This is a genomic window from Leucobacter salsicius M1-8 (assembly GCF_000350525.1).
GTDB lineage: Bacteria > Actinomycetota > Actinomycetes > Actinomycetales > Microbacteriaceae > Leucobacter > Leucobacter salsicius.
Genome location: NZ_AOCN01000015.1, coordinates 229,234 through 285,561, shown reverse-complemented (window position 1 = coordinate 285,561; position 56,328 = coordinate 229,234). Strand labels below are relative to the sequence as shown.

The following is a 56,328-nucleotide window of genomic DNA, read 5'->3' as shown; positions in this document are numbered from 1 at the left end:
GCGACCTGCGCCGCCGTCGCCCCACCCTGGTTCGTGAGGGCCAGGGTGTGCTTTGACGAGATGGCCGCGCCCGATCCGGGAAGCCGAAACCCGCGCGGCACCCCGGCGTGCTCGATGAGCCAGGCCGCCGACAGCTTGACCTGACGCTCGGCGCGGCTCGCAGCAGCGCTCGCCTGGGGCCTGCGCAGCGGCACGCCGGCCGCCAGCTCCTCCAGGCTCGTGATGCCCGGGGCTGGCTCGGGAGCCTGCAGCGGGAACCGCGGCGCGTTCTCGGGCAGCCCGCTCGCAAAGCTCGCGCTCACAATTGGGTTCGTGAAGAACGACCCGGCGCTCCACGTGTCGTGGTCGACCGCATCGAGCACCATGCCCTTCGACGCGCGCAACCGCAGCACAGCCGCGCGGATCTCCCGAATGGGCACGGGCGCACCCAGCTCGACACCGAGCGCACCGGCAAGCTGCGAATATCGCACGGGAGCGACCGCCTCAACCTGATCCGGATCGGTGCCTTGCGCAGCAGCCCGGTGGGCGCCGCGAGCGGGCTCGCGGTCCGTGAGCACCAGGTCGATCGAGAGCACGACGCCCTCCATGCCCTGCTTGATTGCGGAGTCACGGTAGCCGAGCTCGAGCTCGGCCGCGCTCAGGCGGCGGGGCGTACGGTCGCCGCGCTCCAAAAACTCGATCGAGTGCAGCACATCTGACAGCTCGCAGCCGTAAGCGCCAATGTTTTGCACGGGAGCGGCACCCGCGAGGCCGGGAATGCCCGACAGCGCTTCGAGGCCAGCTAGCCCGCGATCGACGGTGGCGGCGACAAGTTCGTCCCAGTTGTGGCCCGCCTGCACGCGCACGCGCACCTCACCCGCCGAGAGTTCGGCGTCATCGATCGCGTCGATGCCCGTGTTGCGGGCGAGCACGATCGTGCCGGGGAAGCCTTCATCACTGACGACGGTGTTCGAGCCGCCACCGATGAGCAGCCACGGCTGGTCATCCCCCCAGAGTGCAGCCGCAAGACTCGCAAGCTCCTCGCTGGTGTGCGCCGTGAGGGTGCGCTCGGCCGAGCCACCCACGCGCATGGTTGTGAGGTCTGCGAGCGGAGCATTCGTGTCGTGAGACTCGGATGCCGGGGTGGGTGAGGTCACGCGAATGCCGCCACGAGCTGCGATTTGCCGAGCACCGTGGCGCCGTCGAACACGACGCGCAGGTCGATGCGCGCGGTGCGGGCCTCGGGGTCGAGTTTGCCAACGGTGGCCGTGATCGTGATCGCGGCGCCCTCCTGCGCGTCAACCGGTACCGGGCGGGTGAACCGCGACTGGAAGTCCTGCACCCAGGCGTTGGGGGCGTACTCGGTGAGCCAGTCGGTCGCAACCGACCCGGCCGTGCCCATGGTGAGCATGCCGTGGGCGAGCACGCCGGGAAGCCCAACCTGCTGTGCGAAGTCGTCGCGGTAGTGGATCGGGTTGAAGTCACCCGAGGCACCCGCGTAGCGCACCAGGTTGTCGCGGGTGAGGACCAGCTCGCGCTCGGCAACAACGGCGCCGGCCTCGAGTGCGTCAAATGCGTTCGTCATGGGAGTTCCTTAGCCTTCTTCGCCGCGCACTACGAGAGTCGAGATCGCGGTGACGACGTGCTCGCCCGCGGCATCGGTGATTGCGCTCGACGCGGTCACCATCGAGTGGCCGCCAAGCTGCTTCACCGCAGCGATCGTGAGCGTCGCGGTGAGCTCGTCGCCCGCAACGATGGGGCGCGTGTAGCTGAAGCGCTGGTCGCCGTGCACGACGCGTGTGAAGTCGACGCCGGCCTCGTCATCGGCGAGCAGCTGCGCGAGCGTCGCCTCCTGCACGACCACCGCAAAGGTGGGCGGCGCGATGACGTCGGCGTGCCCGGCCGCGCGGGCGGCCTCAGGGTCGAGGTGCAGCGGCGATGCGCTGCCCACGGCGCGCGCGAACTCGCGCACCTTCTCGCGGCCGACAAGGTACGAAGCAGTGGGCGGGTATACCCGGCCCTGGATCTCTGGATTCACCACGGAGGTCAGTCTACCCAGCACCCCTGACCGTGCGCCTCTTGTGAGCGCAACCGTGCGCCGGTGGCTGCGACCGCGGCGTCTCCTGGTGCCCTACTTACCGAACAGGCCGCCCAGGAGCCCGCCCAGACCGCCGCCGCCGGAGTTCTTGCCGCCACCGCCCAGGAGGCCACCGAGCAGATCACCGATATCGCCGCCCGCGGGTTCAGACTTCTTCTTCGTGCCGGAGTTTGAGCCGCCACCCACCAACCCGCCCAACAGGTCTCCGAGCACGCCGCCGAGGCCTCCGCCCGAGCTCACGGTGCCACCACCACCTCCACCGATCTTGCCGGCAAGAAACTGCATCACGAGCGGCGCGAGTAGGGGCAACAGCTGAGGGACCAGGTCGGCCACCGCTGAATTGCCAGCCTGTGAACCGAGCGCCAGGGCAACGTCATCCTTCTTGTCACCGAGCACGTGCTGAACGATCTTCTGACCGTCTTCAACATCGATCGCTTGGAGCGTCGGCTTCCCGCTCGCGGGCTGATGCTTCTGCACCGCCGCCTGTAGCTTCGCCGCGCCAGTCTCGTCGCTCGCGTTCACGGCCATGCCGCCCACGAGCCCCGGCAACGCCTGCCGCACGGCCGCCGTCACGGTTGCTTCGTCCACACCAAACTTCGCGGCGAGGTCGCCCACCGGCACCTGCCCCAGCAGCGCGTTGAGTTCAGATTCACTGGCCATGGAGCCCTCCATCGGGTTGCAGGTTGGGTGCGTGAGAAGTCGCACCGGTTTCAGATTATCGGCGACGTGCGCGTTCGCATAGGGCGAGGTTGCTCGGCGCAATGATCCGGCGTCCAATAGTGCGTCGCGAGCCCGCTCGAGCGCCCCGCACTGTGCATACCGGCAACGAAGCCGAGAAAGGTTTGTGCGATATATCCAAGGTACGGTCACCTCGCTGGAATAGGCTGGAGCGCATGTCGCGTATTCGTAAAGTCCTCATCGCCAACCGCGGTGAGATCGCTGTCCGCATTATTCGTGCCGCCGCTGACAGCGGCATCGCTTCGGTGGCGGTGTACGCCGATCAGGACCGGGATGCCATGCACGCGCAGCTCGCCGATGAGGCTTACGCCCTCGGCGGCACCACCAGCGCCGAGACCTACCTCGTCATCGAGAAGTTGCTGGCGGTCGCACGCCGCTCGGGCGCCGATGCGGTGCACCCCGGCTATGGCTTCCTCGCCGAGAACGCCCAGTTCGCCCAGGCAGTGATCGATGCTGGTCTCACCTGGATCGGCCCGAGCCCCGAGGCCATCGAGCGTCTCGGCGACAAGGTCTCGGCCCGTCACGTGGCCGAAAAGGTGGGCGCCCCCCTCGCCCCGGGCACGAGTGACCCGGTGAAGAACGCCGAAGAGGTGCTCGCGTTTGCCGATGAGGTGGGCCTGCCCATCGCCATCAAGGCGGCGTTCGGCGGCGGCGGCCGCGGCCTGAAGGTCGCGTACGACCGTGAAGAGGTCGCCGAGCTGTTCGAGTCGGCCACCCGCGAGGCAGTAACCGCCTTCGGTCGCGGTGAGTGCTTCGTCGAGAAGTTCCTCGAGAAGCCCCGCCACGTCGAAACCCAGTGCCTCGCCGACGAGCACGGCAACGTCGTCGTCATTTCGACGCGCGACTGCTCGCTGCAGCGCCGCCACCAGAAGCTGGTTGAGGAGGCGCCCGCGCCGTTCCTCACCGACGAGCAGATCGAGCGCCTGTACTCGTCGTCGAAGGCCATCCTCAAGGAGGTCGGCTACGTCGGCGCCGGCACCTGCGAGTTCTTGGTCGCGAAGGACGGCACCGTGTCGTTCCTCGAGGTGAACACGCGCCTGCAGGTCGAGCACTGCGTCTCGGAAGAGATCACGGGCATCGACCTGGTGCGCGAACAGTTCCGCATCGCCGAGGGCGGCGTGCTTGATTACGCTGACCCCGTCGCGCACGGCCACTCGTTCGAGTTCCGTCTGAACGGCGAGGATGCAGGCAACGGATTCCTCCCTGCCCCCGGCCCCGTCGCGCTGTTCAAGCCCGCCTCGGGCCCTGGTGTGCGCGTCGATACGGGCGTCGCCACGGGCGATGTCATCTCGGGTTCGTTTGACTCGATGCTCGGCAAGCTGATCGTCACCGGGGCAACCCGTGAGGAGGCGCTGCAGCGCGCTCGTCGCGCCCTCGACGAGTTCGAGGTGCAGGGTCTGCCGACCGTGCTCCCCTTCCACCGCGTCATCGTGCGCGACGAGGCGTTTACCGCCCCCGAGGGCAATTTCGGCGTCTACACGACCTGGATCGAGTCAGAGTTCGTCAACAACATCGAGCCGTGGGAGGGCGAAGTACCGCCCATCGCACAGGATCCGAAGCGTCGCACGGTGACCGTTGAGGTCGAGGGTCGCCGCGTCGAGGTCACCATGCCCGCCACGCTGCTGCCGCTCGTCGACCAGGAGGTCACGCGTGGCCCCGCCCCGCGCCGTGCCAAGGGTGCAGGCGTGAGTGCCGCTGCGGGCGACGCGATCACCGCTCCCATGCAGGCCACCGTCGTAAAGCTCGCGGTCGAGGACGGCCAGGAGGTCACCGAGGGCGAACTCATCGTCGTACTCGAGGCGATGAAGATGGAACAGTCGATCTACGCGCACCGCTCGGGCGTCGTGGCAGGCGTGGACTCACCCGTCGGCCAGACCGTGCCCAGCGGCCACGTGCTGCTGTCGATCGTGGACGCAGACGCTACGGCCCCCGGCGCGTAGTCCCGCTTAGGCCTCAGGGCCGCTCTTCGGGGCGATCCGGATCGCACGCGCCCTGCCCCCGGGAATATCCGGGGGCAGGGCGCGTTGCATTTGTTATGGCACACACCCCGCTCTCCCTTTTAGACCTGGCAACAGTTGAAGAGAACGGAAGCATCGCAGACGCGTTCGCCCACTCCGTCGCGACCGCGCAGCTCGCGGAGGCGAGTGGCTACCAGCGCATCTGGTACGCCGAGCACCACAACATGCCGTCGATCGCATCGAGCGCGACCGCGGTGCTGATTGCGCACATCGCGTCACAGACGTCGACGATTCGATTGGGGGCGGGCGGCGTCATGCTGCCCAACCATTCACCGCTCGTGATTGCCGAACAGTTTGGCACGCTCGCCGAGCTACATCCCGGCCGCATCGACCTGGGGCTCGGGCGCGCGCCGGGCACCGACGGGGCGACTTTTCGTGCACTGCGGCGCACGCTGCAGGCCGCCGACGCGTTTCCGCAAGACGTGATGGAACTGCAGACCTACCTTTCAGACGAGCTGCCCCGCACCGCGGTCAACGCGTACCCCGGGCGCGGCACCAAGGTGCCGCTGACCATTCTGGGCTCAAGCATGTTTGGGGCGTCGCTCGCGGCCCAGCTCGGCGTTCCGTACTCGTTCGCCTCGCACTTCGCGCCGCAGCACCTGACCTCGGCCGTGGCGCACTACCGCGCGAGCTACCGACCGAGCGAAGCGCACCCCGAGCCGTACGTGAGCGCGGGCATCAACGTGGTGGCCGCCGAGACCGATGAGGCCGCCGAGACGTTGTTCATGCGCACGGAGGCGGACCGGGTGCGCAGGTTCCTGTCGCGGGGGCGCGCGCAGGAGCTCACAATCGACGAGGGTGCAGCGCTCATGGACACCCCCGCGGGGATCGAGATTCGCGGCATGCTGAAGTACACCGCGATCGGCGGCCCCGAGCGCGTGCGCGACGAACTCGAAGCGTTTGCGCGCTATGCCGATGCCGACGAGCTCATCACCGTCCACGCGGCGCCCACGCGCGCCGAGCAGTTGGAGTCGGTGCGGTTGGCAGCTCCGGGGGCCTAACGGCGGGCGCTGCCTCGCCCTTAGGCCGTTGGCCCTCGGCGCCAGTCGTTCATATACGCGCCATCGCCTGGCCCCGGTATGGCCAAGCACAGTCCACCCGGTGGTCTCTCTGGCCCCCTATTCTGCTGTGTTGGTACACCCATCGCACGTAGAGAGGCGCTGACCCGCATGCGCACACACAGCCGTCACCCCCGCCGAGTATCCAGGCCCAAAAGCGTTGTCTCGTTTGAGCGGTGCGGCGCGTGAGCATCGCGCCGCAGTTCGATCTCGCGGTCGTGGGATCCGGCGTCATTGGGCTCGCGCACGAACGCGGCATGCGCGTCGTCGTGCTCGAACGGACGGATCGGCCCGTAGGCGCTTCGATTCGCAATTTTGGGCACGTGGGCATCACGACGCAGGACGGCAAGGGGCTCGACTATGCCATCGCGGGCCGAGCCCACTGGCTCAGGCTCGCGGCGCAGGCCGGGTTCTGGATCAGGGAGGCAGGCACCCTCATCGTGGCTCGCGCCGAAGACGAGTGGACACTGCTGCACCGGTTCGCTGAGCTGCGCGACGGAAGCGTGGATCTACTGTCCCCCGATCAAGCACGAGAGCTCGCCTCGATCGCCGACCCCCGACTCGTCGGGGCGGCGTTCTGTGGCAACGATCTACGGGTGAACTCCCCCGAAGCGATTCCGGCGCTGGCACGGTACCTGGCTACGGAGGGAGTCGAGTTCAGGTATCGCACCAACGTCACTGGGGTCGAGGCGGGCGTCGTACACACGAGCCGCGGCAGCGTGTCGGCAGACAAGATTGTGATTGCTACCGGTCATGACCTCGATCTGCTTTTCCCGGAGATCACGGAGGAGGCTGGATTCAAACGATGCCTGCTGCACATGCTCGAGACCGATGCACCCGCCGGGAGCCAGTTCTCCCCTGTCGTGCTCACCGGCACCGCCGTGCTGCGCTACGACGGGCTGTCCCACCATGCCGAGGCCACAAGCATTCGCGAGCGCATGGCACGCGATCGGCCCGAGTTGGCGGACGCGTTCGTCAACGTCAAGATGTCGCAACGCCCCAATGGACGGCTTGTGCTCGGCGATACCCACGCCTACGCCCACACGCACAGCCCGTTTAAGGAGGAAGCGCTCGACGACCTACTCTTGCGCGAGTTCACGCAGTTGCTCGGCGTTCCGCTGACGGTGCGGCGGCGCTGGCATGGCGAATACGCGTGGGCGGCGACCGAGCCGTTCTTTGTGCGGGAGCCCGCGGCTGACGTGTTTATCGCCTGTGTCATGAACGGAACGGGCATGAGCACCGGCATGGGGTTTGCGGAGTCGGTGCTCAATCGCATGTAGCCGGGTACTTGAGCCGGCTGGCTCGTCTAGCTTCCGATGCTCGTGACCAGGTTCACGATGGTCGCCAGAATGACGGTGGCGAACAGGAACGCGAGTACGGTGTGCCCGATCACGATTCTTCGAATCTGGTTACTCGTCACGTTCGTGTCGGCCACCTGGTAGGTCATGCCTAAACCGATACCGAAGTAGATGAAGTCGGTGTACTCGGGTGGCTCAGTTTGGTTGAAGGTGATACCGCCAGCGTGGCTCGGTTCCTCGGCGGCCGGATCGTTGTCCGCAGCCGGGGCGTAATACACCCGGGCGTATCGCAGCACGTAGTTGAACTGGATCAGCGCCCAAGAGGTCGCCACACTCAGCACGGCGACACCGGCGAGCAGGTATTGATTCTTGGGATCGTGGGAGGCCTGGGAATCTGCGATCACGAGCGTCACCGCGAACAAGCTGATGAGGCTGCCCGCGACCGAGATGGTATCGGCGAGGTTGCGCCCCGGGTCTTCGGCCACCGCATGCGCGCGCGTCTGCTCAGCGTTCATCGGCCAGATAGTGAGCAGCCCCCACACGACGTTCACCAACGCCAGTACGCCCCACCCTGCCACGATGCTGGTCGCCAGGTCCACCGTGGTTGACATGACGATCCCGGTCACCCAGCCGGCGATGAGCGCCACGAGTATGCGCATGCGCACCTGCGAGCGAGTAGATAGGGCCCCCATGAGCGCATCGTATCGCGGCGCGCGCTGACGAGGGGATCCGGATCATTTAACGGGAAACGCAGAACCCCCGCATGAACGGGGGCATTACGCGACTTGCTCGTAGCTGAGGCGGGACTCGATCCCGCGACCTCACGATTATGAGTCGTGCGCTCTAACCAGCCGAGCTACTCTGCCAAGCCCCTCAAGAAGGAGGAGCTTGGCAGAGCATGTCTCAGGAGATGGGACCGGATTTTGCCCTGAATACGGGAACTCTTTGCTCCTGAGCTGATGAGGAGATCAAGAGATCCAATCTCTTCAACCTCGTTTCTTCTCGCTTCGCGCTCATTACCCACCAGACAGCGTCGCGTCTGTATGACGGCGCGAACCTCGAAAAGCTGTCCCAAGCTTGCTGATGCTCCTTGAATTTCTGTTCATAGGCAGGATGCAGGTCAACGTTTCGCGTTTCAGACGAGTAGCCTTGGGGGTCTTTTCGGCTGTTGAAAAGTTCGATGCCTTCGGGCCTCATTTTGCCCAGCCGCATCAACGCCTCAACCTTTTCCACATTTACGGAACTCAACACGCTACTTCGCTTGCGAGGCGTAAATCGCACTCGATAGCTGTCACTATCGACACGTTGTCTGAGCCCATCTATCCATCCAAAACACAGTGCGACGTCGACAGCTTCAGACCAGGTTTGGGTGACCATCCCAGAGCCTTTCTTGTGGAACAGCAGCCACGCTTCAGTTGTGTGGTTGTGGTGTGTTTCTAACCAGTCGCTGAAATCATCAGAATCACCGAAAAATAGCGTGTCAGGCATGTTGCGTCCTAGCTGGCGGGGGTCCGAGCCAGCCATTCAAGGATCGCACTCGTGGTTTCGGTGGGGCATTCCTGATGGACCCAGTGGCCGCTGTCAAAGCAGAGCTCTTCAACATTTGGCACGAATGCTGACAGGTTTTCCGAGCGGGCGACTGCGTCGCGAAGGCCGTAGATCATGAGTGCGGGCTGGTGGATGATGGGGTCGGCCTCTGCGAGCAGGTGCCAGTTGCGGTTGAGGTTGCGGTACCAGTTAATTCCGCCGGTGAACCCCGAACGGGTGAACGCGGAATCGTAGACTGCAAGCTCGCGTTCGGAGAGCAGGGGCTCGCCTAGAGGAGAATCGCTCTGGGCGATCTCGATGAGTGCCATGCCCGGCTTGGGCGGCATGAGTGGTTCGTCCCGACGGTAGAGGTTGTTGATGAAATTCGCGGGATCCGTGTCGAAGACGGCGTCCGCGACACCCGGCTGCTTATTGAAGTGCACGAAATAGTAGTCACTGCCGAACACTGCCTCCATGAAATCAAGCCATGGCATCTCGCCGCGCGCGAGGTAGGGCAAGCTGAGCGCCACGACCTTGTCGACCCGCTGCGGGTACAGCAGCGTGAGGCTCCAAACGATAAATGCACCCCAGTCGTGACCGATGAATGTCGCGCTCTCGTAACCGAAGTGGTCGAGCAGAGCCGTGAGGTCGCCCGTGAGGTGCTCAACGTCGTAGTCGACGATGTTGTCTGGTCTTGCTGAGTTGCCGAATCCCCGCTGGTTCGGTGCGATCACGTGGTAGCCGGCGGCGACGAGCGCAGGCATCTGAAAGCGCCAGGTGTACGCGAGATCGGGCCAACCGTGACAGAGCACGATCGGATTTCCCGCGTTCTCTCTGCCAGCCTCGAAAACTTCAGGATCGACTCCATTGACGGAAATAATGCTGGCTTCGGGGAATGCAATCTGATGAGTTTGTGTATCCATTTCTCCAAGGTAATTACCTAAATAGGTCACCTAGTGTCCGGTTTTTCTGGAAGTATACAAATCATGAAATCGGATCGTTTGGTTGCCATCCTCCTGATGCTGCAGCGACGCAAACAAGTCACTGCCGCAGAGGTCGCACAGGAGCTCGAGGTTTCTGAACGCACGGCACGCCGCGACCTGGATGCCCTGGGCATGGCAGGGATACCCATTTACTCGATCCAAGGTCGCTCCGGCGGCTGGCGCCTCTTAGGTGGCGGGCGCACCGACCTGTCGGGCCTCACTGAAAGAGAAGCTCGTGCCCTCTTTCTTGTCGCGGGACCGGCGGCCTCCGCTGATGCTGCCGGGCCTGAGTTGAGGGCAGCACTTCGAAAGCTGGTCCGGGCCTTGCCCGAGTCTTTCCGCACGCAGGCTGAGGCAGCGGCGTCTTCTGTGATCGTGGATTCGAAGCCGTGGGGCGCAAGAGATACCGTGAAACCGTCTCCGCGCTTCCTTGATGTTCTGCAGGACGCCGTGATTCAAGGCGTGCAAGCCCAACTTGGCTACATCGACAGCTCAGGTAAGGAATCCGAGCGGATCGTGCATCCGCTGGGCCTCGTGGCGAAGGGGGCGCGGTGGTACCTCGTGGCCCACACCGAAATGGGCCGGCGCACGTTTCGCCTCGACCGCATTACCTCCGTTTCCCTCGGCAATGACCCTGTCCAGCGAAGTAAGGAGTTCGACCTCGCGACAAGTTGGCGGGAGCTTACTGACGAGGCTGAGCGCCACCGTAACGCTGTGGAGGTCCACGCGACCTGCGACCCCGAAGGGCTCAGCTTTCTCCAAGTGGCAGTCGGCGACAACCTACAAATCGGCCCTGCTGCACACGATGGACGCATCCCAGTAGTGATCCATGCACCAAGTGAGTATGGGATTGCAGGCCACCTCGCAGGGCTCGTCGAGTGGCTCGAGATTACCGCTCCGCAAGGCGTGTGCAACCATTTGGCAGAGATCGGTGCAGCACTCACCGGCCGGTACGCCAAACGCGTCAGCACGGATACGGCGGCCATTCCCAACGGTGCATAACTCATCAGCGACCACGAGGAGCTGCCTCGGCGAGAGGTCGTCAGATACAACAAAACCCCCGGCTAACCAGGGGTTTTAGCTGCGGCTTGCTCGTAGCTGAGGCGGGACTCGATCCCGCGACCTCACGATTATGAGTCGTGCGCTCTAACCAGCTGAGCTACTCAGCCAAGTCTCTCGAAAGAGAAACAAGCCAGAGCCCCGACCGGGAATCGAACCCGGGACCCCTTCCTTACCATGGAAGTGCTCTACCGCTGAGCTATCAGGGCGAAGCCATCTCTCGATGACAACCGTTATAGATTAACAGCTATATGCGCGGGCAGGAAATTCGCCGCCGCATCGCGGGCGTGTCTCGCATATTGGCGCGGGACCACTGCCTCACCGCGAGTGCTGCGGTCCGCATTCCTTCAAGTCAGCACGGCTACAGTAGAGAGGAACAAGGGAGCGGTTGCAATGAGTCGTGTAGTCATGATTGTCGGCCTCGTTTTGGCACTGTGGATGTCCGCAGGCCGCTGGCTCTTTGGCACCGGCGGAAGCCTCACCTGGTGGTACCTCCCGACGATCGGCCTCACGTACGCGGCCGTGAGCTACTGGCTCGCACGCCGTGTGGCGATCACCCGCTCCCGCAACCAACGCACGGGCCGAGCCACCATCGTCACCCTTGCGCTGTCGTGGGTGTGCGCAATCGGATTCGGCTTCATGGTGCCCGACTACGTCAACGGCCAGCTGGACTCGATCATCAGCCACGCGGCGGGCTCGGCGTTCTCTGCCGAAATGACAATCGCGCTGTGCAACCCGGCGGGCATCATCGCGTTTGCACTCCTGGGCGCCTCGATCGCATTTGCTTACGCCGACGCCCGCGAAAAAATCGCCCCCGAGGACGAGGTCCACGAGGGCGAAGGCCAGATGTCACCGCACCCGTACCTCTAGGACCTCGATCACCGCACGCGCCCGATGGCGCGTGCGTAATGATCCGGATCCCCGGCGTCGCTAGCCAGCGACCTCATCGGGCAGCTGGTGGTTCATGCGGTCCCGCTTGGCCTCGAGGTACCCGATATTTTCGGGTCGCACACCAACAAGCAGCGACTCACGGCTGGCCACACACACGCCATAGCCCTCGAGCTGCGCAATCTTCTCGGGATTGTTCGTGAGTAGGCGCACCCGGTCAATACCAAGATCCGCGAGGATCTCGGCGGCCGCGTGGTAGTCACGGGCGTCTGCGGGAAACCCGAGCAGGGTGTTCGCGTCGAGGGTGTCAGTGCCGCCCTCTTGCAATCGGTAGGCGCGCATCTTGTTCGCGAGCCCTATGCCGCGCCCCTCCTGCCCACGCAGGTAGACGACGACTCCGCCGCGCCCCTGAATCAGCTCGAGCGCTGCATCGAGCTGCGGGCCGCACTCGCACTTGACCGAACCGAAGGCCTCGCCCGTGATGCACTCGGAGTGCACACGCACGAGCACACCGTCGGCGGGCACGGCCTCACCCACCGGAGGGTCAACCACCAGCGCCATGTGATCCACGCCAGCGAGCTCATCACGGTAGGCCACCGCACGAAAGGCTCCGTGAACGGTCGGGAGCATGGTTTCGGTGACACGTTCCACCGGAGTTGCCCGCACGCGCGGAGCCGCTGCGAGGGCGCCGCCCGCTACGGCTGGCTGAAACGCGGTGGTGGGCCGCTGAAACTGTGGAGCTGACACGATCGGTCTCCTAAGCAGTGGTGGGGCGAACTCTATAGTTGAGTTCAATTACTTTTAGAATAGCACCGCTTGGGCCTTCGGCAGCAACTCGGTGTCACCACAGACGTTGGCCCGAAACTCGCACCGAGCCTAGCCCCATGAAATACAAAAATGCCCGACCAGAATGAACTTCTGGTCGGGCATTTTCTCTAGAGCGGAGGGTAGGGGATTTGAACCCCTGAGGCTTTCACCTGCTAGTTTTCAAGACTAGTTCCTTCGGCCGCTCGGACAACCCTCCGCGAACGAGCTTAGCAAACCCTGGGCCGCGATAAGAAACTGGCGCACGAGCAGCCAAAAACTCCTAGGAGAGCGTCGCCAATTCGGGGAACCGCTCGCGCAGCGCGTCGAGCAGCCCCACGTCAGTGATCGTGCCGGTGACGCGGCCAGCCGCGGCCTGCACCTCGGGGTCAGCTTGGCCCATCGCCACTGAGTCGCCATGGCGGGCCGCCCAGCGCAGCATGTCGATGTCGTTGCGGCCATCGCCGGCCGCAAAGACGCGCGAGCGGGGCACATCGAGGCGCGAGGCGAGCACCTCGAGGGCGCTTGCCTTCGTCACCCCGTCGGGCGCAATGTCGAGCCACGACGACGTACCCACCGAGTACGACACGTGCGTCAGACCGAGCGACTCAACGACGCTCATGAAGCGCTCAAGCCGCTCGTCGGGCGAGAATACGATCACACGGCTCGCCTGCACCCCGAGGAGCTCTTCAAACGGCACGCGCCGCTTGCTCTGCGGCAGCGTGCCCGCCGGGATCTCCTCGGTGTAGAGGAAGCCGCCCGACGCCAGCTCGACCGCGTAGCGTGCGGTCGCGAGCTGCGTTCGAATCTTCTTCAGCGCACTGGTCGGATCAAACGCCTCCACGTACTCGTGCCGGTACGCACGCGCCGCGAGGGTATCGCGCTTCAGGGTCACGGCGCCATTGGCGGCGATGACCCACTGCGGCTTGATCCGGAGCTGCTCGACGATGGGAAGCGTCGCATCGACCGATCGTCCGGTCGCGATGATGACCTCGTGGCCCGCCTCGTGCAGCGCGCGAATTGCGCGCGCGAGATCCGGATCAATATACCCGGACTCGGGTATCTCACCGGCCCCGCCATGGTCGCCGTGATCGAGCACGGTTCCGTCGAGATCGAGCGCAATGATGTGGCGCTCGTGGGGCGCGACCTGAGGCAGCATTAACTCTCCGAGATTGGGGTGAGCACTTCAAGCCCACCGAGGTAGGGGCGCAGCGCCTCTGGCACGATGACGCTGCCGTCGGCCTGCTGATGGGTTTCGAGGATCGCAACCAGCCAACGCGTGGTCGCGAGGGTGCCGTTCAACGTCGCGACGGGCGCGGTCTTGCCGGTCTCGCCGCGGTACCGGGTCGAAAGGCGGCGCGACTGGTACGTCGTGCAGTTACTCGTCGAAGTGAGTTCGCGGTACGCGTCCTGTGTGGGGACCCAGGCTTCGATGTCGAACTTGCGCGCGGCGCTCGAACCGAGGTCACCCGCGGCAACATCGATCACGCGGTAATGCAGCCCCAGCGCCTGCAGCATTTCCTCTTGCCAGCCAACGAGACGGTCGTGCTCAGCCTCAGCCTCTTCGGGCGTCGTGTAAACGAACATCTCCAGCTTGTTGAACTGGTGCACGCGCAGAATGCCGCGGGTGTCCTTGCCGTGCGATCCGGCCTCGCTGCGATAGCAGGTCGACCAGCCAGCGTAACGCAGCGGGCCACGCTCAAGATCGATGATCTCGTTCGAGTGGTAACCGGCGAGCGCAACCTCGCTCGTGCCGGTGAGGTACAGGTCCTGGTTCGGCAGATGGTAGACCTCGTCGGCGTGCTCGCCCAGGAAGCCGGTGCCCTGCATGATCTCGGGCTTGACGAGCGTGGGCGTAATGAGCGGCGTGAAGCCGTGATGCAGCGCACGGTCGAGCGCCATGTTCATGAGCGCGAGCTCAAGGCGTGCGCCGACGCCGCGCAGGAAGTAGAAACGTGCGCCCGAAACCTTCGCGCCGCGCTCCATGTCGATCGCGCCAAGCAGCTCACCCAGCTCGAGGTGGTCGCGCGGCTCGAAATCGAACGTGGGCTGTTCGCCGACCTCACGGAGTGTGACGAAGTTCTCTTCACCACCCGCTGGCACGCCGTCGATGACAAGGTTCTCAATGCGCAGTGCGATCGCATCGAACTCAGCGTCGGCGACCTTCGCGCGGGCCTCGGCGGCCTTCACGCCAGCTGAGAGCTGCTGAGCCTGCTGGATAAGGGCGGGCTTCTCGTCCTTCGAGGCCGCCTTCACCTTGCCGCCAAACTCTTTCTGTTCGGCGCGCAGCGACTCAAACTCACTGAGGGCCTGACGTCTGGCGGCGTCTGCGGCGAGCGCCTCGTCGACCACCGCCTCGTCATTTCCTCGGGCGCGCTGCGAGCGCTTGATGGCATCAGGATCGTTGCGGAGAAGTACTGGATCGATCACGCCCCTAGCTTACCGTGGGGCTGCCCGGGAATGTTCGGGTACGCGTTTGTCTCGGTGCAGGAATCCACGGGGCGGGCATGGATTGCGCGGTACGCTGGGGCCATGAGCTCTTCCCCCGCGCGCCATCAACCCAGCGCGGCCGTGGTGTACCACCCGCTCAAGACCGATCTGGCCGCTCTGCGCGCGACGGTCACCGCGCAGGAGCAGGTCGCTGGCTGGGCCCCCACCCGGTGGTACGAGACTGAAGAGGCCGATGCGGGCGTGGGTGCGACTCGGCAGGCGATGGCTGACGGCGCGAGCCTGGTGATGGCCAGCGGCGGCGACGGCACGATCCGGGCCGCGGCCGAAGCGCTGCGCGGGTCAGGGATACCCCTCGCCCTCGTGCCCCAGGGCACGGGCAACCTGCTAGCCCGCAATCTCGGGGTGCCGCTCGGCCGTTTCGAGGACTGTGTGCGCGCCGCATTCTTTGGCCGCGGCCGCACGATCGACCTCGGCATCGCGACGATCGTGCGCGCCGACGATACCGAGGACGAGCACGCATTTCTCGTGCTCGCCGGCATGGGCCTCGACGCACGCACGATCTCGACGACGCAGGCATCGCTGAAGAAGCGTCTCGGGTGGCTCGCCTACGTCGACGCCGGTGTGCGCACGATGCTGAAGGAGCGGCCGCTCGAGATTCACTATTCGGTCGACGGTGCACCGGCCTCGCATCTCTCGGTTTACACGGTCATGATCGGCAACTGCGGCCTGATGCCCGGGGGCGTGCTTCTCATCCCCGACGCCAAGTTTGATGACGGCTTGCTCGATGTCGTGGCGCTGCGGCCGCTCGGGCCATTCTCGTGGCTCCGGATCTGGAACAAGATCGGCTGGGAGAATGGGGTGCTTCGGAAGACGAAAACGGGGCGCAAGCTCATCGACCTCGTGAACGACACCAAGAGTGTGACGTATCTACAGACGCGACGTTTTGCGCTGTCGGTGACGACCCCCGAGCCTGTGCAACTGGACGGCGACGACTTTGGGTTGGCGACCGCGGTGAACGGCGCCGTCGCGCCTGGCGCGCTCGTCGTGCGCGTGCTGCCCGAGTGGGTGGGGCACGGGTAACCTCGGCGTAGGCGCTCAGAACCCGGCTATCGCTCATTGGGGCCACAAGTGGGGATTATTAGGCCTCATTGCCCCCACTTGTGGCCCCACCGAACACGTCGGGCCACGCAACACACGTCGTCCCTTCGCGCTCGCTGCTGAGCGCCTTACTGAGGGTCAGTCCCGTCAATCATGTCGCTCAACCAATCGCGGGCCTCGCGGAACGTGTCGTCGTCGTGGAAGTCGCGGATGCTCGCCGAGACGCGGTCTGCGCGCGGGTACGATCCGAGGAAGACGACCTTGGGGCTGAATCGTTTGACGCCCAGGAGAGCGTCGGCGACCCTCTCGTCCTTCACATGACCTTCGGCGTCGAGCACGAAGCGGTAGCGTCCCATGCGGTCGCCCACGGGGCGCGAGGCGATGAGCGTCAGGTTGACGCCGCGGGTGGAGAACTGCTCGAGGAGCTCGAGCAACGCACCGGCACGATCCTCGGGCAACTCAACGATCAGTGAGGTCTTGTCTGCCCCGGTCGGCTCGGCGACGGGCACGGTGCGACTGACGAGCACGAAGCGGGTGACCGCGTCGGGGTTCTCGGCGAGCTGCTCCCCCAGCACGTCGACCTCGTAGTGGCTGTCGATGCCGGGGGGCGCGATCGCGGCGTCGACACCCTTGGCGGGGTCGAACAGGTCGGCCGCGGCCTGCACGTTTGAGGTTGCGACCCGGTGGGTGTGCTGCGGCGCGGCGGCATCGAGCCAGGCACGGCACTGCGCGTAGGCCACGGGGTGGCCCGAGACGACCCTGATGTCTTCGAGCCGGGTGCCTGGGCGTGCGACCAGCACGAAGTTCACCGAGACGAGGTACTCGCCCACGATGCGCAGGCCCGGGATGGTGGCCAGCGCGTCTTGGGCGACGGTCACGCCGCCGTCGATCGAGTTCTCAATCGCGATCATGGCGGCGTCGCTCTCACCCGAGACCACGTGGCGCAAAGCCTCACCGAGGTTGCCGACGGGGCACCACTCCTGACCGACCGCGTCGGGCACCTGCTTGAGCGCGGACTCCGTAAACGTCCCAGCCGGCCCCAGGTAGGAGTAACGGCGGAGCGGCACGGTGCTGTGAGTCATGCTCACCAGGGTATCGCGAGTGGAACATGCGACCCGCATGGCGCGGTAGCTCCAACGCGGATTGCGAAGTTGACCCTACGCCCCGAGCACCCGCTCCACGAGCGCCTGCGCCTCACGCTGCACGAGCGCGAGGTGCTGCTCGCCCTTGAACGACTCAGCGTAAATCTTCATGACGTCTTCGGTGCCCGAGGGGCGAGCCGCGAACCAGGCGTGCTCGGTCTGCACCTTGAGCCCCCCGATCTTCGCCCCGTTACCCGGCGCCGCGGTGAGGATCGCCGTGATCGGATCCCCCGCGAGCTCGGTCGCCGTGACGTCCTCGGCCGCGAGTGCACCCAGCGCAGCCTTTTGCGCCGGCGACGCGGCTGCGTCAATGCGCGCATAGGCGGGTTCTCCGAATCGATCGGCCAGCTCCCGATACCGCTCAGATGGGGTCTGCCCCGTGACCGCCAGAATCTCGGCAGCGAGCAACGCCAGCAAGATGCCGTCTTTGTCGGTGCTCCATGCGGTGCCATCGAAGCGCTGGAACGATGCCCCCGCGCTCTCCTCACCGCCAAACACCACGCTGCCGTCAGACAGCCCCGGCACGAACCACTTGAATCCGACGGGCACTTCCAACAGGGTGCGACCGTGAGCGGCAACCACCCGGTCGATGAGCGCCGACGACACGAGTGTCTTGCCAATACCGGCGGTCACGGGCCAGTCGGGTCGGTGCTGCAGCAGGTAGTCAATCGCCACCGCAAGGTAGTGATTGGGGTTCATGAGGCCGGCGTCCTTCGTAACGATGCCGTGGCGGTCGGCGTCAGCATCGTTGCCGGTAACAATGGGGAAGTCGTCGCGGTACTCCGTGACTGTCGACATCACATGGGCCGACGACGGATCCATGCGAATCTTGCCGTCCCAGTCGAGGTGCATGAACCCCCACTGAGGGTCGACGCCCGGCCCGAGCACGGTCAGGTCGAGATCGAAGCGGTCCCGGATCGCTGCCCAATACGCCACGCTCGCGCCACCCAGCGGATGCGCCGCCATGCGCACGCCCGCGTCGCGGACCGCATCGACGTCGATCACATCGCCGAGCGACTCAACGTACTCGCCGAGAAAGTCGTAGCGTCCGACTGGTGCGCCGTCGACCTCACCGCGGCCGTCCCGCGGCACCCAGGCGACGCCATGCTCGAGCAGCTCGTTGGCTCGCGCCGCGATCCAGTCGGTTGCGTCGGTGTCCGCGGGGCCGCCGTGGGGTGGGTTGTATTTGATCCCACCGTCCGAGGGCGGGTTGTGGCTCGGGGTCACGATGATGCCGTCGGCGCGGTGCGGATCATCCGCAGCACGGCCACGGTTGTGGGTGAGAATCGCGTGACTGAGCGCGGGAGTCGGCACGAACAACTCATCACCCGATCCGGATCGCGCGAGCACGTGCACCCCGGCCCCTGAGAGCACCTCGCGTGCGGTCAGCTCGGCGGGCAGCGACAGCGGGTGCGTATCCGCACCGATAAACAACGGGCCTTCGATGCCCTGCGCCGCGCGGTACTCGGCAATCGCCGCGCAGATGGCAACAATGTGCGCCTCGTTGAAGGAGTGCTTCAGCGACGAGCCGCGATGGCCAGAGGTGCCGAAAACGACCCGCTGCGCAGGGTCCGTGGGATCCGGAACCTCATCAAAATACGCGGTAACCAGCGCCTCGACATCAATCAGATCCTCGCCGCTCGCCGGCCGCCCTGCTCGCTCATGCATAAATCTAGTCTGCCAGTAACACGCGGTTCACACACCCCGGCTACGCTGAAGGCATGACGCATGTAGAGCCCCACCTTCGCCGCGAGACGATCGAATGCTGGTTGACCGACATGGACGGCGTGCTGGTGCACGAGAACCAGGCAATTCCCGGCGCCTCCGAGCTGCTTGAGCACTGGCGTGACACCGAGACGCCCTACCTCGTGCTCACGAACAATTCGATCTTCACGGCGCGCGACCTCAGCGCGCGCCTCGCGGCGAGCGGCATCGACGTGCCCGAGGACCGTATTTGGACGAGCGCGCTCGCGACCGCCGCGTTCCTGAAGCAGCAGAAGCCAGGCGGTTCGGCCTACGTCGTCGGCGAGGCCGGCCTGCACACCGCGCTGCACGACGCGGGCTACATCATGACTGAATCGAACCCCGACTTCGTGGTGATCGGCGAGACCCGCAGCTACTCGTTTGAGGCGATCACGAAGGCGATCCGGCTCATTATCGCCGGTGCCCGGTTCATCTCGACCAACCCTGATGCGACCGGGCCCAGCACCGAGGGGGTGCTGCCCGCGACCGGTTCGATCAACGCGCTCATTACGAACGCGACCGGCAAGATCCCCTATGTCGTGGGCAAGCCGAACCCGATGATGTTCCGCTCGGCGCTCAACAAGATCGGCGCGCACTCGCACAACACCGGCATGATCGGCGACCGCATGGACACCGACATTGTCGCTGGCATGGAGGCGGGCCTGCACACCGTGCTCGTCATGACCGGCATCGCCGACCAGGCCGAGATCGAGCGGTTCCCCTTCAGGCCCGACGAGGTGCTGAACTCGGTCGCTGACCTGATCTAGGGTTCTGGCCCAGCAGCTGCAAAAAATGCGCGGGGACTTCCGGTTAATGAGCTGTCATTAACGGAACTCCCCGCGCATTTTTGATCCGGATCAGTGGGCCCGGACGCCGCTCGCTATTTCGCGCGCTTCTTGAACCAGCGCACCATCATCTGGGCAAGGATGAAGACGAGGTAGAGCGAGAACGCGACGTTACCCCAGAACGGGTCAATCCAGCTGGCGAACAGCGAGCTAAACGGCACGAACACACACGCCGCCAACCCCACATAGGCGGCGGCTCTGAAGTCGACGTTCTGCCGACGCAAGTTGCCGAGCGTGCCCGAGATCGAGCCCGGGATCATCATGAGCAGCGACGTACCCTTCGCGACCAAGTCATTCGAGCCGAAGAAGAACATCAGCACGGGCACCACGACCACGCCACCGCCCACACCCAGCAGACCCGAAAGCACGCCGGTAATGAAGCCGGTTACAACGAGCAGCAGTGCGGTCCAGAAGGTCATGTCAATCTCGTCAGCGCGCTGAGGCACCACGAACCAGAGCATCACAATGACCACCGCGAGGAACACCATGAACGCCCACTGCACTACGTTGACGGGGAGCCTGTGCAACAGAAGCGCGCCCAGCTGCGCACCAATAATCATGCCAAGCGCTAGACAGATGGCAGCGATCCAGTCGACGTGCCCCTGGAGAGCATAGGTCGTCGCGCCCACGACCGCGGTCGGCAGAATAGCGAGCACCGACGTGCCCGCCGACAGCTTTTGCGGCATGGAGAGCCAGATGGCGAGCGCAGGCACGATGATCGTGCCGCCCCCAATACCAAAGAGTCCCGACAAGATGCCGCCTGCGATACCAATCAGGATCAGGAAAAATGCGCTGGGGCGGACCTCAGAGGTCATGAAGATACTTCTTTCGGTTGGTGCGAATGGAAATGCTTGTGCAGTTGCTGGCTGCCGCTACAGCGCCGCAGTCTGGCGTTCGTCGCGCGCTCCCTGAGCGCTGACGATGATCGCTGACCCGTCACTGCGGGGGTCACTTGCGGCGTCGTAGCCCGCGGAGGTCACGCGAATGAGGTTCGAGTGGCCCAGGTCCTCAGTGCGCGGCGGCACGATCTTAACCCTAAGCCCGGATCCCTCGAGCGCCGTGCGGGTTTCCAGCGGAACGTCTTCTTCCACCAGAATCGTGACGGTGCCATCGGCCGCAGGTTCTTCCACGATCCAGCGCGGGGCGTGTGTCGCCTCGTGCGGAGTGGCGCCCGCGAGCGAACGCAGCAGCAGCTGCGTGTGGATCTGCGGCTGCGCCGAGCCGCCCATTGTGGCGGGGACCCAGGCGAGTTCACCCTCGCGTTCGATCAGCACTGGCATCAACGTGTGACGCGGGCGCTTGCTCGGTTCGAACGCATTCGGTGCGTCGGCGTCGAGCGAGAACGACGTGCCGCGGTTCTGAAATAGGATGCCCGTGTCGGGGTCGAGGATGCCCGCCCCGAAGCCGTAGTAGACGGAGTTAATGAGCGAAATCGCCCACCCGTCTTCGCTGACCGCGCTCAACCCGACTGTGTCACCGCTCGGCTTGGGGACGCCCGGCTGCGGATGATCCGGAGCCTGCATCGCAATGAGATCAGCGCCGTTTGGTGTGCCGAACCCGGGGTCACCGAGGTGCGCCGCGCGCACCGCGTTCGCGGCGGCGAAGGCATGCGCGAGCTCGCCCGCGCCGGAGCCGAGCGGATCTTCGATGCCGTTCGCGATCTCCTGCAGCGCGCGCAGCAGCATGAAGCCTGAAGTGTTGGGCGGGCCAGTGATGACCCGGTGCTCCTCGAAGTCGGATTCGATGGGTTCATCCCACTGGGCGCTGTAGTTCTTGGCGTCCTCTAGGCTGAGCTTCGAACCGTGGGCCTGGAGGCCCGCAATCCAACGCCTTGCGAGCTCGCCCTCGTAGAATTCCTCCGAACCGCCGGTCGCGAGCGCGTCGAACGTCGCGGCGAGCGCGGGCTGTGTGAGCGTCTCGCCTTCAGCGAGGGGCTGACCGCCCGGGTAAAAAATCTCGCGAGCTCCGGGATCCTGTTCGAGGAAGGACCGCTCGTCGATCAGTGCCTGCGCCACCGACTTAGAGTTGGGGAAGCCTTCGCGGGCATAGTGGCGTGCGGCCTCAAAGTGGTCGGCCCAGGGCAACTTGGCGCCGATTTCGTGGAGGGAGTTCCAGCCGCAAACCCCGCCGGGCAGGCTCACGGAGTCGATGCCACGCAGGGGCAACTGCTCGCCGTGCTTCTCACGCAGCGCGTCAAGCGTCTGATCGGCTGCCGATGGGCCGGTTGCATTGAGGAAGTGAATCTTGCCTGAGGGGTCGCGCACGAGTGCCACCAGATCCCCGCCGAGCGCGACGTTATTGGGGTAGACGACGCAGAGCGTGGCGGCGGCTGCGAGCGCCGCGTCAATCGCGGTGCCGCCGGCATTGAGCGCGGCAGCCCCGGCCTCGGTGGCGAGGTAGTGCGAGGTGGAAATCGCGCCGCGGGGGTGGGTCTGGGTGTTGCTCGTCATGGTGTTACGGGCCCTCCATTGGGTTACTGAGAGATGTAGGAACGCGCGTCAGTTTGTTGCGCGGGCGATCTCATGGCTGATTGCGAGTACGTGGTCTCGCGCTTCCTGCTCGGCAAGGTCGCCATCGCCCCCCTCGATTGCTTCGAGAATGCGCCGGTGGGCCGCACTCGAAGCGGCTCGTCGCGCCTTGGTTTGGTACCGGCCGGCACGGCTGGGCGCGATCTGTTCAGCAATACGTTCGTTGATAAACGCAAGCAGGGGATTGTGCGCATACTGGGCGATGGCCTGATGGAATGCGCGGTCGAGCTCGGCGTACCGTTCTTTGGTGACGTCGCCCTCCATCGCCTCGACAAGCTCTCGCAACTGTGCGAGATCCCTCGTGGTGGCGCGCCCCGCCGTAATGCGGGCGATCGGGGGCTCAATGATTGCTCGGAGTTCCATGATGTCGTGCAGTTCAGGCTTCAGTGCAGCCATCTTCCCCAGAAGTTCGTCACCGACCCCAGCGCTCTCCCCCGGGCTCAGCACGATGGTTCCGCGGCCCGGCTTGCGATCGATGTGCCCGCGGTTCTCGAGCTCTCGCAGCGCTTCTCGGATGGAAGCTCGCGAGACCTTGAGATACTCAGCGAGCTCTCGCTCCGAGGGAAGCTTCTCCCCGACGCTTAGATGCCCTTCGAGAATCAACCGCTCAAGGTCGACCGAGAGCCGATCGGGCACGGAGAGCGAATCGGCTCTACCAAAGCTGTTCCAGTCCATCGCGTCCTTCCCTTACTTAATGTCGTCTGTGGCGCCAAGCATCTTCGGTCTTACCGACTCGCGCCGTTCAAGCTAATCACATATTAGTCCGACCAAAGACCTGCTTGTCACCAATGGCGACAGTTCGGCACAATCACGCAACTTGCAATTAAAAACCATTTCAAACATATTAACTTGGTCAGACGATCAAACTTGGTCTGTTGGGGGCAGGCTTTCACCCCCACTTCCCCGCACATCTCGGAGAATCAATGGCGAACACCCGGACCCCCACCCCTCAGCGCGCACCACGCGGCCACAAACCGTCATCACGCGTTGGCGAGACACGAGCACTCGGACTTGTCACCGAGGAGGCCCGCCCCAGCGGCCTCATCACTCTCGCGGGCACGGAGATGTGGGAGCGATTCAGCTTCTACGGCCTGCAAGCACTTCTCGCCTGCTATCTGTACTACTCGCTCGCAGACGGCGGGCTCGGCCTTCCCCAAGCGATTGCTCTTGGCATTGCAGGGTCATATGGTGGCCTGGTCTACATTGCCCAAATCGTGGGCGCATGGATTGCAGATCGGGTTCTCGCCCCCAGGCTGGTTGTCCTTATTGGCGGTGCAGCAATCATGCTGGGTCACCTCCTCCTCGCCTTTGTGCCTGACGTTGTCGGGCTCGTAGGCGGCTTGGCGCTCATCGTGATCGGCACCGGCGGCCTCAAAGTGAACACCTCAATGATGGTGGGCCAGCTATACCCCGAGGGCGGCGCAAAGCGCGATGCGGGCTACTCGATCTACTACATGGGAATCACCGTCGGCGCGTTCCTGGGCCCACTGCTCACCGGGATCCTTCACCAGCAGTGGGGTTTCCACGTCGCGTTTGGCGCCGCAGCTGCTGGCATGGCCGTCGGCCTTGTTCAGTATGCCGTCGGCATGCGGAAGCTTCCTGCGAGCACGGGGGTCGTCCCGAACCCGCTCAGCGCCCAAGCCCGAGTGGCGTGGACCGTCATCGCGGTCATCGCTTCGCTGATCACCGCACTGCTCATCTTGACCAGGGTCGTGAGCATCGACAACATCAGCAGCGTCGTAGCAATCGTCGTTGCCGCTGCAGCGGTCTTGATCTTCACAGCGCTGCTCACCAACCCCAAAGTCACTTTCAGCGAGCGACAGACCATCGTGCGCTACATCCCCATATTCCTCATGGGCCTCGTGTTTTGGACCCTTCTGTTCCAGCTCTTTACGGCCTTTACGGTCTATGCGGACACCAAGGTCAATCTCTCGGTGTTCGGCTTCACCGCACCCCCCTCGCTGATCGTCACCATTGAAAGCCTCTTCGTGGCCTTCATCACGGCCGCCCTTGCGCTGCTCTGGAGCCGTAGCCGAAACTTTCGCATGTCGTCTGTGTCGAAGCTCGTCTGGGGTGTAGTTTTCATGTCGCTCGGCGCCGCGGCCATCGTGCCTTTCAGCGTCGCCCCCCGGGGAATCGATGCCACTCGCCATTATTTTCGCGATCATGGTGCTCTTTGCACTGGGCGAAGCTCTCTTTGCGCCTGCCGCGCTTTCCGTTACCGCGGGCATGGCCCCGCGGGCAGCAAATGCTCAGATGACCGCTCTGTACTTCCTCACCATGGCGGGAGGCTCGACACTTGCCGGCTGGGTCGCGCAGGGTTATCAGCAGGGCGCCGAGGTGCAGTACTTCGGCACGGTGGCTGTGGCCGGTCTCATCGCAATCGCAGTTCTCGCCGTAGCCCTGAAGCTGATCACCAAGAGCCAACTCGCATCAAAGTAAATGTAGTTGAAGGGCGGCCCGATCCTCGGATTCACAGTACTGTCCGACCAGCCGAGCTCAGGATAACGTTCGGCAGCTCGTGCCGAAGATTGTGCACGTCTCACAGCAAAAGGCGGCGGGTGAGCATATGCTCACCCGCCGCCTTTTGAGTTGATCCGGCACGTTTGCCGGATCACACATCAATCACTACTGGGGCGCGAGCCCCAGGTCCTCGAGGCCGATCGCGAAGCGGTACTCGTAGCCCGCTTCCTCAATACGTGCCTTTGCGGGCGCCTGGCGGTCGACGACTACCGCGACAGCCACGACCTCGGCGCCGACCTTCTGCAGCGCCTCGATAGCGGCGAGCGGCGAGCCACCCGTCGTCGAGGTGTCCTCGACGACGACGACGCGCTTGCCGTCAAGATCCGGGCCCTCGACCTGGCGGCCGCGACCGTGGTCCTTGGGCTCCTTGCGCACGACGAACGAGTCGTACACCTTGCCAGCGGCCACACCCTGGTGCATGATCGCCGAGGCAATCGGGTCTGCACCCATCGTGAGCCCACCCACAGCGACGACGCCATCGATGTCGTCGATCAGGTCGAGCATGACCTGGCCGATCAGCGGTGCCGCACGGTGATCGAGCGACAGCTTGCGGAGGTCGATGTAGTAGGTGGCTTTCTTGCCACTGGTGAGCGTAAAGTCGCCGTGGAAGACGGCTTCGCTCTTGATGAGGTCGATGAGCTGTTCGCGCGCGGTGGTCATGCCTCAATTCTACCTGGCACGTAGGCCTCAGTTATTTGAGCAAGGTGAAGCCCGTTTCGTAGCTCGTCTTGCCGAGAGCAGCCATGATGATCTGCAGGAAGCCCATAGCCTCGAGCTCCCTCGCACGGGTCAGCGGGCCAACGTCTACTGCACGCATGCCTGCGGCTTCGATGAGCGATGTGACCGCGATCTTCGCGTCTGCGTAGTCGCCTGCGAACAGGACGGTCGTGGGCGTCGTACCGTTCGTGCCCGAGGCGAGCGTATCGCCGAGATTCACGTTGAACGCCTTCACGACTGAGGAGCCCTCGGGCAGCAGCTTGGCCAGCTCAGCGGCCGTCGAGGAGTCTGCCGGCGATTTCAGCTCATCGTAGGTCGAGAAGTCGATGGGGTTGCTAATGTCGATAACGACCTTCTTGCTGAGCTGATCCCGATAGTGCTCGAGAATGCTCGGGTAGGCCACGCTGGGAACAGCAAGCACCACGAGATCACCGGTAAGTTCATCGCCCAGCACGCCATATTCGAACCCGGGCCGGGCCGCCGACGGGCTGGTCGCGCTGCGCTTCACAATCTGAACGCCCGCCCCGGCGCGATCCGCGACCTCTGCAATTGCGGCGCCCATCTTGCCACTGCCAATAATGCTGATCGTTGTCATACGACTGAGATCCTCCTAAAACGGTTGAGTGCCTTCTCTGCGACCTTTTCCGCGTCATAGTCGAATACCGCGCTCCGGCGGAAGTCACGACCAACGCGAATATCAGCGTCACGCTTCTTCAGGTCGGCAAATTCATACTGCGCGTCAAACATGGCCCCTGACCTGCGCGAACCATTCTGCAGAATCGCCGTGCGCTGCATGCGGACGGCGGTATAACGCCGAAACGCCTCGGGAATGTCCGACACGTCGTCGGCCTCCGCAAGGAATGTCGCGAGGGCCATGCTGTCTTCAATCGCCTGGTTCACGCCCTGCCCCTGGTGCGGCAGCATCGTGTGGGCTGCGTCGCCGAGCAGCGTGATGGCCCCTCGCGACCAGTTGGTGAGGGGCTCGTGGTCGAAGAGCCCCCACCAGAAGGTCTTGTCGATCTGCTCGATGAAGTGCTGAAGCTTGGGGTCCCACCCATCACCGGCAAACTCGGCTGCGAGTTCACTTGTCTCGGCCGGGCCCGACCAGGGGCCGTTGAGGGGTCGGTCACTCGGAATACCGGCAACAAAGTTGAAAAGATTGCGCTGCTGCAGCGGATAGCACATGAAGTGGCGATTGTTGCCCATCCATACCTGGCTGATCATGGGCCAGCCCTCAGGCAGGCGAGATGCGTCGATGACTCCGCGGTAGACGATGTACCCGGAGTACACGGGCTCGAGATGTTGGTCCACGGCCTTGCGTACCACCGAGTGAATACCGTCTGCACCCACTACGGCGTCGAAGTCCTCGTGCACACCGTTGTCGAACTCGACCCGAACCCCCGACTCCAGCGCTTCAACAGACTTAAGGCGATGGCCGAGGCGAATCGTCTCGGGGTCGACTTCTCCGGCCAGCGCGTTGATGAGGTCCGGTCGATACATACCGACGTTCTGGTACTGCTTCGCCGAGTCTTCCCACGCCGCATCGGTGACCATGTTGCCCATGGAATCCAGATACACACCGTGCCCGTCAGGAACCGCTCCGAGCGCCTTGATCTTCTCGTAGACACCGAGTTTGTCGAGCACACGCGCCGCATTCGGTGCGACAGTAACACCCGCACCCACCTCGCCGAGCTTGCTGGCCTGCTCGAACACCGTGACTTGCACGCCGGCGATCCGGGTCAGCGCGATCGCAGCAGTGAGTCCGCCCATGCCGCCGCCGATGACCGCGATTCTAGTAGCCTGATTTGCCATTGTTTCTCCTTGCTGGACTGCGGCAGGAGGCCGTCGGTGCCCCTCGCGCCTGCCACCCCTTTCCGCGCGCGGGATAGGGCTGGCTACCTTCTCATCTTGGAGCCACTTCCTCTGCGTGTAAATCACAGTAATATGTGGTTGTTGTGCGGTTTAGCGAAAGAAGTTTCTCGACGAGGAGTCAGCCATGGTCGACGTGAGCCTGAGACAGCTTGAACTGTTCTCAGCCCTTCCAAATTTCACGACCCTCAGCGCCGCAGCGACCCATCTGCACATACTCGGAGTCTGCGCTGTCTCAGGCCGTGACCGGCATTGAAAGAGCCGTCGGCGAACAGCTGTGTGTGCGTCGCAAGGCCCGTGGCCTCACCCTCACCCCGGCGGGACAGAAGTTCGCCAAGCGCGCCCGCCAGATCGTCGCCGACACACAGGAACTGCTCCTCGGCATCGGTCCGGGGCAAGAGCTCCGAGGCCCGGTGAAGCTCGGCTGCTACTCGACGTTCGCCACGAACGTGGTGCCTGACCTGCTCGAAGGGTTCCCGAAGCGCTACCCCGGCGTGCACCTCGAGGTCACGGTGGGCACGAACGAGGAGCTGCTTGCTGCGCTCGACGCTGGCCATCTCGACGTGGCGCTCCTGTTTGATGTGACGCTGCCGGTCGGGTACCGACGCCGAGAGATCTACCCGACCGAGCTCGAAGTGCATCTGCACCCGGATCATCCGCTCGCCAAGGCCGCCTCCGTGGATCTCCCCGATCTCGCAAACGAGCCCTACATCCAGTACTACGCGACCCCCGGCACCGTCAATGTGCTGAGCGCCTTTGCCGCGCGAGGGCTCGAACCCAGCATCGAAGTCAGCGTTTCAGAGATCGGGCTCGTCGAGGCGCTCGTCGGCAGGGGTCTCGGCTATGGCCTCCTGATGTCACGGCCCAACAGGCTCCCAACGAGCCCCGAGGGTCGGCCCGTTGCGATCCGGCCCCTCGACCCGCCCGTCACGGTCTCGCACGTCGTGGGAATCTGGCCCGATGACATGGAGCTCACCCCGCGCGCATCAGCCCTGCTTGATTTCGCCCTCGAGAAGTTCGGCGGCTCGGGACCCGCTGGCTGACATGAGCACAAACAGTGCTACCCGGCGAGCCCGCAATGGGCTCACCGGGTAGCTACTTTTGCGCGCTGCTCCGGATCGCGTTACTTCACGCTCTCCAAGAAATTGCGCGTGCGCTGCCGTTGCGGGTTGCCCAGCACGTCCTCGGGAGGCCCGGCCTCGACCACCACTCCGCCATCCATGAACACGACCTGGTCTGCGACGCTGCGCGCGAACCCGATCTCGTGGGTGACCACGATCATCGTCATGCCGTCTCGGGCGAGCTCGCGCATCACGTCAAGCACGTCGCCAACAAGCTCGGGATCGAGCGCGCTCGTGGGCTCATCGAACAGCATCAGTTTCGGCTCCATGGCGAGCGCTCGCGCGATGGCAACGCGCTGCTGCTGCCCACCCGACAGCTGCGCGGGGTAGTGCCCGGCGAAGTTGGCGAGCCCCACTCGGTCGAGCAGGTCTAGCGCCCGCTTGCGCGCGGCCGACTTGCTGAGTCGCACCACCCCCACGGGGGCCTCGCAGACGTTCTCGAGCGCGGTCATGTGGGGAAACAGGTTGAAGCGCTGAAACACCATGCCAATGCCGCGCCGCTGCTTCGCGATCTGTCGCGGGGTCATCTCGTGGTTCTTGGTGCCTGCCTGACGGTATCCAATCAGTTCACCATCCACAATGATCCGGCCGCCGTCGATGGTTTCGAGGTGGTTGATGCATCGCAGCAGCGTGGATTTCCCCGATCCAGAAGGCCCCAGCAGCACCGTGACCGTCCCCGCTGGTACAGCGAGTGACACGTCGCGCAGCACCTCGTGCTGGCCGTAACTCTTGCGCACGCGTCGAATGTCAACGAGCGCATCCTGGGGGTTCCTCGGGGCCGACACCGCGGCCTTGCTCGTACTCATCAAGGTAGTCATGCCACTACACTCACAATCTCGGTTGGTGGGGCGGGCTGGGGGCCGGGCTTGCGCCGATCCATAGCGGCACGCACTCGCTGCCACGGCGTCTTTGGCAGATTGCGGCTACTGCCGCGGCCATAGCGCCGCTCAAGGTAGTACTGCGGCACCGACAGCACGCTCGTCATAAACAGGTACCAAATACTTACGACGAGCAGTAGCTCCACCTGCTTCAGGTTCGTCGACGAGATGACTGACGCCTGCGTGTACAGCTCCATGACCGCAATCACCGAGAGCAGCGACGTGTTCTTGAGCATCGAGATCAGCTCGTTGCCCATAGGCGGAATGATGACCCGCATCGCCTGCGGCAACAGCACTCGGCGGAACGTGTAGAGCGGCGACATACCCAGCGAGTAGGCGGCCTCTCGTTGTCCCTCGTCGACCGACATCATGCCGGCACGAACGATTTCGGATGAGTATGCTGCCTGGTTGAGCGTCAGGGCGAGCAGGCCGGCCACGAACGGGGTGACTAGCGAGTTCGTGTCCATCTGCCAGAACACCACATCGGTGAATGGGACTCCGAGGGTGATCTTGTCGAACAGAAGCCCCAAGTACCCCCACAGCACGATTTGTACCAGAACCGGGGTACCTCGGAAGGCCCACACGTAGAACCAGGCCACGCTCGAGAGCACGGGGTTTGATGCAAGCCGCATAGCCGCAATGATGATCGAGAGGATCGTCGAGACCACCATTGAAACCACGGTGATGACGAGTGTCAGCCAGACGCCCTCGAGGATGCGCGCGTCGAAGATAAACTCCCCGATCGTTGCGAAGTCGAGATTGGGGTTCGTGGCCACGACGTAAATGAAGCTCGCGAGCAGCGCCAGCACCGCGATGGCACTGATCCATCGCCACGGCCGCCGCAGCGGCACCGAAATGACATCGTCTTCTGTGGTCAACGGTTGCTGGTACGCAGGGTTTCCGGGGCGGCCACCGGGCACTGTGCTTCCTGGGGCAGACGTGGCGGCGTCCTCCGACACATCGTTGCTTCGCCGGCTCAGCGTGGCAGTTCCTGTCATTTCTTCTTTGCTCATGATGCGTCGGCTCCCTGGTTCACGGCTGCCTCGTCAACTGCATACGCGCCGATGTTGTTACGGTCGAGCACCTCCTGGTAGGTGCCTTCGGCGATGAGGGCTTGCAGGGCCTGGCGCACCGCCTCGGTGAGCTCGGTGTCGGTGTTCAGGATGCCGATGCCGCTAAACACCGGGTTGAACCCAGACGGGTTGATGGGGTCTCGCACAATGTCGAACGCGGCGCCGTCCTGGGTGGTGGCGACCACGTACTCGGTAACGACCGCGTCAGCAACGTAGGCCTGGCTCTTGCCCGCCCTCAGCGCAGTCTGCGCGTCCAGGTCACTCGGCAACTCCATCACCTTGACACCGCAGTCCATGGCCCGCAGCAGGTCGCCCTGCACCGTCGCCTTCTGGACAGACACGGTCAGCCCGCACAGGTCCTTCTGCGTCTTAATACCCTCGGGGTTATCCTTCTTCACCGCGACAGCAAATCCACCGTGGGTGTAGTCGACGAAGCTCAGCGTCTTCTGGCGCTCGGGGGTATCGTTCATGCCGCTCATGATGATGTCGTTCTTGTCGGCTTGCAGCGACGGAATCACCGAGTCAAACGCCTGCTTGTTGAGGGACACATCGACGCCCAGCTTCTGACCGATGAGGCGTGCGAGCTCTGGATCAAACCCGATCTCACGGTTCTTCTCGTCGTACATTGCCATGGGCGGGAATGGGATGTCGACGGCCACGTTGATGACTCCGGCATCGAGGATGTCCTGGGGCAGGAGCTTCGTGAGCTCGGCGTCCGTCGTGGTGCTGACCTCGTCACCCGTGGGGGTGTTGGGGCCGGCACCTGCGGATGCCGTGTCACCGCCGCCCGAGCAGCCGGTGAGCATGAGCGCGAGAGTCGCCGAGGCGGCGAGCAACATCAGGGGTGTCTTCTTCATCAGGTGTCCTTCGTCATTGGAGGGGAAGAGCGTGTGTGGTTGTGGTGGCGTGGCCGTTGTGGCCAGAATCTGGGCCGGGAGTTAGGGCCCCGGCCCAGTGGTCTCTCGTTTAGTACATCGCCGGTGCGTGCACGGCGAGGAGGTCGTCGTAGGTTTCGCGGCGGGCCACAAGGCGGGCCTCCCCGTCTGCTACGAACACGATGGCCGGCTTCAGCGCACCGTTGTAGTTGTTCGACATTGTGTAGGCGTAGGCGCCGGTGACGGGCATCACGACGAGGTCGCCCACGTGAGGTTCGGGGACCGCAGCGCCGTCAACGAGCAGGTCGCCCGACTCGCACTGGCGGCCGACGAGCTGCACCGATTCGGTCCAGGGCTCGTGGAGACGGTCTGCGATGATCGCTTCGTACCGCTGGTCGGTGAGGGCGATATCCATCTGGTCGGCGAGCCCACCGTCGATGGCGACGAAGACCTTGCCCGTGCGCTTGACCGAAACGACTCGGTACAGCGTGACCCCGGCACGGGCGACGATCGACCGGCCTGGTTCGATCATGATCTTGGATTCGGCCGGCAGGTGAGCACGCGCAGACTCCACGATTGAATCGAGGTACGCCTCGACGCTCGGGGCGTCCTCCTCATAGGTGTACTTCACCCCGAGGCCGCCGCCCACGTCGTAGGTCGCAAATGTGCCCACCGATGAGATGTTTTCAACGGCCTGTGCGAACTGGCGCGTGTTAAGAATCTGTGACCCGATGTGCAGGTGTACACCCTCGAAGTCGATGAGTGGGTGGGCACGCATGCGCTCGATAGCGCGAGCGGCCTGGTCCATCGGCAGCCCGAACTTCGAGTCGCTGCCCCCTGTGGCCTGCGACGCGTGCGTCTCGGCATCAACGCCGGGGATCACGCGCAGCAATACCTTCTGCGGGCGGCTGATCAACCGCTCGAGGCGAGCGATCTCGTCTTCGTTGTCGACGATGATCGTGCCGATGCCGGCTTCGAGCGCCATCTGCAGCTCTGCATCGGTTTTCGCGTTTCCGTGGAAATGCAGCCGAGCCGGGTCTACTCCCCCGGCCAGGGCCAGCTTGAGCTCACCCCCACCGGCGATGTCCACCGAAAGACCCTCTTCTTGCGCCAGCCGGTACATGCCTACGATCGGCAGCGACTTCGAAGCGAACAGCACCTCTGAGTTGGGCCAACGCTCACGCAACCCGTCGATGAAGCGCCTGATCTGGCGACGCAGCCCGACTTCATCCACGATGTGCAGCGGGGTGCCATAGGTTTCAGCCAGCTTGGCCACATCGACACCGCCGATAGCGAGGACACCCTCAGGCGTTGCACCCGATTCCTCGGGGAGCACATCCCAGAATTCTCCAAGTCGGGTGCCCTCGGGGGCAATCTGGTTGAGTGCATCAGTCATCTGCATGGCGTCTCCTATCGCGTCGTTGCGTCACAACCATACGTCGCAGGTCACTCGCATTTTTTGTAGTTTTCAGATAACTTGAGCGCATGAACGATGGTGTTTCCACAACGAGATTCGAGCGATCCGATGGCGAACCGCACAGTGAGCCGGCGCTCGAGTCCGTGCGTCTCAGCGAGCTCCTCACCACTATCGGCGAAAACGTCAGTGCCAGGATCGGGCCCGTTGAGCTCGCCCGCACGGTGCAGGGAGCAGAGTTCTACGATCCGTTTGATCCTCAACTCGACGACCAAGACATCCTGCTACTTGTGCCTTCTGTAGGGGACCCCAGCCCGGCCACACTCGAGCGGTTAGCAATGGATGCCTCCGCCATTGGCGCCCCCGCCGTCGCCATCAAATTTAGTGACGAGGCAATCGGACAGGTCACGGCGATGGCCGACAAATACAGTGTGTTGTTTTTGCGAGTCGCCGACCGAGTGGGCTGGCGTTATTTTGATGCGCTCCTCACGCACACCTTCGGTGAGCGTCGGCACAGTGAGGACGCACATCGAGACCGTGGCACCGAACCCCTCTTTGCCCTGGCGAACGAAATGGCGAGCTCGTTTGGCGGCTCGGTTGCCATCGAAGACCTCGGCCGACGCATCATCGCCTATTCCTCGGTGCCCGGGCAGCTCATTGACCCGCTACGCACCCAGGGAATCCTCACCCGCCGGGTACCCGATTCACCGTTCAATGACGATCAGTACCGCACTGTGCTCCGAGCGACCGCACCAATCAAGTATCCCCGCCTCGGCGACGAGGAACCACGCGTGGCCATCGCGGTGCGCGCGGGCACCCTGCCACTCGGCACCATCTGGGCCATTGACGCGTCTGGCCAGCCGGGCCTCTCGGAAGCCCAGCACGAGCTCATGCTCAGCTCGGCTACCGTTGCCGCTGCTCACATGCTTGACAACATTCAGGTGCGTAGGGCTACACAGATTCCGCGTGAGGCACGCTGCCGCACCCTGCTCGATGGGCATCAGGTCGCTGGGTCCGAACTCGCTGAGCTCGGCATCGCTGAAGAGCGTGGCGCGGCACTCCTCGCGTTTGCCCCCGGCAGTGACGAACACAGCACCGCGCTCTCACAGCTGCGATCGACAGTGCAGCGCCACCTATCACTGCACCATTCTGAGGTCGTCACGGTCACCAGAGGTGCTGGCGTCTACGCGCTCGTCACGCATGACCCCACTCGGCCGCTCGCCGACCTCGTCGAGCCGCTGCTTCCCATCGTCGATCGACTGATCGGGTCCGGCACCGTGGTGGCACTTCCCGGTGTCGCTCATCGGGCCAGCGCGGTCGCCGCGCTTCGCGAACTGGGCGATCGCCTGCTCGCCCTCGCCGCGGGCGACCCCAATTCATCGCAAGATGCCGATGCGACCCGCATTGCGACGGTTGACGAGCTGCGGCCCAGGCTCGTGTTCGAGCAGGCGGGGCACATGTTCGCAAACGCACCTGAGCTGCGCCACCCCCACGTCGCGGGTTTAGTACGGGATGCTCCAGAATTCGCCGAAACGATCGCTACCTGGTTCGCTCATTTTGGCAACATCGCCGGTACCGCCAGGGCTCTCGGCGTGCACGAAAACACAATTCGATATCGGCTTCGCAAGATCGAACACGATCACGATCTCCCGCTTGGCGACCCCGATATGATGCTGGCAGTGTGGCTCCAGCTGCGCTCAGACACCATAGGCCCGCAGCATTCCGCGTGAGCCACGATGTGGAGGCCACCGTGTCCGTTGATTCCAACACCATCGAACGCCTCGCCACCCTGCTCTCACACCATCCTGCGGCGGTGCTGACCGGCGCCGGGCTGTCGACGGACTCGGGTATTCCCGACTATCGCGGCGCGGGCACTCCGCCCCGCACGCCCATGAGCATCGGCCAGTTCATGAACGACATTGCGTACCGGCGCCGGTTCTGGGCCGGGGCGCGCGTCGGCACCGACCGCATGGCCGCACTCGCCCCCAATGCGGGGCATCTCGCGCTCGCGAGGCTCGAGATGGGCGGGCATGTCACGGGCGTTGCGACACAGAATGTTGACGGCCTACATCGCGCTGCCGGATCGCGCACCGTCGTCGAGCTCCACGGGCGCGGCAACGTCTCCAGATGCATCCGCTGCAATCGTGCCTATGACCGCGCCATGGTTTTGGCCGACTTCGACCGGCTCAATCCCGGATATGCCGAGGCCAACGCTGGCGCCGCGATCGCGCCCGACGGCGATGCCGCGGTCGGAGATATTGCAGGAGTCATCGTGCCCGACTGCCCCGAGTGCGGCGGCATTCTTCGCCCCGACGTCGTGTACTTTGGCGAAATGGTGCCGCGGCCCGTTTTCCAGGCGGCGGCCTCGCTCGTCGAGCATGCGGGCTCGCTGATCTTGGCCGGCACCTCGCTCACGGTCAACACCGGCATACGACTCGTGCACCGGGCCGAGCGGCGCGGCATTCCCGTTGTGGTGATCAACCGCGGCCCCACGCAGGTGGACGAGCGCGACTCAATCGCGTTGCGCATCGAGGGTGGTACGAGTGAGGTGCTCAACGCAGTCGCCGAGCACCTCTAGTCGAGTTATTCGCCGCGCGAGATGCGCGTCATCTCGTCGCGGGGCACAACCTTGATGCGCAGGCGGCCCTCGGCCTCACCGAGGGCGAGCTCGTGCTCATCGAGGCGGCGCCAGCCCTCCAGATCCGTGTAGGGCACGTTGCGCTCGGTGAGCAGCGCAGGGATAGCCTCGGTCTCGGGATACTCGGGGGTCCACCACGTGTCGCGGTCGGCCATGAGCGTCTCGAGCGTCTCCATGGCATCGGACTTCGTATGTCCAATGAGGCCGATGGGGCCGCGCTTGATCCAGCCTGTGGCGTAGACGCCGGGAATCTGCTTGCCCTCGAGGTTCTTGACCCGACCCTGATCGTTGGGGATCACGCCGCGGTTCTCGTCGAAGGGGATTTCGTCGACCGGTGAGCCGAAGTATCCGATTGCGCGGTACAGCGACTGCATCGGGATGATCTCGAACTCGCCGGTGTCGATGACGCCGCCCTCGCCGTTCGGGGCGGTGCGCTCGATCTTGAGGCCGGTCACGCGGCCATCTTCGGTCACGACCTCAACGGGCTTTGACCAGAAGTGCAGGTGCAGCTTGCGCGACGCGCTCTCGCCTGCCGCCTCGCGCTCCTGCTGATCCTTGCGCCACTTGTCCATGATGCGCGTCATCACGAGCACCTGCTTGTTCTTCGCGAGCACCTCGTCAGCGTAGGGGTCTTCGCGGTCGAAGTCGCTCTCGTCGATCACCATGTCGACGTCTCGCAGCTCACCGAGCTCGCGCAGCTCGAGCGGCGTGAACTTGACGTACTTGGGGCCGCGGCGGCCGAAGAGGTGCAGCTCTTCGATCGGGCTGCTTTTGAGCCCGTCGTAGACGTTTTGCGGAATCTCGGTGGGCAGCAAATCGTCAGCGTGCTTGATCAGCATGCGCGACACATCGAGCGCGACGTTGCCGTTGCCGATCACTCCTACCGACTGTGCCTCGAGCGGCCAGGTGCGGGGTACGTCGGGGTGGCCGTCGAACCAGCTCACGAAATCTGCAGCACCGTACGAACCCTCGGCGTCCACACCCGGGATCGTGAGCGAGGCATCACGGATCGCCCCGGTCGAGAAGATCACCGCGTTGTAGTGCTGCTTCAGGTCGTCGAGAGTGATGTCTTGCCCGTATCGCACGTTGCCGAAGTAGCGCACGCTGCCGCTGTCGAGCACGTCGCGCAGGGCGTTGATGATGCCCTTGATGCGCGGGTGGTCGGGTGAGACGCCGTAGCGCACGAGGCCATACGGTGCGGGAAGCTGCTCGAAGAGGTCAATCTCAACCTCGAAGTCGCGCTCCGCCTTCTGCAGCAGGTCAGCGGCATAAATGCCCGCCGGGCCAGCTCCAACAATTGCCAGTCGCATAGTTTCCATCGTTTCAGTCAGTTCCTTCCATTCCCGAAACGGAATAAGTTAGTGGGGCACAGCCCCGTGGCCTACTGAGGAAATTAGCCCTCGCGGTTGACGATCGAATCGGCCATGCGCTCGAGCGCACGCTTAACCGAAGACTTGGGCAGCACGTCGAGTGCCGCGACCGCGTCAGTGGCCCAGCGCCGTGCAGTTTCCTCGGTCTCCCGGGTGACTTCGTGCTCACGCAGTGCGGTGACCTCGGGGTCGAGCACCGACGGGTCCGCACCGTCGGCGATGGCGGCGACGCCAGCGTCGATGCGTGCCAGCAGTTCGGCATCAGCGGCGTTGCCTGCAGCTGCCCGCTCGCGCAGCAGCAATAGCGGCAGCGTCGCGACGCCCGCGCGCAGGTCGGTGCCCGCACGCTTGCCGGTCTGCTCCTTCTTGGGAGACAGGTCGATGACGTCGTCGACGAGCTGGAAGGCGACGCCGATGCGCTCGCCGTACTCCATCACGGCGTCAGCGTATTCGGCGGGAGCACTGCTGAACATGACGCCCATACGGGCGGCCGTCGCGATCAGGGCACCGGTCTTATCGGCGAGCACCTGAATGTAGTGCGGGATCGGGGCCTCATCGGGCTGCGGGCCGACCGTCTCGTGCAGCTGGCCCAGGCACAGCCGTTCGAAGGTGCGCGCCTGCAGCAGAATCGCTTCCTCCCCCATGCCCGAAACCAGCGTCGAGGCGCGAGCAAACAGCAGGTCTCCCGCGAGGATCGCGACGGAGTTCGACCACACGGTCTGCGTGGCGGGTACACCGCGCCGCAGCTTCGCGTCGTCCATGACATCGTCGTGGTACAGCGAGGCCAGGTGGGTCATCTCGACGGCCTGCGCGGCGCGGCGCACCAGCTCGTTCGGACCTTCGCCCAGCTCGCTCGTGAGCAAAGTCAGCATGGGGCGAATGCGCTTGCCGCCGGCCTCCATGAGGTAGCGTGCTGGCGCATCGGCCACCGGCGACGCAAAGTCGAGGTGCGTCATCAGCTCGGCCTCAATGAGCTCGAGCTGCTCCTGCAACGCCTTCGCGTGGCGGCGGTCCTGCGCCCCCTGGAAGAGCCGCATAGGCAGCGCCTGAGTAGCGGTATCGGCGGCACTAGGTCGAATCACTTGGCGTCTCCGGCGTTCGAGGGCTTGGCCGCTGGCTTCGCGGCTGACTTGGTTGCTGCAGGCTTGGCCGCGGCAGCGGGCTTCTTATTCGCTGCGGGCTTCGCCGCAGTAGGCTTCGCTGCCGCAGGCTTCTTCGCGGCGGCAGGCTTCTTGGCCGCAGCGGGCTTCTTCACGGCGGCAGGTTTATTCGCAGGCGTCTCGGCGGGCTTGACGGCCAGTGCGGGCTCCGAGGGCTTCACTTCAGCCTTCGGCACGAAACCGCGGTGCAGCGCCACAATGCCAAAAGTGAGGTTGCGATAGGCAACCCGCTCGAGACCCGCTTCGCGCAGCCACGAGGCGAGCTCGTCCTGTGCCGGCCACGCTTCGATCGACTCATTGAGGTACTTGTATGCACCCGCGGCTTCCCGGTTGATCACGCCCGCGATGCGTGGCAGCACGTGCTTGCCGTACCAGGCGTAGGGTGCACGCACGGCAGTGGCGGGAGGCGTCGAGAACTCCGCAATCACCACGCGACCACCGGGCTTCACGACCCGTCGCATCTCGGCGATCGCCTTGCGCGGATCATTCACGTTGCGCAGACCGTACGAAATCGTTGCGGCGTCAAACGTGTCGTCGTCAAACGGCAGCTGCGTCGCGTCGGCCCACACGAACTCAATGAGGTCGTTGCCCGCGTGGCGCTTGCGCCCCTCGGCGAGCATCCCCTCCGAGAAGTCAGCGGCGACGACGTGCGCGCCGTGAGCCGCGAGTGCGGCCGAAGAAGTGCCGGTGCCGGCTGCGAGATCCAGAATGCGCATGCCCTTGCGGGGGCCTATCGCCTTCGTGGTGGCGATGCGCCAGAGGCGGTCGTTACCCACCGTCAGCACGTCGTTGATCAGGTCGTATCGAGGGGAAACCTCGTCGAACATGGCCGAAACTTCGTCGGCGTGCTTTGTCGTGGTGTCTGGGCGAGTCACGTGCTCCATGCTATCCCGTGTTTCCGCGCGCGAGCTGGCCGCCACCTTGTGCCCAGGCCGCACGGGTAGATTAGAGGGGTGTCAACACCCAGCACACCCCGTCTTCACGCGGTGACACGTCCTCTTGCTAGCGGCGTCGATCTGCTGCCACTCGCCGACCCCACCGCGCCCCTCGCCTGGCTGCGTGGCGACCGTGGTGCCGTCGGAATCGGCGAGGCGCTGCGCCTCACCTTTCGCGGCCCGAACCGGTTTCGCGACGCGGCCGAGACCTGGCGTCGCGTCACCGATGCCGCCATCATCGATGACCCCGTCGCCGTACCCGGTTCGGGGCTCGTCGCTTTTGGCGCCTTCGCGTTTGCCGACGGCAGCGCCACCGAGAGCACTCTCATCGTGCCGCGCACCCTGGTGGCGCAGCATCGCGACGTGTGGTGGGTAACGACCGTACGCGAGCTCGCGCACGAGCAGGCCAATGCGGCGGCGGGCGCTGATCCGGATCAGCCCGCAGCCGAGCAGCCCACCCCTGAATTGCCCGAGGCCGTTGAGACCGGGGACTGGCCGGGCGTCGAATTTGCCGATCTGACCTCGCAGACTGCGCCGAGCGTGCAGGCCTATCTCGCGAGCGTGGCCGAGGCCGATGCGCGCATCGCGCGCGGCGAGCTCGAGAAGATCGTCATCGCGCGCCAGGTGCACGGGTCGCTCGCGGCCGGCGCCGACGTGCGCACCCCGATTGCGCGGCTAGCAGAGCGGTATCTGGACTGCTGGACCTTCGCGGTAGACGGCCTCATTGGTGCGAGCCCCGAGACACTCGTCCGTTCGACGGGCGGTAGCGTGTCAGCGCGCGTACTCGCGGGTACGCGCGGGCGGCATACGGAGAGCACGGCACGCGACGACCGCGCACGCGACGAACTCCTCACGAGCGCGAAAGAGCAGCACGAACACGCGTTCGCAGTGCAAAGTGTCGTGACCGCGCTCGCGCCGCACGTCACGGACCTACGCACGAACGAGGAGCCGTTCGCACTCGAGCTGCCCAATGTATGGCATCTGGCGACCGATCTGGGAGCAACCCTCGGGGAAGCCGGATCATCGCTCAGCCTGGTGGATGCGCTGCATCCGACGGCGGCGGTCGCTGGCACCCCCACCCGCGACGCCATTGATGCCATTGACGAGCTCGAACCGTTCGACCGTGGCCGTTACTCGGGTGCGGTGGGTTGGATCGACCATGCGGGGGACGGCGAGTGGGCGATCGCCCTGCGCTGCGCGCAGCTCGCGGACGTCGACCCCACCACCGGCGCTCGTGCCGTGGTCGCGAGCGCCGGCGGCGGCATCGTCGCAGGGTCTGATCCCTCGGGTGAGCTGCGCGAAACGGTGTCGAAGTTTCGCCCCGTCACGGAGGCGTTCGCCAAGTAGCCTGACGCAGCCGCGCTAGGGCCAGCGCAGCTCGCGCGTCGCATTGAGCCGCGAAATTTCTTCACTCACGTCGTACTCGGCGGCTGGCCAGTGGAGATTGAGCTTTTCTAGCTCCATCAAGACGATGCGCTGCACCGCAACCCGGGCGTACCACTTCTCGTTGGCCGGCACGACGTGCCAGGGTGCGTGGGGCGTGTTCGTGCGGTCGATCGCGATCTGAAACGCTTCCATATAGTCGCTCCATCGCGACCGCTCGCTGGTGTCACTCGGGCTGTACTTCCACAGCTTGTGCGGGGTATCCAGCCGGGCCGCAAGCCGACGGTACTGCTCATCGGGCGAGATATGCAGCATGATTTTCACGATCCGCACGCCGTCGTCCGTGATCCGGTGCTCGAAATCATTGATTGCGCCGTACCGGCGCTCGATCTCCTCGGGCGGCGCAAGCTGGTGCACGCGCTGCACGAGCACATCCTCGTAGTGCGAGCGGTCGAACAGGCCGATGCTGCCTGGCGCGGGGACGTGAGGCTCCACTCGCCACAGAAAGTCGTGCGCGCGTTCCTGGGCCGTTGGCGCCTTAAACGCGGTGAGTTCGAGTCCGTAGGGCTCGAGCCCGCCGAAGACATGGTTGACAAGCCCGCCCTTGCCAGCGGCATCCATCGCCTGCAGCACCACGAGCACGCGGTCTCGCGAGCCCGTCCAACTCAACGCGTAGAGTTGTTCTTGCAGCTCCCGCATATGTTGGGTGGCGCGATCTAGCTCCGATTGGCCCTCGCCTTTGGTGCCGGCCGTGCCGAGGGTAGCGGAGGGGTCGATATCTCTCAGGTCGAACCCCGGTCCCACGCGCAATAGGTCAGCGACATCGTGCTGCCAAAACCTGTCGGTCGATGTTCGACCGCCGATTTCCTGTTCGAGTGCGTGCGTCATTGCGACCTCCCTGTTAGCGGGATCAGCCTATCGGCGACGAGGTCAGCGCGCGATAGGAATCTCGATGAGGGTCGGCCCCGTCACCTGCGCGGTGAGGAGCTCATCGAGCTCACCCCGGGTCTCAACCCGCAAATAATCCCAGCCATAGGCCTGCGCCAGCTGTTCGAGCGACAGCTGCTGCGGCGTCGACATGACACGAACAAAGTTTGCCTCGTTCGTGGATTCTGCGACTTCCAGACCATCGAAGATCGAGCCACCGCCGTCGTTCGCCACAAACAGCTGCAGGCGGGGGCGGGGCTCACCGTCGGTGAGCATCAGCGATCCGGCGTCATGCAGAAGAGCGAGATCCCCAATCAGCACGCGTGTGGTCCCCGCCGCGAGCCGTGGATCCGCCGCGAGCTGGCTAGCCGCAGCGACGCCGCGCGCGGTCGCGACGGTGCCATCAATGCCCGCGAGCCCGCGGTTCGCGTGCACGTTGACTTTTCGAGGCTGGCCTTGACGGTCGAGCACTCTCACCAGGCTCGATGCGGCCACAACCAGGCGATCATGCGGCCAGCTTGCCCGCCAGACACTCTCGGCGAGCATCTCGCGGGTGACCGGCTCGCGCATGACCGCCACCTCGGCGCGGGCGTACGAGCTGCGCTCCTTATAGCCCGTCGCGAATGCGGCCTCGATGTCTCGTTCGTGAACCGTCGTGCGCTCGCGCTGCAGCTCTCGATCAGCCTTGAGCCAAGCGCCGAGCCAGCCACGCAGCGCGCGCGGCTCGTGACCTGCGCCCACGCGTGCCGCACGCACGACGCGTGCATCTCGTGAGGGGTCGTAGTGATCTGTGCCCGTGTGAGGATCGACCACTATGACCTCAACGTCATCGCGCTTGAGCAGCGCTGGAATCTGTCGCGTCAGCGTGGGGTGTCCAAACACGATGGCCTGCTCGATGAGCGCGCCAACGCTGGGATCGTCTATCAGGGTTGCATACCCCGCAATAGCTTCGCGCCCGTATCGGGATCCGCTCACTGCTTCGGCGAGCAGCGGCAGTCCGGCGGCATGCGCGAATTCCTCGGCCTCGGGTCCAGCTTCGGCGCCCGCGATCACCACGGCGAGGGCGTCCCCCTCATGCACGTATGTTCCTTCGGGCGCATCACCGGGGGCCTGCTCTAGTGCCGCCTTGCGCTGCTCTCGGGCGATCTGGCCCTCTGCAGCCGCAGCCACGAAACCCTGCGCGATCATCGCGTCGAAACCACGGGTTCCCGACAGCGGCTCCGTAAACGCGAGGTTGAGCTGCACAGGGCCAGCGGGCGCCCGGCCCGGCATGCCGAGCGAGGCGGCAAAAGCGAGCGGCGCCAGCGTCGCCGGATCGCGGCCATCCGTGCGTACCAGGTCACCGTTGGAGGCATATTCCGGCGGCGGAATGTCGAGCGAGAGACGTGCGGCCTGGCCGAGCATGTGGGCCTGGTCCGTGGTCTGGTTGGCGCGAATTCCGCGCATGTCTGCTGGCCGGTCGGCCGTCAAGAACATCATTGGCACGCGCGACTCATGTGCCTCGAGGGCAGCGGGCAGTAGGTGGGCGACGGCGCTTCCGCTCGTCACAACAACCGGCGCGGGCAGCCCCGTTTCACGTGCAACGCCGAGCGCGAAGAATCCGGCGGAGCGCTCGTCCACGCGCACGTGCAGCCTGATTGCTCCCGCCTGCTCCGCCGCGGCAGCGGCAAGCGCGAGCGCCTGCGAGCGCGATCCGGGGCAGACGACGACGTCTTGCACCCCGCGACGCACGAGCTCTGCAAGAAACTCAACCGCGAAGATCGAAGAGGCGGCAGGCGCGGTCACAGCTTGGCGTCCCCGTCGGGGCGAGTGCCCTTCGGGTCGTCAGTGCGCGAGTCGCCCGGGGTTTCGGGAGTACCCGAGTCGCCGGGGTTGCCGCCGTTCGGCTCGTTGCCTTCGTTTCCCTCACCGGGAAATACCTCGTCATCGAGTTCACGCAGACGCTTCTCGAGATCTGCCATGTGAGTGTTGAGCTCGCTGCTCGATAGCTTCGTACCGGTGAAGCGGGGGTCGTCATCGGGGGCGTTGCGGCGCACCTCGGAACCGTCACCCTTGCCGATCACAAACCAGAGGATTCCTCCGAGCACCGGGAGCACGACGATGAGCACGACCCACACTGGCTTCGCCACTCCACGGGCACGGTTGTGGTCAGTCATCGCCGCGTCGACGAGCGCATAAAGCGAAAATGCCACGGCGATGACGATCCCGATAATTGCGAATCGCACCATACCCCCATGTTACTCGCATGGAGGGGTGTGAGCGCTGACAGCCCTCCGCAGTTGCTCAGGCGGCGCGGGTAAACTCGGACGGGTGAAATCGAGCCGTTCTGCCTGGATCAAGTATGTGTCGTTGCGTCTGCTGTTTTTTGTGGTGCCCTTTGGCATCATCTACTGGCTCGGACTGCAGCTGCAGTTCTCACTAGCGCTCTCGGGCGGTGTCGCCGCTGTGCTGGCGGCACTGATTAGTCTCTCCCTGTCGGTGATCTTCCTGTCGCGCCCGCGCGCCGAGGCCGCACAGAGCATCGTCGACTGGCGCAACCGCGACCGCACCGAAGACGACATCGAAGAGGACTCAGCGCTCGACGAAGGCGCCGTCGACTCCGACGCCGCGCCGCGCGGCTAGCTCGGCCGCCATCGGCTACGCGGTCAGGCCACCCGCCATCCCAAAGCCGATTCCGAGCATCACGCCGTAGGCGAGTGCCGCCAGGCTGGTCAGCTGCAGCACGAGAACGAGCTCCTTGGGCGTCTTCGCGGTGAGCGCGATGATCGCGCACGGCACCGCGATGAACAGCACGAGCCAGACGAAGATCATGGCCGGGTAGACCATCACGTAGATGCCGGGCACCGCGAACGGCAGCAGCACGCACACCACGAACAGGATGCGTGACGCGCGGTCGCCCATGCGCACGGCGAGCGTGCGCTTGCCCGCCAGAATGTCGGTATCGATGTCGCGCACGTTGTTGATCACGAGCACGGCGACGGCAAAGAGCCCCACTCCGGCGCCCGCGAACCACACCTCCTGCGCCTGAATATCGGTCTGCAAGTAGACAGTGCCGACCGTCGCGACGAGGCCGAAGAAGATGAACACCATCACCTCGCCGAGCCCGGCGTAGCCATACGGGCGCTTGCCCCCGGTGTAGAACCAGGCCGCCACGATGGCGAGCACACCGAGCGCCAGGAACCACCAGCGGCCGCTCAGCACGACGGCAATGAGACCCGAGACCGCTGCCAGCGCGAAGAAGGTCAGCGCGAGCGCCAGCACCTTCTTGGGATTCACGAGCCCCGATCCGGTCAGACGCGCGGGCCCCACTCGATGCTCGTCGGTGCCACGAATACCGTCGGAGTAGTCGTTGGCGTAGTTCACGCCGATCTGCAGAAACACGGCGACGGCGAGGGCCAGGAGCGTCAGGGGCCACGAGAACCCCCGCAGCATGACGGCGATGCCGGATCCTGCCGCGATCGGTGCAATCGCGAGCGGCAAGGTGCGCAGCCGCGCCCCACCGACCCAGTTGCGCCAGGTGATCGTGGGTGCCATGCCGGCTTCGACAAGGTGTTCGGCCGCGGCCCGCACTGCGGGGTTACCCGAGTTACGTCGATCCTTCGGGTGACTCACGCCTGCTCCTTTGTGTGGTTGATCTGTGATGTGGGTACGGCTGGAGTGGACTCAGGGGCGCCTAGGCCGCAGCGCGCTGCGAGTGCCACGAGGTCAGGCTTCTCTCCGGCAAGCCGCGGGATCGCGTCCACAGTGCTTTCGCCCACGGGTACAGCGGCAACACCGAGCGCCGCCCGGATCCTCTCCCCCGCCTCCGCGAAGCTCGCGGTCGCGACCCCAGCAGCTTCCGCGCCGGCCTCGTGCGCATTGGTCGTGTTTGAGTTGGCGGAGATGGCGCGCACGAGGTGTACTCGCTCGCCCCAGTCGCGATCCGGAACTCCGAGCGCGACCGCTTCGCCCCACCCTGGCAACGCGCGCACGATCCGCTCGACCTCGTCGAGCGAGACGTTGATGCCACCCGAGATGATGACACGATCGAGACGTCCAGTGACGGTCAGCATGCCGCCGAGCAGTTCACCCGCGTCGCCCGTGCGGTACCACCGCTCGCCCGAGGGCTCGGTGATGAAGTGTTCGTTCGTAAGGTTGTCGTCGCCGACGTAGCCGAGCGCGAGCGCGGGGCCCGCGAGCTGCACCTCGCCACCGCGGATGCGCACGAGCGTGTCGCCGATCTCGACGCCGTCGTAGACGCATCCGCCGGCGGTCTCGCTCATGCCGTAGCTGCGCTTGAGGGCGACGCCGAGGGCGTGGGCGCGGCGTCGCAGCTCAAGCGTCACGGCTTGCCCGCCAACGAGTACCGCGTCGAACCGACGAAACACTTCTGCCGCGTCTTCGTCACGTTCAGCAAGGTCGAGCACGCGCGCCAGCTGCACCGGCACGAGCGAAATGTAGCGGCGCTCGTGCGTCATGGCCTCGGCAGTTTCGAGCAGCGCCTCGGGCACGAAGGGTCCATCAAAGAACACGGGAGACGTGCCGGCCACTGCGCTGCGCACAAGCATCTGGAGGCCCGAGATCAGCTGGGCGGGCAGCGCGACGAGCCACTGACCGGGCCCCCCGAGGCGTTCGTGAGTCGCCTCGGCGCTCGCACGCAGGGCGGCCGCGGAAAGCGCGACGGATTTGGGCACACCACTTGACCCCGAGGTGCGGATTACGACCGCGGTGCCGCCGGGAAGGTCGGCGCTGGGCCCGGTGTCATCGGCTGTGGAGTCGTCAGTGTGCGCGTCGTTCACCGGCAGGATCGGAGCGCCGCCGGCGAGTGCATCGCCGAGGGCAGCCATGAGCCAAGCACGATCAGAGACGGGAATGATGCGAAGCCCGTGGGGAGAAGTCACCCCTCTAGGGTATCGCTTGGGTCCTCAAACCGCCTTGGAGCCCCTTGGCCGCTCGGATAAGCTCGGCAACCGCAGTCCGCACGACCTCATCGGTCATGCGCACGCTGGGCCCAGAGATGGACACCGCTGCGGGTACATTGTGGCCCGGCACAGCCACGGCGATGCACCGCACCCCTACTTCTTGCTCACCGTCGTCGATCGCGAACCCCCGCCGGCGGGTATCCGCCAGATCCTGCAGCAGATCGTCGACGGTTGTGTGAGTGGTCGCGGTGTACCGTGGCAGCCCCGTGCGTGCGACGAGGGCGCGCACCCGCCCCTCGGGCAGCAGCGACATCATCGCCTTACCCACCCCACTCGCGTGCGGCAGCACACGCCGCCCCACTTCGGTGAACATGCGCATGCGGTGCCGTGACGGCACCTGTGCAATGTAGCTCACGAGATCGCCGTCGAGGGTCGCGAGATTCGCGGTCTCCCCCGCAACTTCCTCGAGTCGCACGAGCACGGGCGCGGCCCGCTCCGCCAACGCCGGCCGCGCACGCTCCCCCAAGCCAATGAGGCCCGCACCCAGCGCGTACTCCCGGCTCTCGAGCTGTCGCACGTAGCCGAGGTCATGCAGGGTACGCAGTAGCCGGTGCGCGGTCGGCACGGGCAGCCCTGCGGTGGCCGCAACGTCGGCAAGCGCCAGTGGCTCGTGTGCATCGGCGAGCGCCTCGAGCAGCCCGAATGCGCGCGACACCGACTGCACCCCGCCAGAGGCGGGTACGCGCTCTGGTGCTGAATCCATGCTGTGGTGCCTCCTCGCAACACGCCGACCACTCCGCACAATTCCACCATGCGAAATTCGCGCTTCACAAACGCGAGGCCCACCCTATCGTGAAGGCATTAGCCCAATACTTTTGCTGCGCATAGGAGCCCCGCATGACCGCTTACGTTGACCGCGCCAATTTGTCTGTCGCGAAGCCCATCGCCGAGTTCGCCGAAGAAAGCCTCGCTGCGCACGGCCTCGATGCAACCGCTTTCTGGTGTGGAGTCGGCGAGATCCTCGACGACTTTGCACCGCGCAATGCCGAGCTACTACTGGTGCGTGACGAACTGCAGTCGCAGATCGACGCTTACCATCGTGAGCACCCGGGCCAGCCTGATCCGGCGCAGTATCGCGAGTTTCTGACGCGCATTGGCTACCTCGTACCCGCGCCCACTGCGGTGTCGGTATCGACTGAGAACGTCGCGGCGGAGGTTGCCGAGCAGGCCGGGCCACAGCTGGTCGTGCCGATTCTCAATGCCCGGTTCGCGCTCAATGCCGTGAATGCGCGCTGGGGGTCGTACTACGACGCGCTCTATGGCACCGATGCGGTGCCACGGGAGGGCGATCTTGCGCCCGGGGCGGCGTACAACCCGGCGCGCGGTGCCGAGGTGATCGCGCGCGGGCGGCAACTGCTCGACACTGCGGCGCCCCTCGTGACCGACGGCGGCCAGCCCGCGAGTCACGCCGACGCCGCGGGATACACCGTCGCCGACGGGCAACTGCGCGTCGTCCTGATCGGTGGCCAGTCAGCCCACCTCGCCGACGGGGCCGCGTTCGCCGGATACACCGGCAGCGCCACGGCGCCCGAGAAGATTCTGCTCGTGCACCACGGCCTGCACCTCGAGATCGTCATCGATGCGGGCGGCCAGATCGGTGCGAGCGATGCGGCGGGGGTGCAGGACATCGTGCTCGAGTCTGCACTCACCACGATCATGGACCTCGAGGACTCGGTCGCGGCCGTGGACGCCGAGGACAAGGCGCTCGGCTACCGCAACTGGCGCGGGCTCATGGCCGGCACGCTCACCGAGGAGATCTCGAAGGCAGGCACGACCTTTACGCGCCGCATGCACCCCGACCGCGAGTACACCGCTGCCGCGGGCGGCACGCTCACACTGCCCGGGCGTTCGGTGTTGTTCGTGCGCAACGTGGGCCACCTGATGACCGGCGACTCGATCATTGATGCCGCCGGTGAGTGGGCCCCCGAGGGAATCGTCGACGCGATCATGACGGCACTCGGTTCGCTCGACGACCTGCGCGGTGAGCTTGCGAACTCGCGCACCCCCTCCGTCTACATCGTGAAGCCCAAGATGCACGGCCCCGACGAGGTAGCCTTCACGGCCGAGCTGTTTGCCCGCGTCGAGCAGCTGCTCGGGCTGCCGGCTCTGACGCTGAAGGTCGGCATTATGGACGAGGAGCGCCGCACCTCGGTCAACCTCGCGGCGTGCATCGCCGCGGTGCCCGAGCGCGTGGTGTTCATCAACACCGGGTTTCTCGACCGCACCGGCGACGAGATTCACACGTCGATGCAGGCGGGCCCGTTCCTGCCCAAGGCTGCGGTGCGTACCCGCCCGTGGCTGAGCGCGTACGAGGCTCGCAACGTCGCAATTGGCGCCAGTTGCGGGCTCACCGGGCACGCCCAGATCGGGAAGGGCATGTGGGCGGCCCCCGATCTCATGCACGACCTACTAGAGCAGAAGATCGGCCACGTGCGCACGGGAGCCTCGACGGCCTGGGTGCCGTCACCCACCGCCGCGACGCTGCACGCGACCCACTACCACCAGGTCGACGCGTTCGCGGCGCGCGCCGCGATTCCCGCGTTCGACGCGGCGGCGGACGCGGCCAGCCTCGCCGAACTGCTCGAGCTGCCGCTCGCGAGCCCGGGCGACCTCACTCCCGAGGTGGTCGAGCGTGAGCTGGCCGGTAACGCGCAGTCAATCCTCGGCTACGTGGTGCGCTGGATCGACCAGGGCATCGGCTGTTCCAAGGTGCCCGATATCGACGACGTCGGGCTGATGGAGGATCGCGCAACCCTGCGCATCTCGGCCCAGCTGCTCGCGAACTGGCTCGCGCACGGCGTCATCAGCGAGGCCCAGGTCGACGAGGCGCTGCGGCGGTTGAGCGCGGTCGTCGACCGCCAGAACGCAGGCGATTCTGGCTATGAGGCGCTGCTCGGGGCCGACGGGCAGTCGCCCGGCGTCGCGTTCGAGGCTGCCCGTCGCCTCATCGTGAAGGGCGCCTCGCAGCCCTCGGGCTACACCGAACCGATTCTGCACGAGCTGCGCCGCGCCAAAAAGGCGGGTGCGCGCTAGTCGTTCCGCCCGTTCGGAAACTCTTTGCGTTGACTTAGTAGTAGTACGGGAACGGACCCCAGTCGGGGTCGCGCTTCTCGAGGAACGAGTCGCGCCCTTCGACGGCTTCGTCGGTGCCGTAGGCGAGGCGGGTCGTTTCGCCCGCGAACAACTGCTGGCCCACGATCCCGTCGTCGACGGCGTTCATCGCGTACTTCAGCATGCGGATCGCGGTCGGCGACTTGCCGAGGATCGTGCGCGCCCACTCAATGCCGGTGGTCTCGAGCTCGGCATGCGGCACGACCCGGTTCACGGCGCCCATCTCGCGCGCCCGCTCGGCGTCATACGTCTCGGCGAGGAAAAAGACCTCGCGGGCGTTCTTCTGTCCCACCTGGCGCGCAAAGTAGGCGCTGCCGTAACCGGCATCAAACGACCCAACGTCGGCATCGGTCTGCTTGAACATCGCGTGCTCGCGCGAGGCAATCGTGAGGTCGCACACCACATTGAGTGAGTGCCCGCCGCCCGCGGCCCAACCGGGCACCAGCGCGATCACAACCTTCGGCATGAACCGGATCAGGCGCTGCACCTCAAGAATGTGTAGCCGCCCGGCGCGGGCCAGCCCCTCGGCTCCCACCACGGTCTCGGAATCCGAGTACTTGTACCCATCGCGCCCGCGAATGCGCTGGTCTCCACCCGAACAGAACGCCCAGCCGCCATCCTTCGCCGACGGGCCGTTGCCCGTGAGCAGCACGACACCCACGTGCGGGTTCACACGCACCCGCTCGAGCGCGTCAAAGAGCTCGTCGACGGTGTGCGGCCGAAACGCGTTGCGCACCTCGGGCCGGTTGAACGCGACTCGGGCGATGCGCCCGTCGAGGCTCAGGTGCGCCGTGATGTCGGTGTAATTTGCGGCGCCGGGGGCGACTTCCCACACGGCCGGGTCGAAGATCTCAGATACCTGCTGGGTCATGCCCTAAGCCTAGGCCCCGCGGCCGCACGAAGCCCCGCTCGCCGGGGCGAACGGGGCTGGGCGATCCGGATAGCGCGTCGCTAGCCGACGGCCACGCCGAATAGCAGACCGACGCCGTAGGTCGCGGCCATGGTCGCCGAGCCCATGAGCACATTGCGCAGGATCGCGGGGAGCCGCGGAGCTTGGCCGAGCGCCGCACTGATCCAGCCGGTGAACAGCAGCCCCACGACGACCGCAACGGCCGCGATCCAAACAGAGTGGGCGCCGAGCGGCAGCAGGATCATGATCAGCGGAATCAGCGCGCCCGCGGTGAACGCGACAAATGATGAGATCGCGGCCGCCCAGGGGCTCGTGAATTCGTTCGGGTCGATACCCAGCTCGATCTCGGCGTGGGCGGCGAGCGCGTCGTGTTCAGTCAGCTCCTGCGCGACCTCGAGCGCAAGGTGCGGCGAGAGGCCCCGCTGCTCGTAAAAGCCCGCGAGCTCCAGCAGCTCCTCCTCGGGCTGCTCGAGCAGCTCCCGCTTTTCGCGTTCGATCATGGCACGCTCGGTGTCGCGCTGCGTGCTCACCGAAACGTATTCGCCGCCCGCCATCGAGAACGCGCCGGCGACCAGCGCAGCCAGGCCTGCGGTCGCGATGGCGAACACGTTGCCGGGGGTGGCCGCGGCGACGCCGATGACGACGCCGGCCGTCGATACGATGCCGTCGTTGGCGCCGAGTACGCCAGCCCGCAGCCAGTTCAGCTTCTGCCCGATCCGGTTGTTGTGCGGCTCGTTCTCGTGCTGGGTTTCAGTAGGCGCTTCGACGTTCATGCCTCTGATTATCGCCCCGCATCAACCGTGGCGCAAGCAAGGTGAGGCTAGGCTTCATCAGGCCTTTAGGTGCCTATTGCTCCGAATTCTTCGGAGTTTTCGACTTCTTGGGAGTCTTCGGCTTGGGCGCCGGGAGCGCGGCCGCCGTGAGGTCAATGAGTGCAGCGAGCCACTCGCGGTCCTCCCAACGATCGCCGCTGACCCGAAAGTACATCTTGGATCCGGGGTAGGCCGGGGCCTCGTCGGGGGTGCCGAGGTATTCGCGGCCGGGTTCGGTCGGCTTCACAAACAGCTCATCGTCGCAGATAAACGCGACGGGCTTCTCGTCGTAGTACAGGCAATATTCGCCGAACATCTTGCGGGTGCGGATGCCGGGCAGCGCGCTGAGTTGATCGGTGAGAAACTCCATGGTGTCGGCGCGCGTGCTCATGTCGCCAGCGTAGTCCGGTGCCGAGTAGGTGTCACCCTCCACCGTCATGCTGCGCGAGCGAAGCGAGTCACAGTATCCAGCGTCCACCCACCAGGAGTGGCAAGATCAAAGCATGAGTGAATTCGCTGCAGGTCTCCCTCCGCTCGCAGAGGTGCTCGACCGCGCGCGCGTCGTCGCGATCCCCACCCGCACTCGGTTTCGCGGCATCAGCGTGCGCGAGGCCGTCATCATCGACGGCCCGGAAGGACCCACCGAGTTCTCCCCGTTTCCCGAGTATGACGACCGGGAGGCTGCCACGTGGCTCGCCGCGGCCCTCGACTTCGGCTGGAATGCTCAGCCGCCCGCACGGCGAGACAGAATCGAGGTCAACGCGACCGTGCCAGCCGTCGCAGCGGCCGAGGTCCCCGCGATTCTCGCCCGTTTTCCGGGTTGTACGACCGCCAAGGTGAAGGTCGCCGAACGCGGGCAGACGCTCGCCGACGACATCGCACGCGTGCGCGCCGTGCGCGAAGCGATGGGCCCCGCCGCGCTCGTGCGGGTCGACGCAAACTGCGGCTGGACCGTCGACGAAGCCGTCACCGCGCTCACGGCGCTCACCGCGTTCGACATCGACTACGCCGAACAGCCGTGTGCCACGGTGGCCGAGCTCGCCGAAGTGCGCGCCAGTCTCTCGGGCACGGTGCGCATCGCCGCCGACGAGAGCGTGCGCAAGGCGAGTGATCCGCTCGAGGTCGCGCGATCCGGAGCAGCGGACCTGCTCATCATCAAGGCCCAGCCGCTCGGCGGCGTGCGCCGCGCGCTCGCCCTCGTCGAGCAGGCGGGCCTCCCCGTCGTGATCTCGAGCGCGCTCGACACCTCCGTCGGCATCGCGATGGGCGTACAGCTCGCGGCCGCACTTCCCGTTGGAAAGCTCGCGGGCGCGTGCGGGCTCGGCACCGTCGCGCTGCTCGACGGCGATGTCACGCGCGACTCGCTCGTGCCGGTGGGCGGGGCGATCGCGGTGCGGCGGCCCGCTCTCGATGCCGAACTCCTTGCGCAGTATCGGGCAGATCCGGATCGCGACACCTGGTGGCGGGATCGCGTAGCACGGTGCTACGCCCTGCTCCGGCACGGGGATTAGGTGCAATCAAACTCACGCATTGGCGGCGCCGACTCTTCCGCATCTGCGATGAGCGCCTGAGAAGATGGGTGAATGGACGAGACAACCTGGCGACGGCGCACTGGACCCTACCTGTTGAGCGCCTCAATCGCCTTCATTATTGCCTACTCGTGGCGAGTCATCACCGATGCCTCAGGCGCAGCCGCCCTTACCGCCGACATTGTGATTCTCGTCACCTGGTGCATGTTTGCCATCGACTATATTGCCAAGCTTCGCCTCGCAAAAGGGCACCGGTGGCGGTGGTTCCGCACGCATCTCGGCGATATCGCTTTCACGCTCATTCCCGTGTTGCGCGTCGTACTTGTACTCCGCGTCTTTACCAGGATTCCCGGATTGCACCTCACAAAGGCGGCCGCCCTGCGAACCCGGATTCTAGTGTTCGGGGTCGGGTCTACTGCAATTCTCATCTACGTGGCATCACTGCAGGTGCTCGACGCTGAACGCCGAGCCGCCGGCGCCACGATCGTGAGCTTTGGCGACGCCGTGTGGTGGGCGTGCGTGACGGCAACAACAACAGGGTTCGGTGATTTCACACCGGTCACGATGACAGGCCGCGTCGTCGGTGTCATCGTGATGTTCGGCGGTTTGGCGCTGGCCGGCATTATTACCGCCACGCTTGCTTCCTGGGTGCTCGAGCGCGGCGCACACCGGGCCGACGACTCAGATCCGGCAGCCACCCGGGGAGACGTTCGCGCTCTGCGCGACGAGGTCGCGGCACTACGCAGTGAGCTCACGAACCGCGACGCTCCAGAACAGTAAGGCCACAAAGCAGTAGGGGCCGCCTCTCAGCGACCCCTACGAACAGAAACTCGCTAGACGACTAGACCCGCGCAGCAGCGCGGCGCGCTCCCTCGCCCAGCGCCTCGAGCTTCGCCCAAGCGATATCCGGGTGTACCCGTCCACCGAGGCCGCAGTCGGTCGAGGCGATCACGCGCTCCGGGCCGACGATCTGCGCGAAGCGCTCAATGCGGTCGGCTACGAGCTCGGGGTGCTCGATGAGGTTGGTCGCGTGCGACACGACGCCGGGCACCAGCACGAGGTCGTCAGCGATCAGGTGCTGGTTTTCGGCCCATACGCGCCACTCGTGCTCGTGGCGCGAGTTGGCGGCCTCGAACGAAATCTGCCCGGCGTTGACGCTGAGCACGGTCTTCAGAATCTCCTTGAGCTCAATGTCGGTGGAGTGCGGGCCATGCCACGAACCCCAGCACAGGTGCAGTCGCACGAGGTCGCGGGGCAGGCCTTCGACGGCCTTGTTGATCGCGTCAACGCGCAGCTGGATGAAGTCGAGGTAGTCACTCACCGAGGGCTCGGGGTTGATCTGGTCCCAGCTTTCGCAGAGCGATGGGTCATCGATCTGCACAATGAGGCCTGCATCGGTGATCGCTTGGTACTCGGGGCGCAGCGCGTCACTCCACGCGAAAAGGTGCTCCGCTTCAGACGCGTAGAACTCGTTCGGCACGCGTGCCGCTGAGCCCGGTGCGATCGAGGTAATGAAGCCCTGCTGGCCGGCCGCGAGGGAGCCGGTCAGGCTCGCGATATCGGCGTTAACTGCATCGTGCCCGAGGTAGCTCAATTCCCCCGTAGTGCTCGGCATGCGGGTCGACCACTTGCTCTGGTGCATGCCCCACTCAGGGTTCGCGTACATGTCTGCGAACCGCTTGCGGTCGCGCCGGTCAGAGAACGAAGTGAGCTGAATGTTGCCGGGCGTCGACACCTTCGGCTCATCGGTGAACGTGTTGCGGTCTGTCAGCGCGAGACCCGAGACGCGCTGGAACGAGTATCCCCACCACGCGCCGTAGTCGACCGCGCTCGACATGGCCTTGCCAAACTCGCCGTCGCCCGGCTGCGTGATACCAGCTTCGAGCTGCTGCTGCACCACTTCGCGCACGGCGGCGTCAACGAGAGCCGTGTGTTCGGGGGTCGAGACGAGGGTGAACCCGTCGTCTTCGAAGGTGCGCGCGGCGTTCGCCTCGATGAGTGCATCTGTGCGGGGCAGGCTACCGGCGGTGGTCGTCTGAATCGTGGTCATATGGCCACGCTATCCAACGAGCCACAGCTGTCACGCATTCGTGTCGAACTGTGTCAGCAACCAGTGCCGCAATCGCTCGCATCTTCGCGCCTGAGTCGGATAGATCGTCGCCACGCGCGACCTCATCCCTCGCTGGGGCCAACCGCGGGGGTAATAGGCGCCCATAATCCCCGCTCTTGGCCCCACCTCGCGAGTCCAACCTTGCGAGCCCAACCTCGCGAGCCCAACCTCACCGGCAGCACCCGCAAAACCGCACCTCGCAGGGCGAGGCAAGACACCCTACGAATAAATGCACGAGGGCCTCTGAGCGGAAGTGATCCCGGCCAGAAGCCCTCGTGCGTGCTCAACGTGCGTTAGATACGAGCACCAGCGATGCGCGCGCCCTCGCCGAGCGAGGCGAGCTTTGCCCAGGCAATCTGCTCGTGCACGCGGCCGCCGAGGCCACAGTCGGTGGCCGCGATGACACGCTCGGGGCCAACGACCTTGGCGTAGCGCTCGATGCGCTGCGCGACGAGCTCGGGGTGCTCGATGAGGTTGGTCGAATGACCGATCACGCCGGGCACGAGAATCAGATCATCAGGAATGAGGTTCTTGTTCTCCTCCCAAACGGTCCACTCGTGCTCGTGGCGCGCATTGGCGGCCTCGAACGAGATCTGTCCGACGTTGGCGCTCAGCACGGTCTTGAGAATGTGCTTGAGCTCGATGTCAGTTGAGTGCGGGCCGTGCCACGAACCCCAGCACAGGTGCAGGCGCACGAGTTCCTTGGGCAGGCCCTTAATGGCCTCGTTGATCGCGTCGATGCGCAGCTGCGTGAACGCAACGTAGTCTTCGATCGAGGGCTCGGGGTTGATCTGATCCCAGTTCTCAGCGAGCGAAGGATCGTCGATCTGCACGATCAGCCCAGCATCGGTGATCGCTTTGAACTCCTCGCGCTGCACCTCAACCCACGCGTCGATGTGTTCCTGCTCGGTCTTGTAGTACTCGTTCTCGATGCGCGCACCACAGCCGGGTGCGAGCGAGGTGAGGAAGCCCTGCTCACCGGGCTGCAGGGCAGCCTTCAGGTTGCGCACGTCGCTCGCGATGGCCTCTTGCCCAACGAAGCTGAGCGGACCGGTGGTCGCCGGGAATGCTGTGGCGGGTGAGCCGGTGCTGATGGGGTTGTCGGTGTCCTGGTACGCGGCGGCGAACGCGGTCCAGTCGCGACGGTCGGGGAATGACGTGAGGCGAATGTTGCCCGGCTCCGAGCGCTGAACCGGCGCGGTAAAGATGTCGCCACCCGTGAGCGAGAGGCCAGCGGTGCGCTGGAACGTGTAGCTCCACCATGCCGCGTAGTCGACCGAGTTCGACATAGCGTGACCGTACTCACCATCGCCCGGCTGCGTGATGCCCAGGTCACGCTGGCGCGCTACAACATCGCGCACGGCCTCGGCGACGAGGCCCTCGAACTCGGGCGTCGACTTGAAGGTGAAGCCGTCGGCCTCAAATTCGCGTGCCGCGTTCGCTTCAAGAAGTGCCTGCGAGCGCGGCAGGCTACCGGCGGTGGTGGTCTCGATCTGTGTCATAGCTTGAAGCTATCGGCGGCCCGCGAGCACCCTCAAACTAGGTGTCATCGTGTGACGACATGTGTCGCCATGTGACGGAGCCGCTGCGAGCGGCTCCGTCGACGCGCTAGCCCTTCAGGCCGGAAAAGTCACTTTCGCGCCACTCGCCCTCGACGCGTTCGCCCGCCGCGTGCGCGTCAACTTCGCGCTGGCGCAGCTCGACGCGGCGGATCTTGCCCGATGCCGTCTTCGGCAGCTCAAAGAACTCCACGCG

The 56,328-nt window shown here is 65.1% G+C and carries 52 protein-coding genes, 4 tRNA genes and 1 pseudogene (2 of these 57 cut by a window edge); 16 read left to right on the top strand and 41 right to left on the bottom strand.

Annotation, left to right across the window (positions count from 1 at the left end; translation table 11 throughout):
• From C795_RS0106490 to C795_RS0106475, 4 genes are all read right to left on the bottom strand, one after another.
• Positions 1-1,136: the 5' portion of a UDP-N-acetylmuramate dehydrogenase gene (locus C795_RS0106490; RefSeq protein WP_017792944.1), read on the bottom strand. It extends 91 nt beyond the left edge of the window; 1,136 of the gene's 1,227 nt are visible here — the first part of the coding sequence; the start codon lies at positions 1,134-1,136; its stop codon lies off the left edge, out of view.
• Positions 1,133-1,564 carry a MaoC/PaaZ C-terminal domain-containing protein gene (locus tag C795_RS0106485; protein ID WP_017792943.1) on the bottom strand — a complete coding sequence of 144 codons (432 nt, stop codon included), beginning with the start codon at positions 1,562-1,564 and terminating at the stop codon, positions 1,133-1,135. Before C795_RS0106485 ends, C795_RS0106490 begins: the two co-directional genes overlap by 4 nt.
• Positions 1,565-1,573: 9 nt before the next feature.
• Positions 1,574-2,020: an FAS1-like dehydratase domain-containing protein gene (locus C795_RS0106480; protein WP_017792942.1), complete on the bottom strand. Its 447-nt coding sequence runs from the start codon at positions 2,018-2,020 to the stop codon at positions 1,574-1,576.
• 90 nt (positions 2,021-2,110) lie between these two features.
• Positions 2,111-2,737 carry a DUF937 domain-containing protein gene (locus tag C795_RS0106475; RefSeq protein WP_017792941.1) on the bottom strand — a complete coding sequence of 209 codons (627 nt, stop codon included), beginning with the start codon at positions 2,735-2,737 and terminating at the stop codon, positions 2,111-2,113.
• Between the two features lie 233 nt (positions 2,738-2,970).
• Between C795_RS0106475 and C795_RS0106470 the strand changes: the two genes are divergently transcribed.
• From C795_RS0106470 to C795_RS0106460, 3 genes are all read left to right on the top strand, one after another.
• Positions 2,971-4,755, top strand: a complete 1,785-nt coding sequence (locus C795_RS0106470) for an acetyl/propionyl/methylcrotonyl-CoA carboxylase subunit alpha (RefSeq protein ID WP_017792940.1) — start codon at positions 2,971-2,973, stop codon at positions 4,753-4,755.
• A gap of 95 nt (positions 4,756-4,850) precedes the next feature.
• Positions 4,851-5,834: an LLM class flavin-dependent oxidoreductase gene (locus C795_RS0106465; protein WP_017792939.1), complete on the top strand. Its 984-nt coding sequence runs from the start codon at positions 4,851-4,853 to the stop codon at positions 5,832-5,834.
• A gap of 242 nt (positions 5,835-6,076) precedes the next feature.
• Positions 6,077-7,171 carry a TIGR03364 family FAD-dependent oxidoreductase gene (locus C795_RS0106460; RefSeq protein WP_198008439.1) on the top strand — a complete coding sequence of 365 codons (1,095 nt, stop codon included), beginning with the start codon at positions 6,077-6,079 and terminating at the stop codon, positions 7,169-7,171.
• 26 nt (positions 7,172-7,197) lie between these two features.
• Here C795_RS0106460 and C795_RS0106455 read toward each other — a convergent pair whose 3' ends face one another.
• The 4 genes from C795_RS0106455 to C795_RS0106440 all read right to left on the bottom strand — a co-directional run bounded on the left by C795_RS0106455 (position 7,198) and on the right by C795_RS0106440 (position 9,639).
• Positions 7,198-7,881 (bottom strand): DUF1345 domain-containing protein, encoded by a 684-nt coding sequence (locus C795_RS0106455; RefSeq protein WP_033349211.1) that lies wholly within the window; start codon positions 7,879-7,881, stop codon positions 7,198-7,200.
• A gap of 100 nt (positions 7,882-7,981) precedes the next feature.
• Positions 7,982-8,055 (bottom strand) — tRNA-Met (locus tag C795_RS0106450).
• 37 nt (positions 8,056-8,092) lie between these two features.
• Positions 8,093-8,677 carry a YdeI/OmpD-associated family protein gene (locus C795_RS0106445; protein ID WP_026139501.1) on the bottom strand — a complete coding sequence of 195 codons (585 nt, stop codon included), beginning with the start codon at positions 8,675-8,677 and terminating at the stop codon, positions 8,093-8,095.
• Between the two features lie 8 nt (positions 8,678-8,685).
• Positions 8,686-9,639: an alpha/beta fold hydrolase gene (locus tag C795_RS0106440; RefSeq protein ID WP_017792935.1), complete on the bottom strand. Its 954-nt coding sequence runs from the start codon at positions 9,637-9,639 to the stop codon at positions 8,686-8,688.
• Positions 9,640-9,702: 63 nt separating this feature from the next.
• On the opposite strand from C795_RS0106440, the gene C795_RS0106435 reads away from it, so the two are divergent.
• Positions 9,703-10,701: a helix-turn-helix transcriptional regulator gene (locus tag C795_RS0106435; RefSeq protein WP_017792934.1), complete on the top strand. Its 999-nt coding sequence runs from the start codon at positions 9,703-9,705 to the stop codon at positions 10,699-10,701.
• Positions 10,702-10,794: 93 nt separating this feature from the next.
• On the opposite strand, the gene C795_RS0106430 is transcribed toward C795_RS0106435, so the two are convergent.
• Positions 10,795-10,868, bottom strand: a tRNA-Met gene (locus C795_RS0106430).
• Positions 10,869-10,895: 27 nt separating this feature from the next.
• Positions 10,896-10,967: transfer RNA gene (locus C795_RS0106425), tRNA-Thr, on the bottom strand.
• Between the two features lie 184 nt (positions 10,968-11,151).
• Between C795_RS0106425 and C795_RS0106420 the strand changes: the two genes are divergently transcribed.
• On the top strand, positions 11,152-11,628 hold the full coding sequence (locus tag C795_RS0106420; protein ID WP_157486986.1) for a hypothetical protein: 477 nt from the start codon (positions 11,152-11,154) through the stop codon (positions 11,626-11,628).
• 60 nt (positions 11,629-11,688) lie between these two features.
• Here the strand turns inward: C795_RS0106420 and ribA are convergent.
• The 4 genes and pseudogenes from ribA to serS all read right to left on the bottom strand — a co-directional run.
• A pseudogene (gene ribA, locus C795_RS0106415) lies at positions 11,689-12,318 on the bottom strand (GTP cyclohydrolase II); the annotation flags it as partial.
• A gap of 269 nt (positions 12,319-12,587) precedes the next feature.
• A tRNA-Ser gene (locus C795_RS0106410) sits at positions 12,588-12,670 on the bottom strand.
• 63 nt (positions 12,671-12,733) lie between these two features.
• A complete protein-coding gene (locus C795_RS0106405; protein WP_017792931.1) occupies positions 12,734-13,609 on the bottom strand; it encodes an HAD family hydrolase in 876 nt (291 codons plus the stop codon).
• On the bottom strand, positions 13,609-14,880 hold the full coding sequence (gene serS, locus C795_RS0106400; RefSeq protein ID WP_017792930.1) for a serine--tRNA ligase: 1,272 nt from the start codon (positions 14,878-14,880) through the stop codon (positions 13,609-13,611). Before serS ends, C795_RS0106405 begins: the two co-directional genes overlap by 1 nt.
• 102 nt (positions 14,881-14,982) lie before the next feature.
• Between serS and C795_RS0106395 the strand changes: the two genes are divergently transcribed.
• Positions 14,983-15,981: a diacylglycerol/lipid kinase family protein gene (locus tag C795_RS0106395; protein WP_033349283.1), complete on the top strand. Its 999-nt coding sequence runs from the start codon at positions 14,983-14,985 to the stop codon at positions 15,979-15,981.
• A gap of 146 nt (positions 15,982-16,127) precedes the next feature.
• Here the strand turns inward: C795_RS0106395 and pheA are convergent, their stop codons facing one another.
• Entirely contained in the window at positions 16,128-17,081 is a 954-nt protein-coding gene (pheA, locus tag C795_RS0106390) for a prephenate dehydratase (protein WP_026139500.1), read from the bottom strand.
• Between the two features lie 75 nt (positions 17,082-17,156).
• A complete protein-coding gene (gene pgm / locus C795_RS0106385) occupies positions 17,157-18,809 on the bottom strand; it encodes a phosphoglucomutase (alpha-D-glucose-1,6-bisphosphate-dependent) (protein WP_017792927.1) in 1,653 nt (550 codons plus the stop codon).
• Positions 18,810-18,862: 53 nt separating this feature from the next.
• On the opposite strand from pgm, the gene C795_RS0106380 reads away from it, so the two are divergent.
• The gene (locus C795_RS0106380) at positions 18,863-19,651 is read left to right on the top strand and encodes an HAD-IIA family hydrolase (protein ID WP_026139499.1); all 789 of its coding nucleotides are present in this window, start codon (positions 18,863-18,865) and stop codon (positions 19,649-19,651) included.
• 113 nt (positions 19,652-19,764) lie between these two features.
• Here C795_RS0106380 and C795_RS0106375 read toward each other — a convergent pair whose 3' ends face one another.
• Genes C795_RS0106375 through C795_RS0106365 form a run of 3 tightly spaced genes read right to left on the bottom strand, consistent with a single transcriptional unit; the run spans position 19,765 to position 22,932 of the window.
• The gene (locus tag C795_RS0106375) at positions 19,765-20,544 is read right to left on the bottom strand and encodes a sulfite exporter TauE/SafE family protein (RefSeq protein WP_017792925.1); all 780 of its coding nucleotides are present in this window, start codon (positions 20,542-20,544) and stop codon (positions 19,765-19,767) included.
• A gap of 57 nt (positions 20,545-20,601) precedes the next feature.
• A complete protein-coding gene (locus C795_RS0106370; RefSeq protein ID WP_017792924.1) occupies positions 20,602-22,179 on the bottom strand; it encodes a gamma-glutamyltransferase family protein in 1,578 nt (525 codons plus the stop codon).
• Between the two features lie 48 nt (positions 22,180-22,227).
• Positions 22,228-22,932: a FadR/GntR family transcriptional regulator gene (locus tag C795_RS0106365; protein ID WP_017792923.1), complete on the bottom strand. Its 705-nt coding sequence runs from the start codon at positions 22,930-22,932 to the stop codon at positions 22,228-22,230.
• A gap of 248 nt (positions 22,933-23,180) precedes the next feature.
• On the opposite strand from C795_RS0106365, the gene C795_RS16855 reads away from it, so the two are divergent.
• Positions 23,181-24,848, top strand: coding sequence for a peptide MFS transporter (locus tag C795_RS16855; RefSeq protein ID WP_083879147.1), 1,668 nt, complete (start codon positions 23,181-23,183; stop codon positions 24,846-24,848).
• Positions 24,849-24,885: 37 nt separating this feature from the next.
• Here the strand turns inward: C795_RS16855 and pyrE are convergent, their stop codons facing one another.
• Genes pyrE through C795_RS15385 form a run of 3 tightly spaced genes read right to left on the bottom strand, consistent with a single transcriptional unit; the run spans position 24,886 to position 27,309 of the window.
• On the bottom strand, positions 24,886-25,440 hold the full coding sequence (pyrE, locus tag C795_RS0106345; RefSeq protein WP_017792919.1) for an orotate phosphoribosyltransferase: 555 nt from the start codon (positions 25,438-25,440) through the stop codon (positions 24,886-24,888).
• A 31-nt stretch (positions 25,441-25,471) separates the two neighbouring features.
• On the bottom strand, positions 25,472-26,092 hold the full coding sequence (locus C795_RS0106340; protein ID WP_017792918.1) for an NADPH-dependent F420 reductase: 621 nt from the start codon (positions 26,090-26,092) through the stop codon (positions 25,472-25,474).
• On the bottom strand, positions 26,089-27,309 hold the full coding sequence (locus tag C795_RS15385) for an FAD-dependent monooxygenase (RefSeq protein WP_017792917.1): 1,221 nt from the start codon (positions 27,307-27,309) through the stop codon (positions 26,089-26,091). Before C795_RS15385 ends, C795_RS0106340 begins: the two co-directional genes overlap by 4 nt.
• A gap of 299 nt (positions 27,310-27,608) precedes the next feature.
• Between C795_RS15385 and C795_RS16275 the strand changes: the two genes are divergently transcribed.
• Positions 27,609-28,409, top strand: coding sequence for a LysR substrate-binding domain-containing protein (locus C795_RS16275; protein WP_017792916.1), 801 nt, complete (start codon positions 27,609-27,611; stop codon positions 28,407-28,409).
• Between the two features lie 80 nt (positions 28,410-28,489).
• Here C795_RS16275 and C795_RS0106325 read toward each other — a convergent pair whose 3' ends face one another.
• From C795_RS0106325 to lysA, 4 genes are all read right to left on the bottom strand, one after another.
• Positions 28,490-29,293 (bottom strand): amino acid ABC transporter ATP-binding protein, encoded by an 804-nt coding sequence (locus C795_RS0106325; protein WP_017792915.1) that lies wholly within the window; start codon positions 29,291-29,293, stop codon positions 28,490-28,492.
• An 8-nt stretch (positions 29,294-29,301) separates the two neighbouring features.
• Positions 29,302-30,285, bottom strand: coding sequence for an amino acid ABC transporter permease (locus tag C795_RS0106320; RefSeq protein ID WP_017792914.1), 984 nt, complete (start codon positions 30,283-30,285; stop codon positions 29,302-29,304).
• A gap of 89 nt (positions 30,286-30,374) precedes the next feature.
• Entirely contained in the window at positions 30,375-31,295 is a 921-nt protein-coding gene (locus C795_RS0106315) for an ABC transporter substrate-binding protein (protein WP_017792913.1), read from the bottom strand.
• Between the two features lie 109 nt (positions 31,296-31,404).
• A complete protein-coding gene (gene lysA, locus C795_RS0106310; RefSeq protein ID WP_017792912.1) occupies positions 31,405-32,715 on the bottom strand; it encodes a diaminopimelate decarboxylase in 1,311 nt (436 codons plus the stop codon).
• An 83-nt stretch (positions 32,716-32,798) separates the two neighbouring features.
• On the opposite strand from lysA, the gene C795_RS0106305 reads away from it, so the two are divergent.
• Positions 32,799-34,457, top strand: a complete 1,659-nt coding sequence (locus C795_RS0106305) for a PucR family transcriptional regulator (RefSeq protein WP_017792911.1) — start codon at positions 32,799-32,801, stop codon at positions 34,455-34,457.
• Between the two features lie 20 nt (positions 34,458-34,477).
• Positions 34,478-35,305, top strand: coding sequence for a Sir2 family NAD-dependent protein deacetylase (locus C795_RS0106300; protein WP_232225448.1), 828 nt, complete (start codon positions 34,478-34,480; stop codon positions 35,303-35,305).
• Between the two features lie 5 nt (positions 35,306-35,310).
• Here the strand turns inward: C795_RS0106300 and C795_RS0106295 are convergent, their stop codons facing one another.
• The 3 genes from C795_RS0106295 to C795_RS0106285 form a co-directional block, all read right to left on the bottom strand.
• A complete protein-coding gene (locus tag C795_RS0106295; RefSeq protein ID WP_026139497.1) occupies positions 35,311-36,684 on the bottom strand; it encodes an FAD-dependent oxidoreductase in 1,374 nt (457 codons plus the stop codon).
• A 74-nt stretch (positions 36,685-36,758) separates the two neighbouring features.
• Positions 36,759-37,772 (bottom strand): polyprenyl synthetase family protein, encoded by a 1,014-nt coding sequence (locus C795_RS0106290; RefSeq protein ID WP_017792908.1) that lies wholly within the window; start codon positions 37,770-37,772, stop codon positions 36,759-36,761.
• A gap of 41 nt (positions 37,773-37,813) precedes the next feature.
• Positions 37,814-38,779 (bottom strand): class I SAM-dependent methyltransferase, encoded by a 966-nt coding sequence (locus tag C795_RS0106285; RefSeq protein ID WP_017792907.1) that lies wholly within the window; start codon positions 38,777-38,779, stop codon positions 37,814-37,816.
• A gap of 102 nt (positions 38,780-38,881) precedes the next feature.
• Between C795_RS0106285 and C795_RS0106280 the strand changes: the two genes are divergently transcribed.
• A complete protein-coding gene (locus tag C795_RS0106280; RefSeq protein WP_017792906.1) occupies positions 38,882-40,177 on the top strand; it encodes an isochorismate synthase in 1,296 nt (431 codons plus the stop codon).
• A gap of 15 nt (positions 40,178-40,192) precedes the next feature.
• Here C795_RS0106280 and C795_RS0106275 read toward each other — a convergent pair whose 3' ends face one another.
• Genes C795_RS0106275 through C795_RS0106265 form a run of 3 tightly spaced genes read right to left on the bottom strand, consistent with a single transcriptional unit; the run spans position 40,193 to position 43,368 of the window.
• The gene (locus C795_RS0106275) at positions 40,193-41,101 is read right to left on the bottom strand and encodes a PPK2 family polyphosphate kinase (protein WP_017792905.1); all 909 of its coding nucleotides are present in this window, start codon (positions 41,099-41,101) and stop codon (positions 40,193-40,195) included.
• A 42-nt stretch (positions 41,102-41,143) separates the two neighbouring features.
• Positions 41,144-42,925 carry a 2-succinyl-5-enolpyruvyl-6-hydroxy-3-cyclohexene-1-carboxylic-acid synthase gene (menD, locus tag C795_RS0106270; RefSeq protein WP_017792904.1) on the bottom strand — a complete coding sequence of 594 codons (1,782 nt, stop codon included), beginning with the start codon at positions 42,923-42,925 and terminating at the stop codon, positions 41,144-41,146.
• On the bottom strand, positions 42,922-43,368 hold the full coding sequence (locus C795_RS0106265; protein ID WP_017792903.1) for a PLDc N-terminal domain-containing protein: 447 nt from the start codon (positions 43,366-43,368) through the stop codon (positions 42,922-42,924). Before C795_RS0106265 ends, menD begins: the two co-directional genes overlap by 4 nt.
• A gap of 82 nt (positions 43,369-43,450) precedes the next feature.
• Between C795_RS0106265 and C795_RS0106260 the strand changes: the two genes are divergently transcribed.
• The gene (locus C795_RS0106260) at positions 43,451-43,762 is read left to right on the top strand and encodes a DUF4229 domain-containing protein (RefSeq protein ID WP_033349207.1); all 312 of its coding nucleotides are present in this window, start codon (positions 43,451-43,453) and stop codon (positions 43,760-43,762) included.
• A gap of 15 nt (positions 43,763-43,777) precedes the next feature.
• On the opposite strand, the gene C795_RS0106255 is transcribed toward C795_RS0106260, so the two are convergent.
• The 3 genes from C795_RS0106255 to C795_RS0106245 are packed head-to-tail and all read right to left on the bottom strand — an operon-like array spanning position 43,778 to position 46,804.
• The gene (locus tag C795_RS0106255; RefSeq protein WP_017792901.1) at positions 43,778-44,752 is read right to left on the bottom strand and encodes a 1,4-dihydroxy-2-naphthoate polyprenyltransferase; all 975 of its coding nucleotides are present in this window, start codon (positions 44,750-44,752) and stop codon (positions 43,778-43,780) included.
• Complete coding sequence (locus C795_RS15375) at positions 44,749-46,020, bottom strand: AMP-binding protein (protein WP_017792900.1); 1,272 nt, start codon at positions 46,018-46,020, stop codon at positions 44,749-44,751. The genes C795_RS0106255 and C795_RS15375 overlap by 4 nt, the downstream gene beginning before the upstream one ends.
• Positions 46,021-46,024: 4 nt before the next feature.
• Positions 46,025-46,804 carry an IclR family transcriptional regulator gene (locus C795_RS0106245; RefSeq protein WP_017792899.1) on the bottom strand — a complete coding sequence of 260 codons (780 nt, stop codon included), beginning with the start codon at positions 46,802-46,804 and terminating at the stop codon, positions 46,025-46,027.
• A 134-nt stretch (positions 46,805-46,938) separates the two neighbouring features.
• On the opposite strand from C795_RS0106245, the gene C795_RS0106240 reads away from it, so the two are divergent.
• Positions 46,939-49,134, top strand: coding sequence for a malate synthase G (locus C795_RS0106240; protein ID WP_017792898.1), 2,196 nt, complete (start codon positions 46,939-46,941; stop codon positions 49,132-49,134).
• Positions 49,135-49,168: 34 nt separating this feature from the next.
• Here C795_RS0106240 and C795_RS0106235 read toward each other — a convergent pair whose 3' ends face one another.
• The 3 genes from C795_RS0106235 to C795_RS0106225 all read right to left on the bottom strand — a co-directional run bounded on the left by C795_RS0106235 (position 49,169) and on the right by C795_RS0106225 (position 51,325).
• Entirely contained in the window at positions 49,169-50,083 is a 915-nt protein-coding gene (locus tag C795_RS0106235) for a 1,4-dihydroxy-2-naphthoyl-CoA synthase (RefSeq protein ID WP_017792897.1), read from the bottom strand.
• Positions 50,084-50,163: 80 nt separating this feature from the next.
• A complete protein-coding gene (locus tag C795_RS0106230; protein WP_017792896.1) occupies positions 50,164-50,895 on the bottom strand; it encodes a VIT1/CCC1 transporter family protein in 732 nt (243 codons plus the stop codon).
• 73 nt (positions 50,896-50,968) lie between these two features.
• On the bottom strand, positions 50,969-51,325 hold the full coding sequence (locus C795_RS0106225) for a TfoX/Sxy family protein (protein WP_026139491.1): 357 nt from the start codon (positions 51,323-51,325) through the stop codon (positions 50,969-50,971).
• A 112-nt stretch (positions 51,326-51,437) separates the two neighbouring features.
• Between C795_RS0106225 and C795_RS0106220 the strand changes: the two genes are divergently transcribed.
• Positions 51,438-52,445, top strand: a complete 1,008-nt coding sequence (locus C795_RS0106220) for an o-succinylbenzoate synthase (RefSeq protein ID WP_017792894.1) — start codon at positions 51,438-51,440, stop codon at positions 52,443-52,445.
• A gap of 72 nt (positions 52,446-52,517) precedes the next feature.
• On the top strand, positions 52,518-53,243 hold the full coding sequence (locus tag C795_RS0106215; RefSeq protein ID WP_017792893.1) for a potassium channel family protein: 726 nt from the start codon (positions 52,518-52,520) through the stop codon (positions 53,241-53,243).
• 61 nt (positions 53,244-53,304) lie between these two features.
• Here the strand turns inward: C795_RS0106215 and C795_RS0106210 are convergent, their stop codons facing one another.
• From C795_RS0106210 to C795_RS0106200, 3 genes are all read right to left on the bottom strand, one after another.
• Positions 53,305-54,513, bottom strand: coding sequence for a cobalamin-independent methionine synthase II family protein (locus C795_RS0106210; protein ID WP_017792892.1), 1,209 nt, complete (start codon positions 54,511-54,513; stop codon positions 53,305-53,307).
• A 353-nt stretch (positions 54,514-54,866) separates the two neighbouring features.
• Positions 54,867-56,075 (bottom strand): cobalamin-independent methionine synthase II family protein, encoded by a 1,209-nt coding sequence (locus C795_RS0106205; RefSeq protein ID WP_017792891.1) that lies wholly within the window; start codon positions 56,073-56,075, stop codon positions 54,867-54,869.
• A gap of 106 nt (positions 56,076-56,181) precedes the next feature.
• Positions 56,182-56,328 carry the final stretch of an AMP-binding protein gene (locus tag C795_RS0106200; RefSeq protein WP_017792890.1) on the bottom strand. 1,608 nt of this gene lie beyond the right edge of the window, so only the last 147 of its 1,755 coding nucleotides appear in the window; its start codon lies beyond the right edge, outside the window; its stop codon occupies positions 56,182-56,184.

Bases quoted from the DNA above. Each gene is read 5' to 3' on its own strand.
- C795_RS0106485 (WP_017792943.1), bottom strand. From the start codon at position 1,564: ATGACGAACGCATTTGACGCACTCGAGGCCGGCGCCGTTGTTGCCGAG.
- C795_RS0106475 (WP_017792941.1), bottom strand. From the start codon at position 2,737: ATGGCCAGTGAATCTGAACTCAACGCGCTGCTGGGGCAGGTGCCGGTG.
- C795_RS0106470 (WP_017792940.1), top strand. From the start codon at position 2,971: ATGTCGCGTATTCGTAAAGTCCTCATCGCCAACCGCGGTGAGATCGCT.
- C795_RS0106465 (WP_017792939.1), top strand. From the start codon at position 4,851: ATGGCACACACCCCGCTCTCCCTTTTAGACCTGGCAACAGTTGAAGAG.
- C795_RS0106455 (WP_033349211.1), bottom strand. From the start codon at position 7,881: ATGGGGGCCCTATCTACTCGCTCGCAGGTGCGCATGCGCATACTCGTG.
- C795_RS0106445 (WP_026139501.1), bottom strand. From the start codon at position 8,677: ATGCCTGACACGCTATTTTTCGGTGATTCTGATGATTTCAGCGACTGG.
- C795_RS0106440 (WP_017792935.1), bottom strand. From the start codon at position 9,639: ATGGATACACAAACTCATCAGATTGCATTCCCCGAAGCCAGCATTATT.
- C795_RS0106435 (WP_017792934.1), top strand. From the start codon at position 9,703: ATGAAATCGGATCGTTTGGTTGCCATCCTCCTGATGCTGCAGCGACGC.
- C795_RS0106420 (WP_157486986.1), top strand. From the start codon at position 11,152: ATGAGTCGTGTAGTCATGATTGTCGGCCTCGTTTTGGCACTGTGGATG.
- C795_RS0106405 (WP_017792931.1), bottom strand. From the start codon at position 13,609: ATGCTGCCTCAGGTCGCGCCCCACGAGCGCCACATCATTGCGCTCGAT.
- C795_RS0106395 (WP_033349283.1), top strand. From the start codon at position 14,983: ATGAGCTCTTCCCCCGCGCGCCATCAACCCAGCGCGGCCGTGGTGTAC.
- pheA (WP_026139500.1), bottom strand. From the start codon at position 17,081: ATGACTCACAGCACCGTGCCGCTCCGCCGTTACTCCTACCTGGGGCCG.
- pgm (WP_017792927.1), bottom strand. From the start codon at position 18,809: ATGCATGAGCGAGCAGGGCGGCCGGCGAGCGGCGAGGATCTGATTGAT.
- C795_RS0106380 (WP_026139499.1), top strand. From the start codon at position 18,863: ATGACGCATGTAGAGCCCCACCTTCGCCGCGAGACGATCGAATGCTGG.
- C795_RS0106375 (WP_017792925.1), bottom strand. From the start codon at position 20,544: ATGACCTCTGAGGTCCGCCCCAGCGCATTTTTCCTGATCCTGATTGGT.
- C795_RS0106370 (WP_017792924.1), bottom strand. From the start codon at position 22,179: ATGACGAGCAACACCCAGACCCACCCCCGCGGCGCGATTTCCACCTCG.
- C795_RS0106365 (WP_017792923.1), bottom strand. From the start codon at position 22,932: ATGGACTGGAACAGCTTTGGTAGAGCCGATTCGCTCTCCGTGCCCGAT.
- C795_RS16855 (WP_083879147.1), top strand. From the start codon at position 23,181: ATGGCGAACACCCGGACCCCCACCCCTCAGCGCGCACCACGCGGCCAC.
- pyrE (WP_017792919.1), bottom strand. From the start codon at position 25,440: ATGACCACCGCGCGCGAACAGCTCATCGACCTCATCAAGAGCGAAGCC.
- C795_RS0106340 (WP_017792918.1), bottom strand. From the start codon at position 26,092: ATGACAACGATCAGCATTATTGGCAGTGGCAAGATGGGCGCCGCAATT.
- C795_RS15385 (WP_017792917.1), bottom strand. From the start codon at position 27,309: ATGGCAAATCAGGCTACTAGAATCGCGGTCATCGGCGGCGGCATGGGC.
- C795_RS0106325 (WP_017792915.1), bottom strand. From the start codon at position 29,293: ATGAGTACGAGCAAGGCCGCGGTGTCGGCCCCGAGGAACCCCCAGGAT.
- C795_RS0106315 (WP_017792913.1), bottom strand. From the start codon at position 31,295: ATGAAGAAGACACCCCTGATGTTGCTCGCCGCCTCGGCGACTCTCGCG.
- lysA (WP_017792912.1), bottom strand. From the start codon at position 32,715: ATGCAGATGACTGATGCACTCAACCAGATTGCCCCCGAGGGCACCCGA.
- C795_RS0106305 (WP_017792911.1), top strand. From the start codon at position 32,799: ATGAACGATGGTGTTTCCACAACGAGATTCGAGCGATCCGATGGCGAA.
- C795_RS0106295 (WP_026139497.1), bottom strand. From the start codon at position 36,684: ATGGAAACTATGCGACTGGCAATTGTTGGAGCTGGCCCGGCGGGCATT.
- C795_RS0106290 (WP_017792908.1), bottom strand. From the start codon at position 37,772: ATGCGGCTCTTCCAGGGGGCGCAGGACCGCCGCCACGCGAAGGCGTTG.
- C795_RS0106285 (WP_017792907.1), bottom strand. From the start codon at position 38,779: ATGGAGCACGTGACTCGCCCAGACACCACGACAAAGCACGCCGACGAA.
- C795_RS0106275 (WP_017792905.1), bottom strand. From the start codon at position 41,101: ATGACGCACGCACTCGAACAGGAAATCGGCGGTCGAACATCGACCGAC.
- C795_RS0106265 (WP_017792903.1), bottom strand. From the start codon at position 43,368: ATGGTGCGATTCGCAATTATCGGGATCGTCATCGCCGTGGCATTTTCG.
- C795_RS0106245 (WP_017792899.1), bottom strand. From the start codon at position 46,804: ATGGATTCAGCACCAGAGCGCGTACCCGCCTCTGGCGGGGTGCAGTCG.
- C795_RS0106240 (WP_017792898.1), top strand. From the start codon at position 46,939: ATGACCGCTTACGTTGACCGCGCCAATTTGTCTGTCGCGAAGCCCATC.
- C795_RS0106235 (WP_017792897.1), bottom strand. From the start codon at position 50,083: ATGACCCAGCAGGTATCTGAGATCTTCGACCCGGCCGTGTGGGAAGTC.
- C795_RS0106230 (WP_017792896.1), bottom strand. From the start codon at position 50,895: ATGAACGTCGAAGCGCCTACTGAAACCCAGCACGAGAACGAGCCGCAC.
- C795_RS0106225 (WP_026139491.1), bottom strand. From the start codon at position 51,325: ATGAGCACGCGCGCCGACACCATGGAGTTTCTCACCGATCAACTCAGC.
- C795_RS0106220 (WP_017792894.1), top strand. From the start codon at position 51,438: ATGAGTGAATTCGCTGCAGGTCTCCCTCCGCTCGCAGAGGTGCTCGAC.
- C795_RS0106215 (WP_017792893.1), top strand. From the start codon at position 52,518: ATGGACGAGACAACCTGGCGACGGCGCACTGGACCCTACCTGTTGAGC.
- C795_RS0106210 (WP_017792892.1), bottom strand. From the start codon at position 54,513: ATGACCACGATTCAGACGACCACCGCCGGTAGCCTGCCCCGCACAGAT.
- C795_RS0106205 (WP_017792891.1), bottom strand. From the start codon at position 56,075: ATGACACAGATCGAGACCACCACCGCCGGTAGCCTGCCGCGCTCGCAG.